Origin of the sequence: Catenulispora yoronensis (assembly GCF_039531695.1) — a bacterium.
GTDB lineage: Bacteria > Actinomycetota > Actinomycetes > Streptomycetales > Catenulisporaceae > Catenulispora > Catenulispora yoronensis.
In genome coordinates, this window is the sequence record NZ_BAAAQN010000012.1 from 56,831 (window position 1) to 113,636 (window position 56,806).

Genomic DNA, 56,806 nt, shown 5'->3' on the forward strand with positions numbered 1-56,806 from the left:
GCCTGGTGGCTGATCGGCAAGCGGGCCGTGCCCCGGATCGCCGTCCTGCGCGCCGAGGAAACACGGCTGCTGGCGCTGACGACCGACCTGAGTGCGATCGAGAAGGTCGCCGCGGTCGTGTCGCCGAGTTCGGACGCGCCGGCGGTGACAGCCAGTGGTGGTCCGGTGGTGGGGTCGGTGGAAGTCCTGGCGGAGCAGCCCTGCTGATACCGGCGGAATGGAGTACCGAGGGCTGCCGGATCGGGCACCGAGGGCCGGCGTGCCGAGAGCGGGAGAACCGCTCCGGCCGTGGTGCGGGCTGCGTTAGGCTCGCCGACGCGGTCTGCGGCCTTCGGGTGCCGCGGCGGGGACCTGGGGGCGATGGTGGACGAAGCTGCATTCGATGATCCGCAGGACGCGGTGATGGAGCTTGTTCTGTCCAGTGACGACGAGTACGCCGATGTGCATCCCCGGGACGGGGAGGAACTGCGCGAAGAACGGCGGGTGCGGCGGCGGGAACTGGCGACACGGTTCCTGCCGGGGGTGGATGCCGGCGCCCTGTTCGCTCTGGTGGGGTCGGTGGTCAGTCTGACCAGTGCCAGCGTGATGGAGATCCTGGCTCAGAACCGCGAGGTCACGGACACTTTCTCGCAGCGGAGCGGGAACCTGGGGCGGAACGATCCGTTCGCCGTGTTCCGCGCCATGAATCATGAGCGGTTTCTGGGGCAAGGTGTATTCGCGGCGGCGGCGGTGCTGATCGGTTTTGTGACACTCGCCGGCTGGCGCTCGGATCGGCACGCACGGTGGTCCCGTCCAGTGGCGCAAGTCGGGCTGCTGGTGGGGCTGGTCGGCGTGGTGATCGCGGTGCTGGGCTATTTCGACGTCATCGGCGGGCTGCCGACTCCGAGTGAGCTTTCGCCCGTCGAAGATTTTCAGGGGTGAGACGAGTTCTTGATAGGTGATACCGACCGTCCCGCAGGGGCTGTGGAAGCAAATGACGCCGCGGCCGGAGACGGGTCGGGTCCGAAGCAGGAAACGGACGGTACGCACCCGCCACCACAGCCTGAGGCGGGGGACACGGAGAATACGGGGGACACGGAGGCGGGGCCGCGCCGGGGCCGGAATCCGTTGCGGCGGTTCGCGGCCTGGTATCGGCGGCTGCCGCGCTGGCCGCGCCGGGCGCTGACCTCCTTGGTGGCGCTGCTCGCCCTCCTGGTCACAGCGGTCGGCGGGATCGGGATCGCGTTGTACGCCGAGGGCGCGGGGACTCCGTCGCCGGCGGCCCGGAGTACCGGGCACGACGCGTTGTGGCTCGGCCACGCGTGGGTGGGATGGCCGGCCGGGAACGGCCGGGACGCCAAGACTGACGCGGATTTCGCAGGGCTGGCAGCGTTGGTTCGTTCTTCAGGTATCAAGGATCTGTTCGTGCATGACGGGCCGTTCGACATGGACGGGTCGCTCGATCCGGGCAAGAGCCCGAACGCGGGGTGGTTCCTGGACCGGGTGCACCGGGAGCTGCCCGGCGTGCGGGTTCAGGCCTGGCTGGGCCAGGTGGTCGGCGGGGCGAGTCTGCATCTGGACGATGCCGCGACCCGGGGTCGGGTCGTCGCCGGGGTGGGTGCCGCGTTGGACCGCGGCTTCGACGGGGTCCACTTCGACTTCGAGCCGGTGCCCGACGGGGACCCGGGTTTCGTCGACGTGGTGGCGGCGGCGCGGGCCGTCACCTCCTCTCATCACGCGCTGCTGTCGGTGTCGGTGCCGCAGGTGGAGCCGGTGTCCGGTTGGCGGGTACCGGGGGACTTCCTCGCGGGGCATCCGAAGTGGTGGTCACAGAGCTATCTGCGGCGGGTCGCCGAGAACTGCGATCAGGTCGCGGTCATGGCGTATGACACCTCCTTGCCGACCGAGTGGGCTTATCGGGGATATGTCGAGCGGCAGACGGAGGTGGCGCTGCAAGCGGTGCCACCCGGCGTCGACCTGCTGATGGGCGTGCCGGCCTTCCACACCGACGATCCCGGGCATTCGGACTCCGCCGAGACGGTGCCGGCGGCGCTGACCGGCGTGCGGCTGGCGCTCGGCGGCCGTCCGCCGGCCCGGCCGTTCGGCGTGGCCATGTACGTCGAGTTCGCTGCCACACCCGCGGACTGGGCCGCGTACCGCGAGGACTGGCTCAACCCGGCCGGGGCGGCGTGACCAGAGCTCGGGCGTCGGCGTAGCGGGTGTTGGGGTCCAGGGGCAGAGGTTCGCCGCTGCTGGCTTCGGAGCAGCAGAACGCGAACATGCCGGCGGCGTCGATCGGAGCGGTCTCGCTGGCCGCCAGGCGCCAGCCGCGGACCACGTAGCCTTCGGACGCGGAGCCGTGGCCACCCTGGCCGCCGTGGCCGAAGCCACTGCCCAGACCGAAGGTGTCGCCGAAGTCGGCGTTTGCGGAGAGCGGCCGGGTCCGCAGGATCGCGGTCGCCTCGGACCTGCTGACGTGGGCCAGCGCGAACAGCTCGCAGACCTCGCGCTCCGCTCCCGAGGCCGGCAGGCTGACTGTTCTGATGTCGTCGGCCACTTCGAAGCGCAGGTCCTCGTCGGCGGTGACCGGGCCCGAGGGCGTGGGAACGGAGCAGTTCAGCCGGTGGGTCCCGGACCCCGCCCCCAGCACCAACCCGACGAACACTCCTTCGGCATACTCGCGCGCTCGGCCCACGGCGAGTTGCGGGTCGTCGCCGACCCGGGCGGCATCCCAGATCAGGGCGTCGAGCCGATCGATGCGGGCGGCCAGGCCGGCGACGGCCGGATCCGGCTCCGGGCCCGAACCGCCGGGCCGGTCGACGGGAGGTCGGTCCGTAGCGAGGCGGGAATGTGGCAGGTTTCTGATGGCGGACATGATCCCCTCCTTGGGTGGTTCGAACTTTCGTGCTCGAATCCACTGTAAACGGACATCCAAGGACCATGGGAGGATTCTGTCATTTTGTTACGAGAAAACGTGCTGATGTTCGAGGGTGGGGGTGCAGCGAAAAGGAGGGCCCGGGAACCCGGGCCCTCCTTCGCGCCGTGCCTCAGTATGACTTCGGCAATCCCAACGTGTGCTGGGCGACGTAGTTGAGGATCATCTCCCGGCTCACCGGCGCGATCCGCGTCACGCGCGTCGCCGCCAGCAGCGGCGCGAGGCCGTACTCGGTTGTCAGGCCGTTCCCGCCGTGCGCCTGGATCGCTTGGTCCACCGCTTCCACGGCGGCATCGGCGGACGCGAACTTCGCCATGTTCGCCGCCTCGCCGGCCGCCAGGTCGTCGCCGCTGTCGTAGAGCCAGGCCGCCTTCTGGGTCATCACCTTGGCCAGCTCGACATGGATCGCGGCCTGGGCCAGCGGATGGGCCACGCCCTGGTGGGTGCCGATCGGCTTGTCCCGCCACACCGTCCGGGTCTTGGCGTAGTCGGCTGCCCGGTCCAGCGCGTACTCGGCGGTGCCGACGGCGAACGCCGCGGCCATGATCCGCTCCGGATTCAGGCCTGCGAACAGCTGGAGCAGTCCGGCGTCCTCGTCGCCGACCAACGCGTCGGCCGGCAGGCGGACGTCGTCGAAGAACAGTTGGAACTGCTTCTCGGGGCCGTCTATCTCCATCTCGATCAACGTCTTGCTGAAACCGGGCGCATCGGTCGGCACGACCATGAGGGCCGGCTTCAGATTGCCGGTGGCCGCGTCCTTCGTCCGGGCCACGACCAGCACCGCGTCCGACTCGTCGACGCCGGAGATGAACACCTTCTGCCCCGTGAGCACCCACTCGTCCCCGTCCCGGCGCACCGCGGTGGTGATCCGGTGGGAGTTGGAGCCGGCGTCCGGCTCGGTGATGCCGAAGGCCATCTTGAACGACCCGTCGGCGATGCCAGGGAGCCACTTCTCCTTCTGGGCCGTCGTGCCGAAACGGGAGATGATCGTGCCGCAGATCGCCGGCGACACCACGATCAGCAGCAGCGGGCAGCCCGCCCGGGCCAGTTCCTCGCCGACCGCGGCCAGGTCCGCGATGCCGCCGCCCCCGCCGCCGTACTCCTCCGGCAGGCTGACGCCCAGGTAGCCGTTCCGCCCGACCTCGTTCCAGAGTTCGGTGCTTTTCGCACCGGCCTTGGTCTGCCGCCGCACGTAATCCGGTCCGTACCGCTTGGCCAGGTCGCGCACTGCCTGGCGGAGCGCCACGCGCTCCTCGGGCTCCACGAAGCTCATGTCCGCCAGCCTGCCAGGCGGGGAATGCAAAAACAATCCTGTCTGTTTGTTTTTTGGTCGGCGCGGTGCCGAAGTCGCGCGTCCGCGCCGGGGGAGGGCGCCGGTTCGGCCGTGGCCTTCACCGGGGACGGCTTCCTGGCCACCAGCGCGCACGTCGTGGAAGGCGTGAGCGCGGGCCTGGCGGTGACCTCGGACGGCGACGAGTACGGTTTCGACGTCGTCGGCCGCGACCGGCTCTCCGACCTGGCGGTGCTGCGGATGCCGCCGGGCCGGGTGCAGGCCGCGGCCCTCGGCGACGCGGACACCCTGCGGGTCGGCCAGCTGGTGGTCGCCGTCGGGAACCCGCTGGGCTTGGCCGGCTCGGTGACCGCGGGCGTGGTCAGCGCGCTGGGCCGCTCGCTGCCCACCCGCACCGAGCACGGCCGGTCGGTGATCGACGACGTGATCCAGACCGATGCCGCGCTTAATCCAGGCAATTCCGGAGGGGCGCTGGCCGACCACTGCGGCTGGGTGGTCGGCGTGAACATCGCCGTCGCCGGGGTCGGCCTCGGCCAGGCGGTGAAGGTCAACGCCACCACCCGGCTGATCCTGTCCGAGCTGATCAGCGCCGGGAAGGTGCGGCGGGCCTGGCTCGGCGTAGGCGGCTCGACGATGCCACTGCCCTCGGCGCTCGGCCGCAGGCTGGACCGCCGGACCGGGTTCGGAGTGGCCGAGGTGGTGCCGGGCAGCCCTGCCGCGCGAGCTGGGGTTTTGGTCGGCGGCGTGCTGCTGAGTGTCGAGGGCCGACCGATAGACACAGCGCAGGACCTGCAACGCATAATGCTGGCGCGGCGCGCCGGAGCCCAGGTCGCGATGACCTTGCACCGACGCGGCGCGCTGGTGGACGTGACCGTCGTGCTGGCCGAGCTGTCAGGAGTCTGACCGCGCCTGACCGGCTGAGTGCTCGGCGGCGGCCTTCTCCACAGCGGAGGTCTCCACCACCGAGCCCTCGACCAGTTCGGCGGCCAGCTCGGCGATCTCGTCCTCGGTCAGGTCGGGGGCCTCGCGGAGCTCCGGCTCGGCCATGGGTTCGGTGGCGGGGTCGCTGCCTGGTTCCGGCGTGATGCCCGAACTGGGCGACGGTTCCGCCGCCACCACGGGTTCGGCCCCGGAATCGGAGCTGGACCCGGAATCGGAGTCGGCCCCGGAATCGGAGCCGGCCGCCTGCTCAGGCTGCTCGCCGCCCTCGATCGCGACCTTCTCCGAGGACTTCTCCACCTCGCTCTGCGAGTCTCCCGTCAGCGAGGTCACCGCCTTGCTCACCGCTTCCACCGCCGCCCCCGTCGACCCGCCGGCGTTTTCGAGGAAACGGAGAAGCTCGACCGGGAACGGCAGCACGAGCGTCGAGTTCTTCTCGGCCGCGACCTCCACGATGGTCTGCAGCAGCCGCAGTTGCAGCGCCGACGGCGTGCGGGACATGATCCGCGCGGCATCGGACAGCTTGGTGGCGGCCTGGAACTCGCCGTCGGCGACGATGATGCGAGCACGGCGCTCGCGGTCGGCCTCGGCCTGGCGGGCCATCGACCGCTTCATCGACTCCGGCAGCGCCACATCCTTGATCTCGACCCGGTCGATCTCGACGCCCCAGCCGGTCGCCGGGGTCTCCAGCATCAGCTCCATGCCCTGGTTGAGCGGCTCGCGGTTCGACAGCAGGTCGTCCAGCAGGCTCTTGCCGATGATCGAGCGCAGCGAGGTCTGGGCGACGAGCGAGACGGCGTACTGGTAGTCCTGCACATAGATGAGTGCGCGGGCCGGGTCGATGACGCGGAAGTAGACCACGGCGTCCACTCGTACTGTGACGTTGTCCCGGGTGATCCCCTCCTGCGCCGGCACCGGCATGGTCACGACCTGCATGTTGACCGTGCGCAGCTTGTCGACGACGGGGATGATCCGGGTCAAGCCAGGCTGGCGGACGCTGTCCAGCGCCCGGCCGAAGCGGAAGACGATGCCCCGCTCGTATTGTTTGACGGTGCGCAGCGACGCGCCCATGGCCGCTGCTCCGGCCGCCACGGCGGCGATGATGGCGCTCACGATCGCGGTGATCATGGCGAGGTCCTTCCGGAAAGGACGCGCTGTCGGTGCGGCGCCGACCGGCGTTCGCACCCTGTTTTACGAGTATACGAATGTCTTACGTGTCCGGTTCGGATCCGGACCCGCCCCTGGTGCCCGCCGGGGCCGGATCGAAACCGGACAGATCAGATCAAAATCCGATGGGTCCAGATGGAAGACCCAGGTAGACGGCCTACCGATACTCGGCCAGTCGCCGCCACACACCGGCCACCGTCAGGACCATCACCGCCACGAACACCGCTGTGGGCGCCGCGGCCCAGCCGGACGCCCCGGTGCGGGCGTCGGCCATGGTGGCCTCGAAGGCGCTGCGCTGTGCGTCGGCAGCCTGGCCGAGATGGGTGTCGAGGGCGTAGAAGTCCTGGCCCAGCTGGCCACCCGCGATACCGGTGGCCTCGGTGAGCGCGGCGTCCACGTCGCCGCCGTCGACCTCACTCTTGAGTTTACCCACGTCGCTCTGGACGGCTGCCCAATCGCTGCCGGCGCGGGTGGACAGAGTGCCGTCGGTGCCGTTCAGTCCGGTGCTCAGCAGCCCGGGCTTCCCCGCGCCGCCGTTGAGCGCGACGAGGTCGGCGGCGTAGCCGTGGTCATAGCCGAAGTTCGGGGCGACCGCGTAGCGCACCATCGACCCGACCGCGTCGAAGGTGACGGCCCGGGCCTGCTGGATCCCGAGGTAGGGCGTCATGTGATGGTCGACGGCGTTCTGCACCCGGTCGGTCTGCTGCGAGGTCATGGCCAGGCCGGTGCCGAGGAACACCACGGTGGCCACCGTGGCGACCGCCAGGAACGGGTTCAGATTCCGCCGGAACCGGCGGGTCAGCAGCATCTGGAAGCCGACCAGCGCCGCGAGCAGCGGTAGACCGGTGACGAGCACCAGGACGGTGTCGATGGTCCAGGCCTGGTTCTGGTGCTTGGCCGAGGAATGCAGCTGGTCGGCGTAGGTGTCACGCAGCTGCGCCGCGACGGGCAGCAGATCGAAGTGCATGACGTCGGTCGCCTGGCTGTAGAACGACAGCGCGACGGGGTCCGGATGGCCCTTGGAAGCCGACTGGGACAGCTCGTCCTGGGAGATGGCTGTGGCGGACATGTCGTGGTAGAGCGCGACCTTGTCGAGCATCCCTTGGAACTGAGCCTGGACCGCGGGGTCCGTGGTGCCGCCGATCGCCTGGCGCAGGTCGGTGTCGATCTCGGCGACCCGGCGCGTGATGGTGGCCTGGGCATCGCTCTCGGCGGTGGCCAGGTTGTCGTCGCCGATCGCCAGTATTCGGCGGGCGGTCTGCGAGTCCAGGTCGCTCAGCGCGAAGTAGAGGTCTGAGGCGGCCTGCGCCTGGGGCGCGGTCTCGCGGCCGACCCGGTTCACCCCCTGCTGGGTATCTGTCACCGCCAGTGTCCCCGTGGCCAATGAGGCCGCCGCCAGCGCTAAGACCGCAGCGCTCCACAGGCGTAGCTTGTTCGGTGTCTTCCGTCCCCTTATATCTACCCCCACGGCAGCCACCGTAGGGAGCCAGAGTAAACAGCAGGCAACGCTCTGTGAAATGTCGGTCCAACAAGGCTGGCGATGGACTGGCGGGGATCAGCCGGTGAATACCAGGCTCCTCGTGCGGGAGCGGTGACCGCGAGCGGGATCGATCGCCGTCAGCCGGCGTGGAGCGCGGTGTCCTTCGCGATCGGTAGAGTTTTCTTTCGCAGCCCAGTTGAACCCCGTTGAAGGAGAGCCCCGTGTCCGACTTCGCAGTGACGATCGCCGACGGCCAAAGCCGGGACGAGCGGACGGTCACGGTGGGCACGACGCTGGCCGACCTGTTCGCCGGGGATCGCTCCGTGGTGGCCGCCCGCCTGATCGACGGCGCCGGTGAGCGCCTGGTGGACCTGGCCACCCTGGCCAAGGCCGGCGACGTGGTGGAGGCGGTGGCCGCCGACTCCGAGGACGGCCGCGCGATCATCCGCCACTCGACCGCGCACGTGCTGGCGCAGGCCGTGCAGCAGGCCTTCCCGGAGGCCAAGCTGGGCATCGGGCCGCCGATCCGCAACGGCTTCTACTACGACTTCGACGTCGACCGGCCGTTCACGCCGGAGGACCTGAAGGCGCTCGAGAACCGGATGCAGGCGATCGTCAAGCAGGGCCAGCTGTTCGCCCGCCGCCCGGTCACGGACGACGCCGCGCGCGAGGAGCTCGCCGCCGAGCCCTACAAGCTGGAGCTCATCGGCCTGAAGGGCAAGGCCTCCTCCGACGACGCCGGTGAAGGCGTGGACGTCGAGGTTGGCGCCGGCGAGCTGACCATCTACGACAACCTGGATGCCAAGACCGGCGATCTGTGCTGGAAGGACCTGTGCCGCGGCCCGCACGTGCCGAACACTCGGTACATTCCGGCCTTCAAGCTGATGCGCTCCGCCGCCGCCTACTGGCGGGGCAGCGAGAAGAACCCGCAGCTCCAGCGCATCTACGGCACCGCCTGGGAGTCCCGCGACGCGCTCAAGGCGCATCTGGAGTTCCTGGCCGAGGCCGAGAAGCGCGACCACCGCAAGATCGGCGCGGAGCTGGACCTGTTCTCGTTCCCGGACGAGCTCGGCAGCGGCCTGCCGGTGTTCCACCCCAAGGGCGGCACCATTCGCCGGGTGATGGAGGACTACTCGCGCAAGCGCCACGAGGAGGCGGGGTACGAGTTCGTCAACACCCCGCACATCACCAAGGGCCACCTGTACGAGATCTCGGGCCACCTCGACTGGTACAAGGACGGGATGTTCCCGCCCATGGTGCTGGACGAGGGCCACGGCAAGCAGGAGTACTACCTGAAGCCGATGAACTGCCCGATGCACAACCTGGTCTACAAGGCCCGCGGCAAGTCCTACCGCGACCTGCCGCTGCGGCTGTTCGAGTTCGGCACCGTCTACCGGTATGAGAAGTCGGGCGTGGTGCACGGCCTGACCCGGGTCCGGGGCCTGACGCAGGACGACGCGCACATCTACTGCACTCGCGAGCAGATGCGCGACGAGCTGATCAGCCTGCTGCGGTTCGTCCTGGACCTGCTGCGGGACTACGGTCTGAACGACTTCTACCTGGAGCTGTCCACGAAGGACCCGGAGAAGTACGTCGGCACCGACGAGGAGTGGGAGCTGGCCACCGAGACGCTGCGCGAGGTCGCCGAGGGCGAGGCGCTCGAACTGGTCATGGACCCGGGCGGCGCGGCGTTCTACGGGCCGAAGATCTCGGTGCAGGCGCGGGACGCCATTGGGCGGACCTGGCAGATGTCGACCATCCAGCTGGACTTCCAGCTGCCGCAGCGCTTCGACCTGGAGTACCAGGCCGCCGACGGGTCGCGGCAGCGACCGATCATGATCCACCGGGCGCTGTTCGGCTCCATCGAGCGGTTCTTCGGTGTGCTGACCGAGCACTACGCGGGGGCGTTCCCGGCGTGGCTGGCGCCGGTGCAGGTGGTGGGGATCCCGATCACCGACGCGCACGTGCCGTACCTGGACCAGGTGGCGGCCAAGCTGCGGGCCGAGGGGATCCGGGTCGAGGTCGACGCCTCTGACGACCGGATGCAGAAGAAGATCCGCAACACGCAGAAGCAGAAGATCCCGTTCATGCTGCTGGCCGGCGACGACGATGTGGCCAAGGACGCGGTTTCGTTCCGGTACCGGAGCGGGGAGCAGAACAACGGGGTGCCGGTCGACGAGGCGGTCGCCGAGATCGTGAAGGCGGTGCGGGAGCGCGTCTGATCGCGGTCGGGTGTGCCGTGCTGGTCGGGTGATTGCTGTCGGTGCGCCCCGGTGGTCGGGCGATTGCTGTCGGGCGCACCGTGATCAGTGTGCTCGGTCGGCGGAGTGGCGGGTCGGGGATGGTCCCGGTCCGCCGGTCCGCCGGTCGGGTGCGAAGGGGGAATCAGGGGGATTGCAGTGCTGATCACACATGAGACGTGGCCGCGCTCGGCGCCTGAGGCCGAGGCGGAGCAGGGGCGGCTGGCCGGAGCGGTGGACGTGTCGGTGCCTTTGGGGCCGCACCGCTACATCGCCGGACTGGATGTCGCTTACGCCGTCGATTCTTCGCGAGTGGCGGGGGCGGTGGTGGTGTTGGACGCTGACACGCTGGCCGTCGAGGACATGGCGACGGCCGTGATGGATGTCGAGTTTCCGTACGTTCCCGGGCTGCTGGCCTTTCGGGAGCTGCCGGCGCTGATCGCCGCGTTGGCCGAGCTCACGGTGGAGCCGGATGTCCTGGTGTGCGACGGCTATGGCATCGCGCATCCGCGGCGGTTCGGGCTGGCGTGCCACCTGGGTGTGCTGTCCGGGAAGCCGACGTTGGGCGTGGCGAAGACGGCCTTTGTGGGCCAGTTCGCCGAGCCCGGAGATCGGCGCGGGGAGGCCTCGGAGCTGGTGCACGACGGGGCGGTCGTGGGGGCGGCGCTGCGGACGCAGTATGCGACGAAGCCGATTTTTGTCTCGCCGGGGCACCTTGTGACGGTGGAGGACGCGACTCGGCTCGCGTTGAGGCTGGCTCCCAAGTACCGGTTGCCGGAGACGACGCGGCTGGCGGACCAGCTTTCGCGGCGGGCGTTGGGCGGGGCCGAGGGCTAGGCGCGCTGTTCGCGCGCCGGTTGTTCGTCTTATCGGTCTTGTTTGTCTGTTCGTCTGTTCGGCCAGGTGGCTATGCGCCTAGGCGTCTTCCGCGTCGGAATCCGTTGTGAGAGGGCCGTCGGCTTCGAGTTCGGAGTCGGCGGCCAGCTTCTTCAGGATGCGGAGAAACAGCTCGTTCTCGATGGGACTGAGCTCGGCCAGGAAGGCACTCTCGGTCTCCTTGTGAAGGCGCTCGCCCTCGGCGAGCGTCTTCTTGCCATGGGCGGTCAGGCCCACGATGTTCTTGCGGCGGTCTTCGGGGCTGCGGTGGCGCTCGACCAGGTCCTTGGCCTCCAGGTCGTCGACCAGGGCGACCATGGTGGTGCGGTCCACGCCGAGCTCGCGGGCGGCGTCCTGTTGGGACAGCGGTTCGGCGGCGTCGAGGACGACCAGCACGGCGAGCTCCCGCCCGGTGATCCCCAGCGGCTCCAGCGCACGCGCCCCGGAGGCGGCGAAGTTCAGCTGCGCGTGTTTCAGCAGGTAGCCGAGTCGCGCGTTGAGAAGGTCGGCCATACGGGTTAGTCTACCCGCAGCCTGATTGTCAGCAGCCCTGACGATTTGCTACAGTGACGATATGGAGTTGAGGATCGGCCTGAAAACCAGCCTGATGCACGTGTCCTACGAGGACGTGCGCCGGGTGTGGCAACAGGCTGACGAAATGACGGAGATAGCCGATGCCTGGCTCTGGGACCATCTGCTGCCGCTGGCGGGCGATCGCGGCGGGGACGTCCTGGAGGGGTGGACGACGCTCAGCGCACTGGCGGCGCAGACCTCGCGGTTGCGCCTTGGCCTGCTGGTGACGAGCAACCGTCTGCGACACCCGGCGCTGCTGGGCAAGATGGCGTCCACGGTGGACGTGATATCGGGCGGTCGACTGGTGATGGGCCTCGGCGTCGGCGGGACGGTTCAGCCGCCGGGGGCCGGCGGGGTGGCCGGGGAGAACCCGGCGGTCGCGGAGTTCGCGGCCTACGGGATACCGCTGATCAGCCCGAGCGAGGGGATAACACGTCTGGATGAGACTGTGCGGATATTACGGAAGATGTGGACCGAGGAGGAGTTCGACTATCAGGGTCCGTTCACGACCCTGGTGGGCAATCGGAACGCCCCCAAACCGCGGCAGCCGGCGGGTCCGCCGTTGCTGATCGGGGCCTGGGGCGAACGGGCCCTGCGTGTGGTCGCCGAGCACGCGGACGTCTGGAACATACCGGGGCCGCCGCACAACACGGTCGCGGAGATCGCCGAACGGTCGCGGATCCTCGACCGGCTCTGTGAGGCAGCCGGTCGGGACCCGTCGGACGTCACGCGTTCGGTGCAGGTCATCGTCGCCGACGACGGTGTGGCGCAGGCCCGGGCGGCGATCGCGGAACTGACCGCCGTCGGCGTGCGGCACGTCGTGGTCGGGTCGCGCCGCCAGTACCGGCCGGACGGGATGACATGGCTATTGAGGGAGGTGGTGCAACCGGCCTACGAGATCAGCAACACCTGACCGTTCTCGACCTTGACCTGGTGCGGAGCCAGGGCACGGGCTGCCGGGCCGGTGACCACGGAGCCGTCGGTGATCTTGTACTGACTGCCGTGGCAGGGGCAGGTGATCAGGGAGTTGTCGACGCTGCCGACCGTGCAGCCCTGATGGGTGCACACCGCGCTGAAGGCTTTGATGTCGCCGGCGGTCGGTTGGGTGAGGACGATCTGCTTGTCGGACAGGATTTTGCCGCCGCCGACCGGGACGGAAGCGACCGGGGCGAGGACGGTGCCGCCCGACCCGGCGGCGCCACTGCTGGACGTCGAGCCGCTGCTCATGGCGGCGCTGCCCGACGTGGAGTCGGACGAAGCAGGAGAGGAGGACGAGGAGGTGCTGGAACCAGCGCCGGCAGCCGGCTGACTCGTGGACGGGGCACCGGAACTGCCGTTGCTGCTGCTGGAGCTGCAACCCGCGCAGAGCGCGCCGGCCGCGGCCGCCAGGCCGACGAGGGCGTGGCGCCGGGTGGCGCCACCGCCGCAGCCGGTGAGGTCGGAAGGAGTGAACTGGTCTTCGATTGTCATCTTTCGCATCCAAAGAGGTGAGGAACCAGTAGAACCGTGACAACTCAATAGCCGAACGCGCGGTTCGTCCTGAGCTATACGTGGCTCGTGAGGCCTCGGTTCAACGGGCGAGTGGCGTTTACTGTGTGACATATGCAGCTTCGCGTCGAAAATCCGCTGACCCGCCTGACCCTCGCTGAGCTTCGCACCCGCACCAGCATGAAGTGGCGCACGTACCCTGACGACGTACTGCCGCTGTGGGTCGCCGAGATGGACGTGCCCACGCCGGAGCCGGTCGCCGAGGCGCTGGCCGCGGCGGTCCGCCGGGGCGACACCGGCTACCCGATCGGTGACGCCTACGCGCTGGCCCTGGGCGAGTTCGCCCAGAAGCGATGGGGCTGGGACGGTGTGACACCGGAACGGTCCGCCATCGTGCCGGACGTGATGCTGGGCGTGGTGGAGATGCTGAAGCTGGTCACCGGGCCGGGTGCTCCGGTGGTGGTGAACAGCCCGGTGTATCCGCCGTTCTACGACTTCGTCGGTCATATGGACCGGGAGGTCGTGGAGGCGCCGCTGGGAGCCGATGGCCGTATCGACTTCGACGCCTTGGAAGGGGCGTTCCAGGGCTTGGCCGAGCAGGGCCGCCGAGGTGCGTACCTGCTGTGCAATCCGCAGAATCCGACCGGCGTCGTCCATACTCCGCAGGAGCTGGAACGGGTCGCGGGTCTGTCGGCGGAGTACGGGATGCGTGTGGTCGCGGACGAGATCCACGCTCCGCTGGTCGCCTCGTGGGCGCGCTTCACGCCGTACCTGAGCGTCCCCGGCGCCGAGGACGGGTTGTCGCTGATGTCCGCGTCCAAGGGCTGGAACCTGGCCGGACTGAAAGCGGCCCTCGCGCTGGCCGGGCCGGCGTCCGCCGCCGAGCTGGCCCGCATGCCCGAGGAAGTCGGCCATGGGCCCAGCCACCTCGGGGTGATCGCCCACGTCGCGGCCCTGCGTGACGGCGGCCCCTGGCTCGACGCCCTGCTCGCGGGCCTGGACGCCAACCGCGCTCTGCTCGCCGACCTGTTGGCCGCGCACCTGCCCGGCGTCACCTGGCAGCCGGGGCCGGGTACGTACCTTCAATGGCTGGACTGCCGTGCGCTGAACCTGCTGGACGATCCTGCGGAGGTGTTTCTTGAGCGTGGCCACGTGGCGGTGAACTCCGGCATCCCGTTCGGGACCGGTGGTGAAGGACGAGTGCGCATCAACATCGCGACCTCACCACAGATCCTGACGGAGGCGCTGGAGCGGATGGGCGCAGCCGTGGGACGAAACTGACGCGAATCGCTGGTCGCCAGCCCGGCAGGACAGCGCGGCGACAGCTTCCGCTCACTGTTTCCACTCGCGCCAGGTCTGAGTGAAGACCTCGTAGGCGGCATCGTCGAAGAGGACGAATCTCACCTCCTGGACGCTGGTCGGAGTGTCCAGGACCGCGGCGATGGCGATCGGGGCCGCGTCGGTGATCGGCCAATGGAAGATGCCGGTGGAGATGGCTGGAAAAGCAACGGTGGCCGCCCCGAGCGAGTCGGCGACGCGCAGCGAGTTGGTGTGACACGCGGCGAGAAGGGTCGAGCGGTCCTCGGTGCGGGAGTGAACGGGGCCGACGGTGTGGATGACCCAACGCGCCGGCAGGCGGCCGGCGGTGGTGGCGACAGCCTGGCCGGTGGGCAGCCCGCGGCCATAGTGCGCGGCCCGGAGAGCCCGGCACTCGGCCAGGACGGCGGAGCCGCCCTTGCGATGGATGGCACCGTCGACGCCCCCACCGCCGAGGAGAGAGGAATTCGCCGCGTTTACGATCGCATCAACGCTCTGCTCGGTGATGTCTCCGCGGACCATTTTGATGCTGGGGGTGCGGTGGCACGGCGCAGGCATGTGGGGATGGTTTCAGGGCTCTGGGGGCGCCGCAAGCGAGTAAGTGTTCGACTGGGCCAGTTCGGCCAGCTCGGTAACGCTATGCCGAGCCCAGAACGCCCGACTTGACGAAGCCCACGGAGCTGAGAACGACCTAGCTTCAGAGCTGGTCCACCAGCTCGATTCAGCTTCAGCGAGGCTCAGGTGAGCCACCGGGCCAAACCGGGCGGCGCAGAGCCCAGCCGAACCGAGTGCAGCCCAGCCGAACCGAGTGCAGCCCAGTCCTGCCGAGTCGAGCGGGAGAAGCCGAGCGGGACCAAGTCGAGCGGAACCAGGCCGAGCGGAACCAGGCCGAGCGGAACCAGGCCGAGCGGAACCAGGCCGAGCGGAACCAGGCCGAGCGGAACCAGGCCGAGCGGAACCAGGCTGAGCGGGAGCAAGTCGAGCGGGGACAAGTCGAGCGGCACCAAGTCGAGGGGGAGAAACCGAGCGGGACCAAGCCCAGCGGGGACAAGCCCAGCGGGGGCAAGTCGAGCGGCACCAAGCCGAGCGGGAGAAACCGAGCGGGGGCAAGCCGAGCGGGAGAAGCCGAGTACAGAGCCCTGCCGAGTCAAGCCGAGTCGAGTGCGGGCCGAGCCGAGGTGGGTGGAGCCAAGTAGAGCTGAGCTGAGTGCGGCCGAGCCGAGTTGAGTCCAGCAGGGTGGAGCCCGGCTGAGCTGAGTTGAGGCCGGCGAACTCGGGGAATCTCGGCACTGTGATGGTTGGCTCGGCGCTCGGCCTGGCGAAGTTCGGCTCGGCTTGGCGGAGCTCAGGTCGGTGAGGGCCAGGCCGGGGAGGCCCAGCTCAGCCGGCAGCGCGGGCAGCGCAGGCAGTGCAGGCAGTGCAGGCAGCGCAGGCAGTACTGGCAGTGTCCTGATCGAAGCCCACTGGCTCGGCGCGCGCTGCTCCCGTCGTCAACAGTCCAAACCCCGCTACAAACTCAGCGACGATGCGACCCAGGCGCTGTCCGGGTGCTCGTTTCGGTCGAGCCAGAGGAAGGGTTGTTTGTCGCGTTGGTCGGGGTCGGCGTTTTCTTGCCAGGGGAAGAGGCCTTGGCGGTCGGGCCAGAAGGCTTGGAGGAGGGGCCAGGGTGGGGTGCGGATGAAGTCCATGCCGGCGCCGAACATGGCGGGGTACCAGCTGGGGTGGACTACGCGGGTGGCTATGTCGTAGTTGGCTATGACGCCTTTGCGGCGTTTTTCGGGGGCCAGGGGGCGGTTGTCGTGGGTGACTTGGAGGGCTATGCCGGTGACCAGGTGCATGGCGTTCTCTACCGGGAGGCCGGTGATGCAGATGTCGGGGCCGCCGGTGGTGTGCCAGAGGCCGATGGTGTAGGCCCAGTCGGGTGTGTCGTTGCCGGTGACGCCCATGGTGTGCCAGCCGTGGTGTTGGACGTTGCGCGCTATTTCGCGGTCGCGGGGGTCCCATGCGGCCTCGTTGGCGGAGTCCTTACACACTATGCAGCGGCAGGGAACCGGTTCTGTGTCCACATCCTGAAGGCTACCGGTTGTCAGGGGCCGGTGAGTGCTGTGGGGCCGTCGATCAGGCATTGGAGGGCGCGTTCGGTGAGGTCCAGGAGGTCGGTTTCCAGGTCGGTGATCCAGAGCTGCTGGGCGCCGAGGATGGCGCCGATCACGGAGCCGGACAGGACGCGGACTTCGAGGGAGTTGGTGGGGCGGTTGAGGCGTTCGGCGAAGAGTTCGGCGATCACGTCGGCGGTGGTGAGCATGTGTTCCAGGGCGCGGCCGCGGACTTCGGGGATGGTGAAGCTCAGGCGGGCGCGTTCGGCGGCTTCGGCGCGGTCTTCGGGGTCGATGCTGGTCAGGACTTCGTGGACGGCTAGGCGCAGGCCTTCCAGGGGTGGTGTTTCGGGGGGCTGGGCGCGGAAGACGGCGGCCACGATCTCGTCGTAGCTGTCCTGGAGGACGAGGTCTTCCTTGGTCGCGAAGTAGCGGTAGAGGGTGCTCGGGGACACGTCGGCCGCCGCGGCGATCTGCTCCATGGTGGTGGCGCTGTAGCCGTCCTGGCGGAACAGGCGCAGCGCGTGACGCTGGATGGCGTCGCGCGTCTGCGCCTTCTTCCGTTCCCGGAGGCCCAGGGGGGCCAGGGTGCGGAGGTTCCGGTCAGTCGGCGGCATTGAGGAGATCACCAGTCGATTCTGGCGCCTTCGCGGCTGGGGCGGTGACAGGGGCCGGTCGGCGCAGGCGGGTGGCGGCCAGGACGCCCAGGAAGGCGAAGCCGGCGCTGACCCACATGGTCAGGCTGGTGGCGTGGACCAGTGCGGAGCGGACCGATTCGAGCAGGGACGGGGAGTGCAGCTTCTGCGTGGCCACGGTGACGCCGTAGCCGGCGCTGCGGGCCACGGCGGCGGCGTCCTGGGGGGCCAGGCGCTTGGTGGCCTCGCCGACGCGGTCGCGGTACTCGCTGTTCAGCACCGTGCCCAGGACCGCCACCGCGATGGTGCCGCCCACCTGGCGGATCGTCATCAGCAGGCCGGAGCCGACGCCCGCGCGCTCCGGGCTGAGCTGGTCCAGGGCGGCGTTCATCGCGATCGGCATGGCCAGGCCCACGCCCACGCCGCCCAGGGCCAGCCAGAAGGCGACGAAGCCGTAGCCGGTGTGGACGCCGGTGGTGGAGCCGATCAGGAGCGCCACGGTCAGCAGCGCGAAGCCGGTGCCGATCAGCGGACCGGGTCCGGTCTTGGGCAGGAAGGGCTGGCCGCCGCGCACTCCCACGATCAGGCCGGCGATCAGGGGCAGCAGGCGCAGGCCGGTGCCGAAGGCGTCGGCGCCCTCCACCGCCTGGTAGAACTGCGGCAGCGTGAACATCAGCCCGAACAGGGCGAAGGTGACGATGGTGGCCAGGATCGTGCCCCAGGTGAAGCCGCGGGCGCGGAACAGCTCCAGGTCGATCAGGGTCTGCTTCGGACGGCGCTGGAGCTGCACGAAGCCGGCCAGCAGCACCAGGCCGCCGGCTATCGGCAGCAGCGCCTCGGCCGAGCCCCAGCCGGCGTCGCCGGCCTTGATCAGGCCGTAGGTCACGGCCGCCAGGCCGGCGGCGCAGGCCAGCAGGCCCGGGACGTCGATGGCGGGCTTGCGCTCGGCCCGGGACTCCGGCACCAGCCACAGCACCGCCAGCAGCGCCAGCACCACCACCGGCAGGTTGATCAGGAACACCGACCCCCACCAGAAGTGGTCCAGCAGCCAGCCGCCCAGGATCGGGCCCAGCGGGATGCCGAGCATGTTGGCGGTGGCCCAGATGCCCATCGCGCGCGGCCGCTCCTCGGGGGTGAACAGCACCGTCAGCACGCTCATGCTCAGCGGGATCAGCAGCGCCGCGCCGACGCCGAGCACGGCGCGCCAGACGATCAGCTGCCCGGCGCTGGAGGCGAAGGCGCAGAAGCCGGAGGACACGCCGAAGGCGACCAGGGCGCCGAGCAGCATCCGCTTGCGGCCGAAGCGGTCGCCGAGCAGGCCGCCGGGGAGCAGGGCCACGGCCATGGCCAGGTTGTAGGAGTTGGCGAACCACTGGAGCTGGCTGGTGGAGGCGCGCAGCGAGGTGGCCAGAGTGGGGAGCGCCACGTTCAGGATCGTCAGGTCCAGGCCGACGACCAGCAGGCTCAGGGCCAGCCCGCCGAGGGCCCACCACTTGCGCCCGTCAGCCGGCGCCGCCTCGGGCGCCGGCTGGTTCTCCTCGGTGATCATGACAGTCCCCTCCTCTTGAAAGTAACCTCTAAATGAAAGCTACTCTCAAAATTGGGACCGTCAAGAGGGACGGGGTCGGTGCGGCCCGCTTCAGGCCGGGCCTGTCAGTCGTCGACGAACTCCAGCGCCTGCGGCAGCGGCTTGCGGGCCAGGTCGGGCACCTCGCAGTCGGCGGCCGGATAGCCGACCGGGAACAGGATGTAGGGGCGCTCGGTGGCGGGCCGGCCGAGGATCTCGGTGAGGAAGGCCATCGGGTTCGGGGTGTGGGTCAGCGTGGCCAGGCCCATGGTGTGCAGGGCGGCTATGAACAGCCCGCAGGCGATGCCGACGCTCTCGTTGACGTAGTAGTTCTTGCGCAGGCGGCCGTCCGGCATCGGCGTGCTTTTCTCGGCGAAGGCCACGACGATCCACGGCACCGTGTCCAGGTAGGACTTGTCGGAGCCGGTCTCCAGCGGTCCCAGCGCCTCGCGCCAGGCGTCGGGCAGGCGCCCGCCCTCGTAGTTGATGCGCTCCTCGACCTCGGCGGCCTCCCGGATCCGGTGCCGCAGGTCCGGGTCGCCGACCGCGACGAACTTCCACGGCTGCTGGTGCGCCCCCGACGGGGCGGTGTTGGCCGCGGCCACGGCCAGTTCGATCATCTCGGCCGGCACCGGGTCGGAGGAGAAGAAACGGACACTGCGGCGGGCTTCCAGGTGCTCGTGGAAGTCGCGGCCGCGCTCGATCGCCTCGGCCTGGTCGAGGCGCTGGGGGCGGTACGGGACGAACGGATGCGTGTGGCTCCGATTCGCCGACGCGGGGTCGGTTGCCTGGTTGGTGGCAGTCATGGCGTCAGCGTAGAACGGGTGTGTGCTTGGAATCACGTCGTCAGCTGCGCATCCGGTCCGGTAGAGCTGGAGCCATGACTGTCGTGGAGAACGGCGCGCCGGAGCCGCCGCTGCACATATTCCGCACCAGGATCTGGTTCGACGAGCTCGACAAGGTCGGGGTCCTGCACAACGCCCGGTACGCGGTGCACGCCGAGCGCGCGCTGACCAGCTGGTACGACAGCCGGCCGGAGCTGGCCGCGTCCGGGGACGGCCGGCACCTGGTGAAGGCGTACGAGATCGAGTTCCTGGTGCCGGTCGCGGTCACCGGCGAGCTGGACGTGGAGCTCCGGGTGGCCAAGCTCGGCACCACCAGCTGCGCCTACGAGTTCCGGTTCGTCGGCGCGGGCGGCGTGGTGCACGCCGTCGGGCGCCGGACGATCGTGAAGACCGGCGCGGACCTGCGGCCCGAGCCGTGGTCCGCGGTGTTCCGGCAGACCCACGAGTAGGCCGGGAGCGGAGCCGGGCCCCGGCCCCGCGACCCCGGTGGGCTGAACGAGGGCGCCCCGACCCTCGAATACCTGGTTCGCGACTATTCATCAGGAATCATCGCGATATGCGAATCCTGACTATGGCGATGCTCACGGTCGCCGCCCTGACCTGCGGCACCGCCTCCGCCTCGGCCGCCGACCTCGGTCCCGCGGCCGGCTCCGCCGTCCACGAGCTGCACGCCGACCTGCGCGGCTCCGACTGCCCGACCGTCTCGGTGGTCGGGTCCGGCACCGCCACCGGGACTCCGGACACCGCGTATTTGAGCCTGAGCGTCGACCTCACCCGGCCGACCGCCGTCGCCGCGTCGAGCGCCGCCGCAGCCGCCGCGCAGGCCATGCTCACCGCGGTCGAGGGCCAGGGGGTCGCCGCCGCCGACGTCACCACCACCGGCCTGAACCTGAACGCGATCACCACCTCCGACCCGACCAGCGGGCCGCACATCACCGCCTACGACGCCGACGAGTCGTTCACCGTGCGGGTCCGCGACATCACGAAGACCTCCGCCGTGCTCCAGGCCGCCGCCACGGCGGTCGGCGACGACGGGCGGATCGGCGGCGTGTCGTTCGACCTGGCGGACCGCACGGCGCTGCGCGCCGAGGCCCGCGACGCGGCGGTCGCCGACGCCAGGGCCACCGCGAGCCAGTACGCGCACGACACCGGCCACACCCTCGGCGGCGTGATGCAGGTGTCCGAAGGCATGCACTCCAGCGGCAGCACGGTGCCGCAGCCGCCGGCGGCGCCGGGTGCGCCGCCGATCTCCACCGGCCAGGTGGAGGAGACGGTGTCCGTGAGCGTGACGTACCGCCTCAACTGAGCGACGGGGGAAGCCCGGCAGCCGGGCAGCCCGGCACCCCGGCGGCCCCGAAGCCCGGATTGCGAAGCGGAGCATTGAGAAGCTCCGCAAAACACTGAACAGCACACACCGGTGCCCGGACCCGACGGTCCGGGCACCGTCGCGTTCTCCCCGCGACCCGATCGAGCGCCGCTCTGCCAGGTCTCCGCCGCCGCTACCTACCGTCCCGCCCGGAATGGAAGCGTTCCGACCACTTACGGGAAGGACCAACCGTGCGAATGACCAAGAAGCTCGCCACCGTGGCGTTCGCCCTCGGTGCCGCGCTCGCCGGGAGTGTCACCACCGCCGCCGCGACGACCGGGGTACAGCTGGCCGCGTGCACCTCCGCGAACTTCGGCGCGCATGTCGTCTGGCTCAAGTTCACGAAGACCGACGGCTCGACGTTCTGCGTCGGCGGCGGCACCGGCACGGTCACGGTGAACGCCGACATCACGGCCTGGACCGGCTGGAGCGACACCATGACCAGCCCGGCGACCGAGTACTACGGGTTCCTGCACTACAGCGGCAGCGGCACGGGCTCCTACCGCATCGGCGACTGGGGCTCGGCGGCGCCGATCGGCGCGTGGAGCTACACCAGCGCGACGCTGCCCTGCATCCCGCCGCCGCCTCCCTACAGCAGCCTGTGCAGCTACCCGCTCAACCGGCCCTCGCTGCATGTCGACACCGTCGAGATCGACGGAACCACGAGCTTCTGACGGGACGCGGAACGCCAGGGGCGCTGCCGGGAAGACCCCGGCAGCGCCCCCGGCATCGGATCATCCGATCCTCGGACCACGGTCCGCCCTCACGACAACGGGTACGGCGCCAGCTCCTTCGGCAGCTCCGACGCCGCGGCCCGGTCCAGCAGGAACAGGCTCCGGCCCCGGCCCCGGGCGCCCGCCGCCGGGATCTGCACCGGTCCGGCGCCGGACAGCGCCAGATGCGTGACCTTCGCCTTCTCGGCGCCGGCCGCGACCACCCAGACCTCGGCCGCCGACTGGATCGCCGGCAGCGTCAGGGACACCCGCAGCGGCGGCGGCTTCGGCGAGCCGTGCACGCCCACCACGCTGCGCTGCTCCTCGTACAGGGCCGGGTGGCCCGGGAACAGCGAGGCGATGTGGCCGTCCGGGCCCATGCCCAGCAGCAGCACGTCGAACGCCGGGACGTCCGCGCCCTCCCGGGCGTGGTCCGCGAGCGTCGCGGCGTACCGCTCCGCCGACTCCTCGGGCGTGATGCCCATGGTGTCGGCGGCCGGCACCTGGTGGATGTTCTCCGGCGGCAGCAGCCCCTCGGCGACCAGGCCGTCCAGCAGCGCGGCCCGGGCCTGGGTCTCGTTGCGCTCGGGGTGGCCGGTCGGCAGGAACCGCTCGTCGCCCCACCACAGCTGGACCCGGGACCAGTCCACGGCGGCGCGCGCCGGGGACGCGGCCACCGCGGCCAGGGTCTTGATGCCGACGGTGCCGCCGGTCAGGACCAGGTGCGCGGCGCCGCGCAGCGCCTGCACGTCGACCACGCGGGTGATCAGCCGCGCCGCCACCGCCTGGGCCAGAACCTCCGCGTCCTGATGGACCAGGATCTGGGGCGTGGCGCTCATGGCGCGTCGCCCCTGTCGTCGGCCGCCGCCTGCTTCGCGGAGGAGGCCTTCGCGTTCTTCTGCGCCGAAGAGACCGGTGACGCGTCCGTCTCCACCCCGGCGGCGGCCGCTGCGTCCGTGGCCTCCGTCGCGATGTCCTCGCCGGCGGTCTCGGCCGGCGCTTCGCCCAGCGGCCCGTCGGACGGCTGCGCGGTCACCGTGATGGTGGCCGGCTTGCGCGGCGCGGGGGAGACCTCGGTGATCGCCGACAGGTCGTGCTCGGTGATGTGCCGCAGCACCTCCTCGTACGTCTCGTCGACGTCCAGGCGGCGCAGCTCCTCGGTCAGCAGATCGGCCAGCTCGCGCCGCTTCAGCGCGACGTGCCGGTCCGGCTGCTCCGGCATGGAGAGCACGGCCAGCATCCCGTCCGGGCGGTTCAGGCTGATCTCGCCGGCGTCGGTGCCCAGGTGCACCCCGGTGATGCCGGGGCCCTTGTCGGTGGACAGCGTCACCGGCACGCCCAGGCGCCAGCCCAGCCACACCGCCAGCAGCGTCGAGGACGGGTTGTCGATCTCGGCGGTGACCTTGACGTCCTTCACCGTGGTCGGCAGCTGGTCCAGCGCCGCGGCCAGCATGGAGCGCCACGGCGTGCAGCGGGTCCAGGCCAGGTCGGTGTCGCCGGGGGAGTAGCCGCGCAGCCGCTCGGCCAGCGAGGCCGGCTGGTGGGTGCCGGAGGCGTCGGTGATCCGGCGCATCGCCAGCTTGCCCAGCGGCGCCGCCGCCGGGTCCACCGGGGACTCGGCCGGCCACCAGGTGACCACCGGGGTGTCCGGCAGCAGCAGCGGCAGCACCACGGCGTCGGCGTGGTCGGCCAACTCGCCGTTGAGCCGCATCACCACGGCCTCGCCCGGGCCCATCTCGTCGCCGACCCGCACCTCGGCGTCCAGCCCGCTGAAGGGCTGCTCCGGGTGCGGTATCACGACCAGGATGCGCGAGGGGTGCGCGCGCGAGGCTTCGCGCGCGGCCCGCAGGGCGTAGTAGTGGTGCCGCTCGTCGGTCTCGATCACCAGGGTCAGGACCGCGCCCGTGGTGGCCGCCCCGGCCTCCTTGCGGATGTCGATCAGGGCGTTGGCGATCTTCGCCGAGGTGGTGGAATCCAGGTGCTTGATCATGGCCGCCGCCAGCTCCGTCCGTCCTTGGCGAGCATCTCGTCGGCCTTGGCCGGCCCCCACGTGCCCGAGGTGTACTGCTCCGGCTTGCCGTTCGCGGCCCAGTAGGCCTCGATCGGGTCCAGGACCTCCCAGCCCAGCTCCACCTCGGCGACCCGGGGGAACAGCGGCGCGTCGCCGAGCAGCACGTCCAGGATCAGCCGCTCGTAGGCCTCCGGCGAGGACTCGGTGAACGCCTCGCCGTAGGCGAAGTCCATGTTCACGTCGCGCACCTCCATCGAGGTGCCCGGGACCTTGGAGCCGAAGCGCACGGTCACGCCCTCGTCCGGCTGCACCCGGATCACCAGGGCGTTCTGCCCCAGCTCCTCGGTCTGGGTCGGGGTGAAGGGCAGGAACGGCGAGCGCTTGAAGACCACCGCGATCTCGGTGACCCGGCGGCCCAGCCGCTTGCCGGTGCGCAGGTAGAACGGCACGCCGGCCCAGCGGCGGGTGTTCACCTCCAGCTTCACCGCGGCGTAGGTGTCGGTCAGCGAGTCCGGCGCGATGCCGTCCTCCTGCAGGTACCCGATCACCTTCTCGCCGCCCTGCCAGCCGGCCGCGTACTGCCCGCGCACCGCGTAGGTGTCCAGGTCGTCGGGGAGCCGGACGGCCGAGAGCACCTTGGTCTTCTCCGCGGCGATGGCGTCGGCGTCGAAGGACACCGGCTCCTCCATCGCGGTCAGCGCCAGCAGCTGGAGCAGGTGGTTCTGGATGACGTCGCGCGCCGCGCCGATGCCGTCGTAGTACCCGGCCCGGCCGCCGATGCCGATGTCCTCGGCCATCGTGATCTGCACGTGGTCGACGTGGTCGCGGCTCCAGATCGGCTCGAACATCTCGTTGGCGAAGCGCAGCGCCAGGATGTTCTGGACCGTCTCCTTGCCCAGGTAGTGGTCGATCCGGAAGACCGACTTGGGCGGGAAGACCGAGTCCACGATCGCGTTCAGCTCGCGGGCCGAGGCCAGGTCGTGCCCGAACGGCTTCTCGATGATCACCCGGCGCCAGGAGCCCTCCGGGCCCTGGTCCAGGCCGACCTCGTGGAGCTGCTCGACCACGCCGGGGAAGAACTTCGGCGGCACCGAGAGGTAGAAGGCGTGGTTGCCGTTCGTCCCGCGCTCGGCGTCGAGCTTGTCGATGGTCTCCTTCAGCTCCATGAAGGCCTGCTTGTCGCCGAACTCGCCGGAGACGAAGCGGAAGCCCTCGGAGAGCTGGCGCCAGACCTCCTCGCGGTACGGGGTCCGCGCGTGCTCCTTGACCGCCTGGTGCACTTCCTCGGCGAAGTCCTGGTCGGCCCAGTCCCGCCGGGCGAAGCCGACCAGGGCGAAGCCCGGGGGCAGCAGCCCCCGGTTGGCCAGGTCGTAGATCGCCGGCATCAGCTTCTTGCGGGACAGGTCGCCGGTGACGCCGAACATCACCAGGCCGCAGGGTCCGGCGATGCGGGGCAGACGGCGGTCGGCGGCGTCGCGCAGCGGGTTCGGGACCACGCCGTCGGGGCCGCCGGTCTCGTGCGCGAGCTGCGTCTTCTCCGCCTGCGAGAGCTGGAAACCGGGGTGGTTCCCGCCCTTGTGGTGGAAAACGGGCTGGGTGCTCACTTCAGCTTGTCCAGTTCGCCCTGCACCGAGTCGAGGAGCTCCTTCCAGGAGACCTCGAACTTGTCCACGCCCTCGTCCTCGAGCAGCTGCACGACGTCGTCGTAGGAGACGCCGGCCTCCTCGAGGTCGGCCAGCACCTGGCGCGCCGCGTCGTAGGTGCCGTGGACCGCGTCCGGGACCGGCTTGCCGTGGTCGGCCTCGGCGTCCAGGGTGGCCTCGGGCATGGTGTTCACCACGCCGGTCACGATCAGGTCGTCCACGTACATGGTGTCCGAGTACGCCGGGTCCTTGACGCCGGTCGAGGCCCACAGCGGACGCTGCGCCTTGGCGCCGGCCGCCTCCAGGGCCTTCCAACGGTCGGAGGAGAAGACCTCCTCGTAGGCCTCGTAGGCCAGGCGGGCGTTCGCCACGGCCGCCTTGCCGCGCAGCTCCGTCTTACCGAGCTTCTCCAGGCGCTTGTCGATCTCGGTGTCCACCCGGGACACGAAGAACGACGCGACCGAGGCGATCTTGCCCAGGTCGTGGCCGTTGGCCTGGGCCTGCTCGAGGCCGGCCAGGAAGGCGTCCATCACCGCGCGGTAGCGCTCCAGCGAGAAGATCAGCGTCACGTTCACGCTGATGCCCGCGGCCAGCGTCTCGGTGATCGCCGGCAGGCCCTCGCGGGTGGCCGGGATCTTGATGAACACGTTCTCCCGGTCCACCAGCCACCACAGCTGCTTGGCCTCGGCGACGGTCGGCGCGCTCTGGTGCGCCAGGCGCGGGTCGACCTCGATCGAGACCCGGCCGTCCTGCTTGTCCGACGCGTCGTAGGCCGGGCGCAGCACGTCGGCGGCGTCCCGGACGTCGGCGGTGGTGATCATGCGGATCGCCTCGTCGACGGTCACGCCGCGCACCGCGAGGTCGCGGAGCTGGTCGGTGTAGACCTCCGAGCCCACGATGGCCTTCTGGAAGATCGTCGGGTTCGTGGTCACGCCCACGACGTTCTTCTCGGTCATCAGCTGGGCCAGGTTGCCGGTCCGCAGGCGCTTGCGGGACAGGTCGTCCAGCCAGATCGCCACGCCGGCCCCGGACAGCGCGTCCAGGTTCTGGTTCGTCATCTCGTCATCTCCCTCTTCACTCAAAATCAAGCGCCGACAGCGGCCAGGGATTCCCGGGCCGCGGCCTCGACGGCTTCCGCCGTGATGCCGAACTCGCGGTACAGCGTCTGGTAGTCGGCGGAGGCCCCGAAGTGCTCCAGCGAGACGCTGCGGCCCGCGTCGCCGACGTACTGCTTCCAACCCGCGCCGACGCCCGCCTCGACGGAGACCCGCGCCTTGACCGCGGCCGGCAGCACCGACTCCTTATAGGCGGCGTCCTGCTCCTCGAACCATTCGGTGGACGGCATCGACACCACCCGGGTCGGGATGCCGTCGGCCTCCAGCGCCTCCCGGGCCTGGACCGCCAGCTGCACCTCCGAACCGGTGCCGATGAGGATCACCCGCGGCGTGCCGCCGGTGGCCTCGGCCAGCACGTAGCCGCCCTTGGCGGTGCCCTCGACCGCGTCCAGCGCCGAGCCCAGCGCCTCGTGGTCCCAGGTCGGGATGCCCTGGCGGGTCAGCGCGATGCCGACCGGGCCGCGGTCGTCGGTACCGGTGTGCTTCTCCATCAGCGCCTTCCAGGCGCCGACGGTCTCGTTCGCGTCGCCCGGGCGGACCACGGTCATGCCCGGGATCAGCCGCAGCGCGGCCACGTGCTCCACCGGCTGGTGGGTCGGGCCGTCCTCGCCCAGGCCGATCGAGTCGTGGGTCCAGACGTAGGTCACCGGCAGCTTCATCAGGGCCGCGAGACGCACCGCGGGCCGCATGTAGTCGGAGAACACCAGGAAGGTGCCGCCGAACGGCAGGGTGTTGCCGTGCACCGCGATACCGTTCAGGATCGAGCCCATCGCGTGCTCGCGGATGCCGAAGTGCAGGATCCGGCCGTAGGGCGAGGACTCGCCGAACTCGGTCTGGCCGTACACCGTCGGCAGGAAGGACTTGCCGCCCTTGATGGTGGTCAGGTTGGACTCGGCCAGGTCCGCCGACCCGCCCCACAGCTCCGGCACCGACTCGGCGATGGCCTGGATCACGGCCTCGGAGGCCTTGCGGGTGGCGACGTCCTTGCCGGGCTCGAAGCTGGGCAGCTTCTCGGCCCAGCCGGCCGGCAGCTCGCGGCGCGCGACGCGGTCGAACTCGGCCGCGCGCTGCGGGTTCTTGGTGCGCCAGGCGGCGAACTCGCCGTCCCACGCGGCGTGCGCGCCGGCGCCGCGGACGCCGACCTGGCGGGCGTGCGCGAGCACCTCCGGCGCGACCTCGAAGTGCTGGTCCGGGTCGAAGCCGATGACCTTCTTGGTGGCCGCGACCTCGGCCTCGCCCAGCGCCGCGCCGTGCGCCTTGCCGGTGTTCTGCAGGTTCGGCGCCGGCCACCCGATGATGGTGCGCAGCCGGATGATCGAGGGCCGGCCGGTCTCCGCCTCGGCCGCCAGCAGCGCCTGGTGCAGGGCCTGGACGTCCTCGTGGTACTCGCCGCCGCTGAGCCAGTCCACGTGCTGCACGTGCCAGCCGTAGGCCTCGTAGCGGTGCAGCACGTCCTCGCCGAAGGCCACCTTGGTGTCGCCCTCGATCGAGATGTGGTTGTCGTCGTAGACCACGACCAGGTTGCCCAGCTTCTGGTGCCCGGCGATCGAGGAGGCCTCGGAGGTGACGCCCTCCTCCAGGTCGCCGTCGGAGGCGAAGACGTAGATCGTGTGGTCGAACGGCGACTCGCCGGCCGGCGCGTCCGGGTCGAACAGGCCGCGCTCGTAGCGGGTGGCCATCGCCATGCCGACCGCGTTCGACAGGCCCTGGCCCAGCGGGCCGGTGGTGACCTCGATACCGGCGGTGTGGCCGTATTCCGGGTGGCCCGGGGTCAGCGAGCCCCACTGCCGGAAGTGGCGCAGGTCGTCGAGCTCCAGACCGAGGCCGGAGAAGTAGAGCTGGATGTACTGGGTGAGCGAGGAGTGGCCGCACGACAGGACGAAACGATCGCGGCCGACCCAGTGCGGGTCGGCCGGATCGAAGCGAAGGTGCCGCTGAAAGAGCAGGTAGGCCGCCGGGGCGAGGGACATGGCCGTCCCCGGGTGACCGTTACCGGTGTTCTGGACGGCGTCCATGGCCAAGGCGCGGACGGTGTCCACAGCGCGCTTGTCCAAGTCGGTCCACTCGAACGGGGTTGCGGTGCTTGCGGTGCTCACCGGAAGCGCTCCTTCGCAGTTCACGCGCCGAGGCCCCACGCTCGGGTACAGCAGCTGGGACCCCTGCGCATCATGATTCAGATCTCGTTTCGCCAGCCTACTCGGACCACAGGGGCATCGCGTTCCGAGTCAGCAGGTGGGATACGTACATAGGGCTAACTTGGGCAAAGGCTGAGGTGAAGGGTGTCTGAGAGGTTCGCTCTGTAGCCGGGCGGCATGCGCGGCGCGACTCAATGCGCGATAGGGCGACCCGCCGCATGCCCGGCGAGGGTGACGGTCTAAAGTTGCCTCTTGTCCGAATCAGGCATCCATGGAGGACGGGCTTTTGACCACGGTCGAGACTCCCGCGGCCACGGCTCCGTCCCGGGCCGTCGGCCCGTTGCCGGAAGGCCGGTCCGGGGACCGCGGCGGCCACGCCGCGGCGGTCGTCAAGGCGTACGTCGCCCTGACCAAGCCGCGCATCATCGAGCTGCTGCTGATCACCACCATCCCGGTGATGTTCCTGGCCTTGCGCCATGTTCCGCCACTGTGGCCGGTGATCGCGGTGACCGTCGGGGGCTACCTGTCGGCCGGCAGCGCCAACGCGCTGAACTGCTACGTCGACCGCGACATCGACGCCGAGATGCGGCGCACCCGCCGCCGTCCGGTGCCGGCCGCGTCCGTCACGCCGCACAACGCCCTGGTGTTCGGGCTCGTGCTCGGGGTCGTCTCCACGCTGTGGCTCGGCCTGTTCGTGAACTGGCTGTCCTCGGGCCTGGCGCTCGCCGCCAACGCCTTCTACGTGCTCGTCTACACGATGGTGCTCAAGCGGCGCACGCCGCAGAACATCGTGTGGGGCGGCGCGGCCGGGTGCTTCCCGGCGCTGATCGGCTGGACCGCCGCGACCGGGAAGCTCGCGTGGGCGCCGGTCGTGCTGTTCATGGTGGTCTTCCTGTGGACGCCGCCGCACTTCTGGGCGCTGGCGATCCGCTACAAGGAGGACTACGCGGCGGCCAAGGTGCCGATGCTGCCGGTCGTCGCCCCGGCGCGCGAGGTGACCCGGCAGATCGTCTGGTACTCCTACGCCACCGTCGCCTGTTCGCTGCTGCTGGGGCCGATCGGGCACACCGGCCTGGTCTATCCGATCGCGGCGGCCGTCCTCGGCGTGGTGTTCCTGGTCGAGGCGCACCGGCTGGACCTGCGGGCGCGGTCCGGCAAGGACGGGGCCGAGCTGCTGCCGATGCGGCTGTTCCACTTCTCGAACATGTACTTGGCACTGTTGTTCGTGGCCGCCGCGGTGAGCCCGCTCGTCGGCTGAGAACCAGTCCCAGCACCCCACTCGGCGCTCGACCCAGTAGTGCGCCTTCGCCTCGCGTGAGCGCTCGTTTCCACTAGCCTGTGGAAACGTGTATCGGCTGACCAATACCACCCAGCACTACGCCTGGGGATCGCCCAGGGCCATCAGCGACCTGCTCGGCCGGGAGCCCTCAGGGCAGCCCGAGGCCGAGCTCTGGATGGGCGCGCACCCCAGCGCCCCGTCCGGGATCGACGGCGGCGAGGCCACGCTGCTGGACTTCGTCTCCGCCGACCCGGTGGGGATGCTCGGCCCGCAGATCGCCGCCCGGTTCCAGAACCGGCTGCCGTTCCTGCTCAAGGTGCTCTCGGCGGCCAAGGCGCTGTCCATCCAGACCCATCCCACCCGGGCCCAGGCCGAGGCCGGCTACGCCGCCGAGCAGGAGCGCGGCGTCGCGGCCGGGGACCCGAACCGGAACTACGTGGACGACTGGCCCAAGCCGGAGATCCTGATGGCGCTCACCGACTTCGAGGCGCTGGCCGGCTGCCGGGACGCCGCCGACGCCGAGCGGGTGCTGGCCGCCGTGGTCGAGCTGGGCGTCGACGAGCTGGAGCCGCTGCGTGCCGAGCTCGCGGACCGCCCGCGGCCCGACACCGTGGCGGCGGTGATCGGCAAGCTGCTGGAGTGGCCCGCCGACACCCGGGAGCGGCTGGTCGCCGACGTCGTCGACGCCGCCGGCCGGGGCGCGGACAAGGACGGCGACCTGGCCGCCGACTTCGCCGCCGTGCTCCAGGTCGCCCGCGACTTCCCCGGCGACATCGGGCTGGTCGCCATGCTGCTGATGAAGCGCGTGGTGCTCAAGCCCGGCGAGGCCATCTTCCTGGAGGCCGGCGGCCTGCACGCCTACCTGCGCGGCACCGGGATCGAGCTGCTCGCCAACTCCGACAACGTGCTGCGCGCCGGGCTGACGCCCAAGCACATCGACGTCCCCGAGCTGCTGCGGGTCATGGACGCCTCGGTGCCGGTCCCGGTGCGCCGGGGCAAGGCGCTCGGGGCCGGGGTCGAGGAGTTCGACACCCCGGCGCCGGAGTTCCGGCTGTACCACGTGGTCCTGGACACCAAGACCACGCTGCGTGCCGATCTGCCGGGCACCGGGCCGCGGATCGTGCTGGCCCTGTCCGGCGAGGTCGAGCTGCGCGGCACCCGGGGCGCGCTGACCCTGACCCAGGGCGAGTCGGCCTTCGTGCCGGCTCGCGAAGGCGCGGTTGAGGTCTCGGGTCTGGCCGAGCTGGTGGTGGCCGCGCCCGGCGTCTGAGAACAGCGACCCACGCTGTAGTGCACGTATATATAGACGTGTCCCCGGCCTGCGAGCATCAGGCCGGGGACACGCTGTCGTTCAGGATGGTTCAGGCCGATTCCGGCCGCTCGCGCATGGCCAGCAGTACCCGCCAGGTCGCAACCCAGACCAGGGCCGCGCCGAACATGTGGATGCCGACCAGCAGCACCGGCAGGTGGGTGAAGTACTGGACGTAGCCGATCACGCCCTGCGCCATCAGCACCAGGAACAGGTCGCGGACCTTGGCAAGGATCCGGGGCGCCGCTCCGGTGGCCTTCAGCGCGAACCACAGCGCGATGGTCAGGCCGACCACCAGGAACACCAGGTCGGCGTGCAGCTGGGTGGCGTTGGCCGGGGTCAGCGGGAAGCGCTTGTTGCCCGGGTCGCCGGCCTTGGCGCCGGAGTGCGGGCCGCTGCCGGTGACCACGGTGCCGGCGGCGAGCAGGGCGGCGACCCCGGCCGTGAGCACATAGCCGAGCTGCCGCAGGATCGGCTGCACGGTCGGGGTCGGTGCGGCGTCGCCCGGCTCGTGGCTGCGGGTCCACAGCACGTAGGACAGCGCGACCATCGCCAGCGACACCAGCATGTGCACCGCGACCCAGATCGGGGCCAGGTGGGTGCGCACCGAGATGCCGCCGATGACCGCCTGCACCACCACGCCGGCGAACAGCAGCCAGGACAGCTTGATCAGGGCCGAGCGGCGCGGATGCCAGCGCAGGCACGCCACAAGCGCCGCGCCGACCGCGATCGAGACGCCGGGAGTCAGCATCCGGTTGGTGAACTCGACCGCGCCGTACGCGCCGAGCCGGCTGGTCGGGACCAGGCTGTCGTCGGTGCAGGTGGGCCAGGTCGGGCAGCCCAGGCCGGAACCGGTGAGCCGGACCGCGCCGCCGGTGACGATGATGCCGATGTTGGCGATCAGCGCGGCCAGGCAGGCCGCCTGGACGACGGCCGGGGTCGGGCGCCAGGCGAGCAGGCGGCGCGGGTCGGCGGCCCGGCGGCGGGGGACGGCCGGGGCGAGGGCGGCGGGACCCGCAGGACCCGCGGGACCTGCGGGGTCGACCGCCGGAGTGCTCGTGGCTGTGCCGGTCGCGTCCCCGGCGGTCTGCGTCATGGTCCTGCTACTCCCACTTGAAGGTCCGGGCGGCGGCCGCGATCGCGGCCACGGCCCAGGCGGCGAGGATACCGACGTTGGCCCAGGGCAGTGTGGCACCGTGCTGGAGCACGTCGCGCAGGCCGTTGGTGAGGGCGGTGATCGGGAGGGCGTCGAGCACGGGGCGTACGCCGGAGGGGAACTTCGACAGCGGGATGATCACTCCGCCGCCGGCCAGCAGCAGCAGGAAGACGAAGTTCGCCAGGCCCAGGGTGGCCTCGGCGCGCAGGGTGCCGGCCATCAGCAGGCCCAGGCCCGCGAAGGTCCCGGTGGCCAGCACCACCAGCAGCACCACCGCCAGCGGGTCGCCGTGCGGCTGCCAGCCCATGGCCAGCGCGATGACCGAGAGCAGCGCGATCTGGATGGCCTCCACGCACAGCACGCACAGCGCCTTGGCCACCACCAGGCCCCAGCGGGGCAGCGGCGTGGCGCCCATCCGCTTGAGCACGCCGTAGCGGCGCTCGAAGCCGGTGCCGATGGCCAGGCCGGTGAACGCCGTGGACAGCACCGCGGCGCCGAACAGGCCGGGGGTGTAGAAGTCGATGCGCTTGCCGGGCCCGTCGGTGGCGATCAGCGACTCCCCGGAGAACAGCACCATCATCAGCGCCGGGATCACGATGGTCAGCAGCAGCTGCTCCGGGTTGCGGAGCATCAGCCGGACCTCGTGCCCGGCCTGGGCCAGGATCATCCGGGACGCCGGGGCGGCGCCCGGCGCCGGGGCGAAGCTCAGCGGCGCGGCGGCGCGCGAGGCCTTCATGGCGCCGGTCTCGTCGGCGGAGGCGGTGGCGGTCAACGGAGTTCCCGTCCGGTCAGATCGAGGAAGACGTCTTCGAGGGTACGGCGTCCCACGCTCAGCCCTTGCGGCATCACGTCCTTGGCGGCACACCACGCGGTCACCCGGGCCAGCACGTCCGGGGTGATGTCGCCGCCCACGGTGTAGCCGCCGGGCGGCTGCTCGACCGCGCTCAGGCCGGCCGGCAGCCCGGCCAGCAGGTCGGCCAGGTCCAGGCCGGGCGGGGCGGTGAAGCGGATCGCGGTGTCCGCGGTCCCGTTCGCGGCGGCCAGGCCGGCCGGGGTGTCGTGGGCGATGACCCGGCCGGCGTCGACGATCGCCACCGAGTCGGCCAGCCGCTCGGCCTCGTCGAGCAGGTGGGTGGTGAGCACCACGGTGACGCCGTCCCGGCGCAGCTGCTCGATCAGCTCCCAGGTGGCGTGCCGGGCCTGCACGTCCAGCCCGGCGGTCGGCTCGTCCAGGAACACCAGCTCCGGCCGCCCGACCACGGCCAGGGCCAGCGACAGGCGCTGCTGCTGGCCGCCGGAGAGCCGGCGGAACGGGGTGCGGCCGGCCGAGCCGAGCCCGAGGCGCTCGATCAGGGCGCCGGTGTCCAGGGGGTTCGCGTAGAGCTTGGCGGTGTGCTCCAGCATCTCCACCGCGCGCACGGTCGGGTAGATGCCGCCGGACTGGAGCATCACCCCGATCCGGGGCCGCAGCCGCTCCCCCTCGGCGACCGGGTCCAGCCCGAGGACGCGGACGGTGCCGCCGTCGGGCTTGCGGTAGCCCTCGCAGCACTCGATGGTCGAGGTCTTCCCGGCCCCGTTCGGGCCGAGTACGGCGGTGATGGTCCCGGTCTCCACTTGGAGGTTCAAGCCGTCCACCGCGGTCTTCGCGCCGTACCTCTTGACCAGGCCGGTCACTTCTACGGCTGGTTGTCCCATAGCGGAGATTCTACGAAGCCTCGGCGGGGTGCTCGGCGCCGGGTGACGATGTTATGTGCGCCACACGCTGCGCGGGAGGGCTGCGAGCGGCACCAGGACGTGGGAAAGCGCACATCGGAGGATGCGCGAGGGGGCCGCGCCGGCCGCCGGGAACACCGGTGGGAGGGGCCCGCGCCGGAAGTCGTCATGCCGACCCGCGACCCCCGGGCCACACTGGGAAGCGCCCGGATCCCGCGGATCCGTGGGAGTGCTCCATCGTCCCCGCCGTCCTGGTCGACGGCCATCGGCGCGATCGTTCACTGAACCGGTTGAGAAGATCACTGGGCCGGTTCACGCCTTTCGCGCTGTGTAAGGGGCGCGGGTGCTCTCCCGCACGGTCAGCCGCGGGGTCGCCGTCCGCACGTCCCGCACCGACCCCGGTTCGTCGATCGCGGCCAGCAGCGTTGCCGCGACCTGGCCGCCCAGACCGAAGGTGTCGCGGCCCAGCGCCGTGACCGCCGGGTGCACGATGCGGGTGAGCAGGGAGTCCTCGAATGACACCACCGACAGCCCGGCCGGCACCGCCACGCCCATCTCCGCCGCCACCGCCAGGCCGGCGACCGCCATCACGTCCGAGTCGAAGATCACCGCGGTGGGGCGGCGCGGCCCGGCCAGCAGCGCGCGGGTCGCCGAGGCGCCCTGGGCGTCGCTGAAGTCGGTGGGCACCGAGAAGGCGTCGGCCAGGTGCAGGCGGCGGGCGCCGTCCTTCAGCGCCCGCATCCGGCGGCGGGTGTGGTGGAACGCCTCGTCGCCGGCGACGTGCGCGATCCGGCGGTGGCCGAGCGCGGCCAGGTAGTCGACCAGGGACAGCATCGCCTCGCGGTCGTCGGCCCAGACGCCGGGCAGCGTGCCGTGGCCGCTCGGGCCGCCGAGCACCACGGCCGGCACGCCCAGCTCCTCCAGCACCGGGACCCGCCGGTCGCGATAGTGCAGGTCCACCACGACGAAGCCGTCCACGTGCCGTTCGGAGGTCCAGCGCCGGTAGACCTCGATCTCGGCGGCGGTGTCCTCGACGATCATCAGGTGCAGCGCCACCGAGCGGGCCGAGAGCCCGGCTTGCAGCCCGGCGAGCAGCAGACCGAAGAACGGCTCGGCGCCGATGGTCTGCGCCGGCCTGGCCACCACCAGCCCGACGGCGTCGGCGCGGGCGCCGCCCAGGGCGCGCGCCGCCTTGTGCGGCCGCCAGTTCATCTCGGCGGCCGCCCGCAGGATGCGCTCGCGGGTGGCGGGACTTACCCCCGGGCGGTCGTTGAGCGCGAACGAGACGGCGCTCTTGGACACGCCGGCCCGGCGGGCGATGTCGTCGATGGTCGGTCTGGTCACGGTTCCCCCAGGGGTCGCTGCGGCGTGTCGGCCGCGGCGGCGAAAGGCGGTACGAGGCGGGCGGCGCTTTCCGGCGCGGCTCTTGACACCCCGGATCGAGCAGAGCATAGTCCCCATTTACTAGAGCGGTTTAGTAATCTCTCGGCAATCAGCTCCGCACTCCTGAACGACCCGAACGCTCCATTGAAGATCCCCTCACACTGCGAAGATCGGGAGTCATCACCATGCGCAGGACCACCGCGGTATCCGCTATAGCCGTGGCCGCGACGTTGCTGACCGCCGGCTGCGGCGTCGGCAGCAAGGCGTCGACGAAGGACGCCGACCGGACCGTCGCCACCACCGCGGCGCTGTCGGGCTCCATCACGTTCCAGACGTGGTCGTTGAAGAACGACAAGTTCACGCCGTACTTCACCAAGCTGATCGCGGACTTCAAGGCGGCGCACCCGGGCACCGACGTCAACTGGATCGACCAGCCCGGCGACGGCTACCCGACCAAGGTCACCAGCCAGGTGGCCACCGGCAGCCTGCCGGACGTGATCAACCTGCCGCCGGACATCGCGCACGCGGTGGCCAAGACCGGCAACCTGCTGGACTTGAGGAAGAACGTCCCGACGCTGGACACCGACTGGGTCAAGAGCGGCCTGAACGCCTACAGCTACCAGGACATCGACAAGGCGGGCTCGAACTTCGGCTTCCCCTGGTACCTCGGTACCGACGTGAGCTACTGGAACAAGGCGCTGATGGCCAAGGACGGCCTGGACGCCACCAAGCCCCCGAAGACCTTCGACGAGCTGGTCGCGCAGGCCAAGACCATGCACGACAACTCCGGCGGCAAGGACTACCTGATGTCCCGGGCCCCGGGCCTGTCGGACATCGCCAACACCGGCACCAAGCTGCTCAGCGACGACGGCACGAAGTTCGCCTTCAACACCGACCCGGCCGCGGCGATGCTGGACAAGTACACCCAGGCCTACAAGGCCGGCTACCTGCCCTCCAACGTCCTGGACAACGCCTACGAGGGCAACTCGGCGCTGTTCAGCAAGCAGCAGGTGGCCTGGACCACCGGCGGCGGCAACCTGATCACCAGCCTGAAGCAGGACAACCCGTCGCTGGCCGAGAACGTCCTGCCCTCGCCGGCGCTGGACACCGCGCCGCTCTACGTGCAGGGCCTGTCGGTGGCCAGCAGGAGCAAGAACCTGCCGCTGGCCCTGGCCTTCGCCGAGTTCGTCACGAACAACGAGAACCAGGTCGCGTTCATCAAGCTGGCCCCGGGCTTCCTGCCCGGCTCGGCCGCCTCCGCCGACGACCCGGAGTACAGCAAGAGCGACGGCACGCCGCAGGGTGACGCCTCGGTGATCGCGTACAAGGATCTGACCACCGCGGTGAACTTCACGCCGCCGATCTGGACCGACGCGATGAACACCGTCCTGAACCAGGAGATCGCCAAGGCGATGACCGGCAAGGAGTCCGCCAAGCAGGCGCTGGACAACACCGTCAACCAGGCGAACGCGCTGCTCAGCCAGTGAGCTCGGCTCTCCCGTCCTGATTTCTCGAGAGAAGAGTGAAGAGGAAGCCGATGAGGTCCCACCGGTTCTACACGCCCTGGCTGTTGATGCTCCCGGCGCTGATCTGGCTCGCGCTGTTCAGCGTGTGGCCGGCCGTCAACACGATCACGTTGTCGTTCACCAACGTGCACCAGCTGACCGGTGGGCACTTCATCGGCCTCAAGAACTACTGGCTGCTCTGGCACGACCCGCACATCCGGGACGCGGTGGTGAACACGATCATCTTCATGGTGGTCTGCGTCCCGCTGCTGACCGTGCTGCCGCTGCTGCTGGCCCTGCTGGTGCAGCGGCAGATCCCCGGCATCGCCTTCTTCCGGACCGCGTTCTACTTCCCGGTCATCGCCTCGGCGGTGACCGTGGCGCTGATCTGGAAGTGGCTGCTCGACGACCGCGGCCTGATCAACAACCTGGCGCAGTCGCTGGGCTTCCTGCACAAGACCATCCCGTTCCTGACCGACCGTTGGCTGCTGCTGCTGTCCGCGGTGGCGCTGACCGTGTGGAAGGGACTGGGCTACTACATGGTGCTGTACATGTCCGCGCTCGGCAGCGTGCGCCGGGACCTGCACGAGGCGGCCGCGGTGGACGGCGCCGGGTCGGTGCGCCGGTTCTGGAGCGTCACCGTGCCCGGGGTGCGCGGCACCATGATCCTGATCTCCGTGCTGATCGCGGTGAACGCGATGCGGGTGTTCACCGAGCTCTACATCCTCGGCGGCCGCACCGGCGGCGTCGGCGGCCAGGACGTCTCGATCGTGATGCTGGTCCAGCAGGCCGCCTCCGGCAGCGACGGCCGCCTCGGCTACGCCAGCGCCATCAGCGTGTTCCTGTTCTTCCTGACCGCGATCCCGCTGCTGTTCCTCACCCGCCTGAACAAGCACGCGCAGGAGGAATCCTGATGACCGCGACCACCGCCGACGAGCCCCGCGAGCTCCAGGAGCGCCGCGTCGCACCGCGCGGGCGCGCGCTGCCCCATCCCGACCGCAAGGGCCGCTCGCCGATCTTCGACGCGCCGACCCGGACCGGTCTGGTCTTCCGCTACCTCATCCTGACGATCGTGCTGCTGGTCTCGATCGGCCCCATGCTGTGGGAGCTGTCGACCGCGCTGAAAAGCAAGACCGAGGACGTCTTCACCCAGAGCATCCACCTGCTGCCGCGGCACCCGACGCTGGACAACTTCGGCCAGGTGCAGCGGACCATCCCGGTCTGGCACTTCGCGGTCAACTCGCTGACCGTGGCGTTCGTCAACGTCGCCGGCAACGTCGTCGGCGCCACCCTGGCCGGGTACGTGCTCGCGCGGCTGAAGTTCAAGGGCCGCAAGCTGCTGCTCGGGGTGTTCGTCTCGACGCTGATCCTGCCCGCCGAGGTCACGATCATCTCCAAGTTCCAGTTCATCACCAACCTGGGCCTGGGCGACACGCTGCTGGGCGTCTGCCTGCCGGACATGATCGCGATGACCAACGTGCTGCTGATGCGCAACGCGTTCCTGGCGCTGCCCAAGGAGGTCGAGGAGGCCGCGATCATCGACGGCGCCAACGCCGTGCAGCGGCTGCGGTTCATCGGCATCCCGGCAGTCAAGGGCGTGCTCAGCGTCATCTCGATCTTCGCCTTCATCGGCGCCTGGGACGACTTCTTGTGGCCGCTGTTGGTGCTCCAGACCCCGGACAAGCTCACGCTGACCGTCGGCCTGTCCTATCTGGACGGCCAGTGGTCCCACGACCCGCGGGTGATCGCGGCCGGCACGATGATCGCGCTGATCCCGATCCTGGCGCTGTTCCTGGGCTTGCAGCGGTACTTCTTCCGCGGAGTGGCCGAGGGCGCCATCAAGGGCTGATCCGGCTGATCCGCGCCCGGCGTCCCGGGCCTTCGCACCGCACCGAGCACGCGTACCCAGCACCCGCACCCAGCACGCGTACCCAGCACACGCACACTCACAAGGGACCAGCCCCGGATATGACCGCAGACCCGCAGGCTCCGGCCGCCGCCCCGCGCTTCGGCGTCAACTACACCCCGAGCGCCGGGTGGTTCCACCACTGGCTCGACTTCGACCTCGACGCCGTGCGCGCCGACCTGGACTCGATCGCCGCGCTGGGCCTGGACCACGTGCGGGTGTTCCCGCTGTGGCCGCTGTTCCAGCCCAACCGCACGCTGATCCGCCCGCGCGCGGTGGAGCAGCTGGTGGCGCTGGCCGACGCCGCGGGGGAGCGCGGGCTGGACGTCAACGTCGACGGCCTCCAGGGCCACCTGTCCAGCTTCGACTTCCAGCCGTCCTGGATCACCAGCTGGCACCGCCGGAACATGTTCACCGACCCGGACGTCCTGGCCGGGGAGGCCGAGTACCTGCGCACCCTGGCCGCGGCGCTGGCCGACCGGCCCCACTTCATCGGCCTGACGCTGGGCAACGAGACCAACCAGTTCTCCGGCGACCCGCACCCGGACCCCGACCGGATCACCCCCGCGCAGGCCGCCGCCTGGCTGGACCGGATGCTCGAGGCCTGCGAGCAGGGCGCCCCGGGCAAGTTCCACCTGCACTGTTCCTATGACGCCGCCTGGTACCTCGACGACCATCCGTTCACCCCGGCGCACTCCGCCCGGCAGGGCGCCGCGACCACGATCCACTCCTGGGTGTTCAACGGCACCCAGCAGCGCTACGGCTCGGACTCCACGGCCGTGGCGCACCACGCCGAGTACCTGATCGAACTCTCGAAGGCCTGGGCCGTGGACCCGCACCGGCCGGTGTGGCTCCAGGAGGTCGGGGCGCCGCAGCCGCACATCCCGGCCGACCGGGCCGCCGAGTTCACCCGGGCCACCGTGGCCCACGCCCTGGACTGCCCGGACCTGTGGGGGATCACCTGGTGGTGCTCGCACGACGTGGACCGCGCGCTGGCCGACTTCCCGGAGCTGGAGTACAGCCTGGGGCTGCTGACCACGGGCCGCGAGCCCAAGCCGGCCGGGCTGGAGCTGGCGAAGATCGCCGGCCAGACCCGCGCGCACTGGACGCCGCCGGCCCCGCGCACCACCGCGCTGGCCGTCGATCTGCCCGAGGCCGTGACGGCGCGCGCCGTCTGCGCGCCCGGCGGGAGTTTCTACGAGGCCTACATGCGCCTGCTGGAGGTCGGTGTGCGCCCGGCCGTGGTGCTGGAAGGCCTCGCCGAGGATAAGAATCATCTGACTGCACGCGGCATCACCGAGGTGCTGACGGTCGAGGACGTTTGGAGCAATCGCGATGCACGATAACCGGGCCTTGGTGGAGCAGCGGCTCAAGCGTGTCCTGGAGGAGCGCATCGCGCCGGCGGTCTACCCGGAATCGGTTCCGCTGACCGCTGCGATCTGGGTCGCCCCGGGCGAGCCGGTGCCGGTGGCCGAGGGTCTGGCGGCGCCTCGCGAGCCGATAGCGGTGGGCGCGAAGTGGGGCGCCCCGTGGGGGACCAGCTGGCTCACCGTCGAGGGCACGGTCCCGGCCGAGTGGGCCGGGAAGACCGTCGAGGCGATCATCGACCTCGGATTCGACCAGAACATGCCCGGCTTCCAGTGCGAGGGCCTGGTCTACCGGCCCGACGGCTCGCCGGTGAAGGGCCTGAACCCCCGTAACCAGTGGGTGCGGGTGGCCGAGCGCGCGGCCGGCGGCGAAGAGGTGCTGCTGCATGTCGAGGCGGCCTCCAACCCGGTGATCCTGGACTACCACCCCTTCCTGCCGACGCTGCTCGGCGAGAAGGAGACGGCCGGCGACCAGCCGCAGTACCGGCTGGAGCGGCTGGACCTGGCGGTCTTCGACGAGACCGTGTGGAACCTGGTCGCCGATCTGGAAGTGCTCGGCGAGCTGATGCTGGAGCTGCCAGAGGACTCGGCGCGCCGGTACGAGATCGTGCGCGCCGTCGAGCAGGCGCTGGACGCGATCGACCTGCAGGACGTGAACGCCACCGCCGCCGCGGCGCGCGAGTGCCTGGCGCCGGTGCTGGCCAAGCCCGCCGTGCCCTCGGCACACCGGATCTCCGCCGTCGGCCACGCGCACATCGACTCGGCATGGCTGTGGCCGCTGCGCGAGACGGTCCGCAAGGTCGCGCGCACCACCGCGAACATGACCGCGCTGCTGGCCGACGAGCCGGACTTCATCTACACGATGTCGCAGGCCGCGCAGTACGACTTCATCAAGACCCACCGCCCCGAGGTCTACGAGAAGGTGAAGAAGGCGGTGGCCGACGGCCGCTTCGTGCCGGCCGGCGGCATGTGGGTGGAGTCGGACACGAACATGCCCGGCTCGGAGGCGATGGCCCGGCAGTTCGTGCACGGCAAGCGCTTCTTCCTGGAGGAGTTCGGCGTCGAGAACGACGAGGCCTGGCTGCCGGACACTTTCGGCTTCGCCGGCGGCCTGCCGCAGATCATCAAGGCGGCCGGCTCGAAGTGGCTGTTGACGCAGAAGATCTCCTGGAGCCGGATCAACAAGTTCCCGCACCACACGTTCTTGTGGGAGGGCGTCGACGGCACCCGGATCTTCACGCACTTCCCGCCGATCGACACGTACAACTGCTCGATGAAGGGCAGCGAGATCGCGCATGCCGCGCGCAACTTCAAGGACAAGGGCCGCGCGTCGGTGTCGCTGGCCCCGACCGGCTGGGGCGACGGCGGCGGCGGGACCACCCGCGAGATGATCGCCAAGGCCAAGCGGATGCGGGACCTGGAGGGCTCGGCGAAGGTCGAGTGGGAGAAGCCCGCGGACTTCTTCGCCAAGGCCGAGGCCGAATATCAGAACCCGCCGGTGTGGGTGGGGGAGCTGTACCTGGAGCTGCACCGGGCGACGCTGACCAGCCAGGCCGGGACGAAGCAGGGGAACCGGCGCAGCGAGCACCTGTTGCGCGAGGCCGAGCTGTGGGCCGCGACGGCGGCGGTGCGGAGCGGCTCCGAATATCCCCACGAGCAGCTGGACCGGATCTGGAAGACAGTTCTGCTGCACCAGTTCCACGACATCCTGCCGGGGTCGTCGATCGCGTGGGTGCACCGCGAGGCGGAGGCCACCTACCGGCGGCTCGGCGAGGAGCTGGAAGGGATCATCGGCGCGGCGCAGGCCGAACTCGTCGGCGCCGGGGACGGCGAGGTGCTGTTCAACAGCACGCCGCACCTCCGGTCCGGGGTCCCGGCCGGTGCCGCGGCGGCCGTCGCCGACGCCGAGCCGGTCGCGGCGGCGCCGCGCGCGTCCGGCGGCTACATCCTGGACAACGGCCTGGTCCGGGTCGAGATCGACGGCTCCGGCCTGGTGGTGTCGGTGGTCGACCGCGCGGACGGCCGGGAGGCCGTGGCGCCGGGCTCGGCGGCGAACCTGCTCCAGATCCACCCGGACTTCCCGAACATGTGGGACGCCTGGGACGTCGACGAGTTCTACCGCAACACGGTCACGGACCTGACCGGTGCCGACGCCGTCGAGGCCGTGCCCGGCGGGGTGCGGGTGACCCGGACCTTCGGCGCGTCGCGGGCCGAGCAGACACTGTCCCTCGTGGCCGGCGCCAAGCGCCTGGACCTCGCGACCGAGGTGGACTGGCACGAGACCGAGAAGTTCCTCAAGCTGGCGTTCCCCCTGGACATCCACGCCGACCGCTACGCCTCCGAGACGCAGTTCGGCCACCTCTTCCGGCCGACGCACACCAACACCTCGTGGGAGGCCGCGAAGTTCGAGGCCTGCAACCACCGGTTCGTGCACTTCGAGGAGCCGGGCTGGGGGGTCGCCCTGGTCAGCGGTTCGACCTACGGCCACGACGTCACCCGCACCGTGCGGGAGGACGGCGGCACCACCACCACGGCCCGCGTCTCGCTGCTGCGCGCGCCGCGCTTCCCGGCCCCGGAGACCGACCAGGGCGTGCACCGGTTCCGGCACGCGCTGGTGGTGGGCGCCGGCATCGGCGACGCGGTGCGGGAGGGGTACGCGGTGAACCTGGCCGAGCGGCGGGTCGCGGGCTCCGGCGTGGTCGAACCTTTGTTCGCCATCGACAACGACGCCGTCGTCGCCTCCGCGATCAAGCTCGCCGACGACCGCGGCGGCGACGTCGTGCTGCGCGTCTACGAGGCGCACGGCGGCCGGGCCGCGGCGCGCATCACCCCGAACTTCGGGTTCTCGGGCCTGGAGATCTGCGATTTGCTTGAGCGGCCGATCAGCCGAGAGGGTGTGTCGGTGGAGTCCGAGGGCGACACGCTCCGGCTGGGCCTGCGGCCCTTCCAGCTCGTCACGCTCCGCTTCATCCGCGCTGACCTCTCCACCGGCACCTCGGAGGCCTGAACCGCATGGACGTCCTGACCACCTACGCCGCCGACCCCGCGCGCTACGACGGCCGGATGCCGTACCGGCGCACCGGGAACAGCGGGCTGAAACTGCCCGTGGTCTCGCTCGGGCTGTGGCACAACTTCGGCGACACCAAGCCGCTGGCCGACCAGCGGGCCATCCTGCGGCGCGCCTTCGACCTCGGGATCACCCACTTCGACCTGGCGAACAACTACGGACCGCCGTACGGCTCGGCCGAGATCAACTTCGGCCGGGTGTTCGCACAGGACTTCCGGCCCTACCGGGACGAGATGGTGATCTCGACCAAGGCCGGCTACGACATGTGGCCCGGGCCGTACGGCGAGTGGGGCTCGCGCAAGTACCTGCTGGCCTCGCTCGACCAGTCGCTGGCCCGGATGGGCCTGGACCACGTCGACATTTTCTACTCGCACCGCTTCGACCCGGAGACTCCGCTGGAGGAGACGATGGGCGCGCTGGCCACCGCGGTGCAGCAGGGCAAGGCGCTCTACGTCGGCATCTCGTCGTACACCGCCGAGAAGACCCGGGAGGCGGCGGAGATCCTGCGCGGGATGGGCGTGCGGGCTCTGATCCACCAGCCGTCGTACTCGATCCTGAACCGCTGGATCGAGAAGGACTCGCTGCTCGACGCCACCGCCGAGGCCGGGATGGGCTGCATCGCCTTCAGCCCGTTGCAGCAGGGCCTGCTCACCTCGCGCTACCTGGACGGCACCGTCCCGGCCGGCTCGCGCGCCTCGGTCGGGCACTTCCTGAAGGAGGCCGCCCTGACGCCGGAGCTGCTGGAGCGCCTGCGCGGGCTGAACGACCTGGCCGCCAAGCGCGGGCAGTCGCTGGCGCAGATGGCCACGCAGTGGGTCTTCCGCGACCCGCGGATGACCTCGGCGCTGATCGGGGCCTCGTCGGTCAAGCAGCTGGAGGAGAACGTGGCCGCGGTGTCCGGGCCGGAGTTCTCCGCCGAGGAGCTGGCCGCGATCGACACGCTGGCCCTGGGCTGACCGGACCGGCGCGCCGCCGCTTTTCGAAACCGCCGCCGAGCTGGAGATCCTGAGCCCCCAGCTCGGCGGCTTCTCCCATCTAAGAGCATTCCGGAGGCAGTGTGTACGCGGCCATCGACATCGGCGGCACGAAAATCGCGGCGGGCCTGGTCGACAGCGGGGGCGAGCTGCTCGCCCGGCACGAGCACCCGACGCCCGCCGAGGAGCCGGTGACGGCGGTCGAGGCCCTGCTCGGGCGGCTGATGGCGGATCCGCGCTGGGAGCGGGTGCGGGCGGTCGGGATCGGCAGCGCCGGGCCCATCGACGCGGCCAAGGGCACGATCAGCCCGGTGAACATCCCCGCCTGGCGCGATTTCCCGCTGGTCGCCCGGGTGGCCGAGGCCACCGACCGGCCGGTGACCCTGGCCGGGGACGGCGTGGCGATGGCGGCCGGCGAGCACTGGCGCGGGGCGGCCCGGGGCCGCGAGAACGCGCTGTGCATGGTCGTCTCGACCGGCGTCGGCGGCGGCCTGATCCTGGGCGGCCGGCTCCGGCCGGGCCCCAGCGGCAACGCCGGCCACATCGGCCACATGTGCGTGGAGCTGGACGGGCCGCCGTGCCCCTGCGGTTCGCGCGGCTGCCTGGAGGTCGTCGCCAGCGGCACGGCGATCGCCGCCCGCGTGGGGAGCACGTCGGCGATCGAGGTCGCCGAGGCGGCGCGGGCCGGCGACGCGGCGGCCCTGGCCTCGTTCGATCTGTCGGCCAAGGCCCTGGCGGCGGCCATCGCCGGCACCGCGGCGCTGGTGGACATCGAGACCGCGGTGATCGGCGGCGGCGTGTCGAAGGCCGGCGACCTGCTGTTCGGCCCGCTGCGCGAGCATTTGAAGGAGTACGCGCGGCTGTCGTTCACGCGCGACGTGACCGTGCAGACGGCGGCGCTCGGGGGCGACGCGGGCTTGATCGGCGCGGCGGCTCTGGTCGGGCACGCCGAGGTGTAGCGGGGTAGCCGAGGCGTTGCGGCCGCCCGCTGCCGAGCCGTCGGAGCGCCAGGCGTAGGCTCGGGGCGGCCGCTGTTCGCCGGGTGTTCACCGCGCGTGAATTACGTCACAGTCGCGTGACTTATTAGGTCTCCCTTACTTGGTACGCGGGAACGAATAAAGGCACACTGGTGTTGTGGAAAGCGTGCCGAACCAGATCGCCAGTGTGTCGTCGTCCGCCGACGATGCCTCTGACGTGCACGTCGGTACCCGCAACCGGGTCGCGCGCTCGATTCTCGCGAACGGGCCCTCGACCGCCGTCGATCTCGGCAAGCGGCTGAAGATGACCCCCGCCGGCGTGCGTCGGCATCTTGACGCCCTGCTCGCCGAGAACCTGGTCGAGGCGCGGCAGCAGCGGACCTACGGGCAGCGCGGCCGCGGCCGTCCGGCCAAGGTGTTCGCGCTCACCGACCGCGGCCGGGGCGTTTTCTACCAGGCCTACGACCAGCTCGCTGTCGAAGCCCTGAAGTTCCTGGCCGACAACGCCGGGAGCGACGCGGTGGACGCCTTCGCGCGCAAGCGCGTCGCCGAGCTCGCCGACCGCTTCCGCGAACGGCTCCAGGGCGTGCCCGCCGAGGAGCGGCCGGCGCTGCTGGCCAAGCTCCTCACCGAGGAGGGATACGCCGCCACGCTGCGCGAGTCCGGCAAGGCTCCGGCCGCCGGCGGGCAGCTGTGCCAGCACCACTGCCCGGTGGCGCACGTCGCCGAGCAGTTCCCGCAGTTGTGCGAGGCCGAGACCGAGGCCTTCGCCGAACTGCTGGGCACCCATGTCCAACGACTCGCGACCATCGCCCACGGCGACGGCGTCTGTACGACTTTCATCCCGATGACAGCTTCAGCCACCGGGACCAGCAAGACCACCGAGGCTTCCGGAGGGAACGCATCATGACCACCACCTCGCACGAGCAGCTCGAAGGCCTCGGGACCTACGAGTACGGCTGGGCCGACTCGGACGTCGCGGGCGCCGCGGCGCGCCGCGGCCTGAACGAGGACGTCGTCCGCGACATCTCCGCGAAGAAGAACGAGCCGGAGTGGATGCTCCAGATGCGGCTGCGCGGGCTGCGGCTGTTCGAGAAGAAGCCGATGCCGGTGTGGGGCGCCGACCTGGGCGGCATCGACTTCGACAACATCAAGTACTTCGTCCGCTCCACCGAGAAGCAGGCCGCTTCCTGGGACGAGCTGCCCGAGGACATCAAGAACACCTACGACAAGCTCGGCATCCCGGAGGCGGAGAAGCAGCGCCTGATCGCCGGTGTCGCCGCGCAGTACGAGTCCGAGGTCGTCTACCACCAGATCAACAAGGAGCTGGAGGAGCAGGGTGTCATCTTCCTGGACACCGACACCGCTCTGAAGGAGTACCCGGAGCTGTTCCGCGAGCACTTCGCGACGGTGATCCCGACCGGGGACAACAAGTTCTCCGCGCTGAACACCGCGGTGTGGTCCGGCGGGTCGTTCATCTACGTCCCCAAGGGCGTGCACGTCCAGATCCCGCTCCAGGCCTACTTCCGGATCAACACCGAGAACATGGGCCAGTTCGAGCGGACCCTGATCATCGCCGACGAGGACTCCTACGTCCACTACGTCGAGGGCTGCACCGCCCCGGTCTACTCCTCGGACTCGCTGCACTCGGCGGTCGTGGAGATCGTGGTGAAGAAGAACGCCCGCGTCCGCTACACCACCATCCAGAACTGGTCGAACAACGTCTACAACCTGGTGACCAAGCGGGCCGCCGCGCAGGCCGGCGCCACCATGGAGTGGATCGACGGCAACATCGGCTCCAAGGTGACGATGAAGTACCCGGCGGTCTGGCTGCTCGGCGAGCACGCCAAGGGCGAGACGCTGTCCGTCGCCTTCGCCGGCGAGGGCCAGCACCAGGACGCCGGCGCCAAGATGGTGCACGCCGCGCCGCACACCTCCTCGACGATCATCTCCAAGTCGGTGGCCCGCGGCGGCGGCCGCACCTCCTACCGCGGCCTGGTCCAGGTCCAGGAGGGCGCGCACCACAGCAAGTCCACCGTGAAGTGCGACGCGCTGCTGGTCGACACCGTCTCCCGCTCCGACACCTACCCCTACGTGGACGTCCGCGAGGACGACGTGTCCATGGGCCACGAGGCGACGGTCTCCAAGGTCAGCGAGGACCAGCTGTTCTACCTGATGAGCCGCGGCATGACCGAGGACGAGGCGATGGCGATGATCGTGCGCGGCTTCGTCGAGCCGATCGCCCGGGAGCTGCCGATGGAGTACGCGCTGGAGCTCAACCGGCTCATCGAGCTGCAGATGGAAGGCGCCGTCGGCTGATCGCGGCCGACCCCGCCCCGGAACGAGAAGACCACTAAGAACCACGAGATACGGGACATCGATGTCTGACCCGCAGAACCAGGTGGGCGCCAAGACCGCGGCCGCCGTGACCGTGAACGAGCCCGGCGCGGGCAACCGCCTCGCCGGCCCGGGCACCGGCCGCGCCGTGAGCCAGCCGACCGACGCGCGCGTGGAGCGCCACACCTCCTTCGACCCCGCGGACTTCCCGGTGCTGACCGGCCGCGAGGAGGACTGGCGCTTCACCCCGCTCAAACGCCTGCGGGGACTGCACGAGGACCCGTCGGCCGACGGCAAGGTGGCCGTCGAGGTCACCGCGCCGGAGCCGGTCACGGTGGAGACCGTGGGCCGCGAGGACGCCCGCCTGGGCACGGCCGGCGCGCCGGTGGACCGCACCTCGGCCCTGGCCTGGGCGAACTTCTCGGAAGCCACCGTGGTGACGGTCCCGGCCGAGGCCGAGCTCGCCGAGCCGGTGCGGATCGCCGTCACCGGCGTCGGCGGCACCGCCTTCGGCAACGTGCTGATCGACGTCAAGCCGTTCGCCAAGGCCGTGGTGGTCCTGGACTACCAGGGCAGCGCCGTCTACTCCGAGAACGTGCAGTTCCTGGTCGGCGACAGCGCCTCGCTCACCGTCATCGCGCTGCAGGACTGGGCCGACGACGCGGTGCACCTGTCGCAGCAGCAGACCCGGCTGGCCTGCGACGCGCGGTTCCAGTCCATCAACGTCAGCTTCGGCGGCGACCTGGTCCGGCTGACCCCGCGGGTGGCGTACACCGCGCCCGGCGGCGACGCCGAGCTGCTCGGCGTCTACTTCGCCGACGCCGGCCAGCACCTGGAGCAGCGGCTGCTGGTCGACCACAGCGCCACGCACTGCAAGTCCCGCGTCACCTACAAGGGCGCGCTCCAGGGCCAGGACGCGCACACGGTGTGGGTCGGCGACGTGCTGATCCGCGCCGAGGCCGAGCAGACCGACACCTACGAGCTGAACCGCAACCTGGTGCTCACCGACGGCGCCCGCGCCGACTCGGTGCCGAACCTGGAGATCGAGACCGGCGAGATCGTCGGCGCCGGCCACGCCAGCGCCACCGGCCGGTTCGACGACGAGCAGCTGTTCTACCTCCAGGCCCGCGGCATCCCCGAGGACGAGGCCCGCCGCCTGGTGGTGCGCGGCTTCTTCGCCGACGTCATCGGCCGGATCGGCATCGCCGAGCTGGAGGAGCGGCTGATGGCCAAGGTCGAGGACGAGCTGGCCGGAGCGGTGGCGTGAGCGGGCCGCAGCACGCCGAGCAGACCTGGACCCGGGCCTGCGGGGTGTCCGAGGTGACTCCGGACCAGCCCAAGGCGGTCGTGGTCGGCGAGACCCCGGTGGCGGTGGTGCTGCACGGCGGCGAGTACTACGCGATCCACGACGTGTGCTCGCACGCCAACGTGGCGCTGTCCGAGGGCGAGGTCGTGGACTGCGAGATCGAGTGCTGGCTGCACGGCTCGATGTTCGACCTGAAGACCGGCAAGCCGTCCAGCCTGCCGGCCACCGAGCCGGTGCCGGTGTACCCCGTGAAGATCGAAGGCGATGACCTGTACGTCGCCGTGAAGGAGGCGTAACAAGTCATGGCGACTTTGGAGATCAAGGACCTGCACGTCACCGTCGAGGGCGAGGGCGGCCCGCGCGAGATCCTGCGCGGGGTGAACCTCACCGTGAAGCAGGGCGAGACGCACGCCATCATGGGCCCCAACGGCTCGGGCAAGTCCACCCTGGCCTACTCGATCGCCGGGCACCCGAAGTACACCATCACCTCGGGCACCGTGACCCTGGACGGCGAGGACGTCCTGGCGATGACCGTGGACGAGCGGGCCCGGGCCGGCATGTTCCTGGCGATGCAGTACCCGGTGGAGATCCCCGGCGTCACCGTCTCCAACTTCCTGCGCACCGCGGCGACCGCGATCCGCGGCGAGGCCCCCAAGCTCCGCACCTGGGTCAAGGAGGTCAACCAGGCCATGGAGACCATCCAGATGGACAAGGCCTTCGCCGAGCGCAACGTGAACGAGGGCTTCTCCGGCGGGGAGAAGAAGCGCCACGAGATCCTCCAGATGGAGCTGCTCAAGCCGCGGATCGCGATCCTCGACGAGACCGACTCCGGCCTGGACGTGGACGCGCTGAAGACCGTCTCCGAGGGTGTGAACCGGGTCCGCGAGAGCGGCGAGGTCGGCGTTCTGCTGATCACCCACTACACGCGGATCCTGCGCTACATCAAGCCGGACCACGTGCACGTCTTCTCCGAGGGCCGCATCGTGGAATCGGGTGGCCCGGAACTGGCCGACAAGCTGGAATCCGAGGGTTACGAAAGCTACGCCAAGGCTGGAGCCTGATTTTCCATGGTCATCACCCCTCAGTTCCTGGACACGGACCGGATCCGCGAGGACTTCCCGATCCTGCACCGCACCGTCCACGGCGACAAGAAGCTCGTCTACCTGGACAACGCGGCGACCTCGCAGTCGCCGAAGCAGGTCATCGACGCCATCGTCGAGTACTACTCGATGCACAACGCCAACGTGCACCGCGGCATCCACGTCCTGGCCGAGGAGGCGACCGCGCTGTACGAGGGCGGCCGTGACAAGGTGGCCGCGTTCATCAACGCCCCGCGCGAGGAGGTGGTGTTCACCAAGAACTCCTCCGAGGCGCTGAACCTGGTCGCCAACGTGCTGGGCTGGGCCGGCGAGCCCTACGGCATCCGCCCCGGCGACGAGATCGTGGTCACCGAGATGGAGCACCACTCCAACATCGTGCCGTGGCAGCTCACCGCCGAGCGGATCGGCGCCAAGCTGCGCTGGTTCGGGATCACCGACGAGGGCCGCCTGGACCTGTCGAACCTCGACGAGCTGATCAACGAGCGCACCAAGGTGGTCTCGCTGGTCCACATCTCCAACATCCTGGGCACCGTCAACCCGGTCGAGACGATCGTGAAGCGGGCGCACGAGGTCGGCGCGCTGGTGGTGCTGGACGCCTCGCAGTCGGCGCCGCACCAGAGGCTGGACGTGCAGGCCCTGGGCGCCGACTTCGTGGCCTTCACCGGCCACAAGATGCTCGGCCCGACCGGCATCGGCGTGCTGTGGGGCCGCCGGGACCTGCTGGAGGAGCTGCCCCCGTTCCTCGGCGGCGGCGAGATGATCCAGACCGTCACCATGGAGAAGTCCACCTACGCCGGCCTGCCGCACAAGTACGAGGCCGGCACGCCGCCGATCGCCGAGGTCGTCGCCCTGGGCGCGGCCGTGGACTACCTCAACGGCATCGGCATGGACAACGTGGCCGCGCACGAGCACGCGATCACCGAGTACGCGCTCAAGCGGCTGCAGGAGGTCGACGGGCTGCGGATCATCGGCCCGAACACCACCGACGACCGCGGCGCGGCGATCTCGTTCACGCTGGGCGACATCCACCCGCACGACGTCGGCCAGGTGCTCGACGAGCACGGCATCGCGGTGCGGGTCGGCCACCACTGCGCGCGGCCGGTGTGCGTGCGGTTCGGAATTCCCGCGACCACGCGAGCGTCGTTCTACCTGTACTCCACGCCCGCCGAGGTCGACGCCCTGATCGAGGGCCTGGACGAGGTGAAGCGGTTCTTCGGAGTCTAGAGAGCCCGACCGGGACCGCCGCGAAGGCTGGGAGGTAAGCAGAGGATGCAGCTGGAATCGATGTACCAGGAGATCATCCTGGACCACTACCGCAACCCGCACCACAAGGGCCTGCGGGAGCCGTTCGCCTCGCAGGTGCACCACGTCAACCCGACGTGCGGCGACGAGGTGACCATGCGCGTCGACCTGGACGGCGACGTGATCAGCGACATCTCCTACGAGTCCCAGGGCTGCTCGATCAGCCAGGCCTCGGCCTCGGTGCTGGCCGACCTGCTGATCGGCAAGAGCGTGCAGCAGGCGCGTGAGGTCCAGGAGACCTTCCTGCAACTGATGCAGTCCCGGGGCGAGGGCCAGGAGTTCGCCGAGGAGCACGAGGAGGTGCTGGAGGACGCGGTGGCGTTCGCCGGCGTCTCCAAGTACCCGGCCCGGGTGAAGTGCGCGCTGCTGTCGTGGATGGCGTGGAAGGACGCGACCGCCCAGGCGCTCGCGGCGGAGGACAAGAGCGACAAGAACAGGGTGAAGGCATGAGCACGACAGAGATCGCGCCCGTGGACGACGTCACCGAGGCGCTGCGCGACGTGGTGGACCCGGAGCTGGGCATCAACGTCGTGGACCTCGGCCTGGTCTACGGGCTGACGGTGGACGACGCGAACATCGCGACCGTCGACATGACGCTGACCTCGGCGGCGTGTCCGCTGCAGGACGTCATCGAGGACCAGATGCGGATGGCGCTGGACGGCCTGGTCGCCGATTTCCGGGTGAACTGGGTGTGGATGCCGCCGTGGGGTCCGGACAAGATCACCGACGACGGGCGCGAGCAGCTGCGCGCGCTCGGGTTCAACGTGTGAGCATTCACCCTGTGAGGGTTCTGCGTTCCACTGACTGAGACTCCTGATTCTCCGGCGACCCGCCGGAGGGCCGTCGGCCGCCCGATCCGTTGCGGATCGGGCGGTTTTGTCGGTGGCGGAGGGCCTGGCGAAAACGGTTCAGCTGTCGCACTCGCCGAATGCATGTGCATTTGAGTCTTGCGTAGAGCCCGGTACGTGTGGGTAGGTTGGTACCTGTTGACGTAACGAGATGGTCAAGTGCCGCGTGTTCAAAGGGGGAGCTTGTGTCCGCAACCCGACAGGCGTCGGACAAGGCCCGGGCCTCGTGCCTGCTGGCCGTCCATCTCATATTGCAGCGGCCCGACGACGGCCGGGTTCTGTTGGGCCTGCGCAAGGGCAGCGTGTGGGGCGCCGGGCGCTGGCACGTCCCCACCGGGCACGTGGAGTCCGGCGAGGACGCCATGCAGGCGCTCGTGCGCGAGGCGCGCGAGGAACTGGGTGTGCGGATCGACCCCGGTGATCTGGAACACGCGGTGACGGTCCACCACCGGGAGGCCGGCGGCGAGCCGCAGATGCAGCTGTTCTTCACCGCGAGCCGCTGGTCCGGCGGGCCGGTGAACGCCGAGCCGGGCAAATGCGAGCAGTTGGGCTGGTTCAAGGTCGACGAGCTGCCCTCGGCGACGGTCGGGTACACCCGCACCGCGCTGAGCTCCTGGCGGGCCGGACGGTCCTTCGCGGTGTGCTGGCGGGACAGCAAGCGGGTGGACCGGGGCCTGGGGAGCCGGCTGATCGCGGGGCTGCAGGCGATCTGAGACCGCCGCGTCCGGGGCCGGGCGCGGTACGGGTGGCCGGGAGCACGTCCGGCGCCCCGTAAAATGGTGCGTCGTGATCACCGCCACCGACGTCGAGCTCCGGGCCGGCAGCCGAATCCTGATCGAGAAGGCCTCCTTCCGGGTCGGCCCCGGCGACCGCATCGGCCTGGTGGGCCGCAACGGGGCCGGCAAGACCACCCTCACCAAGACCCTGGCCGGGGAGACCATCCCGGCCTCCGGGACGATCAGCCGTTCCGGCCCGGTCGGCTATCTGCCCCAGGACCCGCGCACCGGCGACATGGACGTCATAGCCCGCGACCGGATCCTGTCCGCGCGCGGCCTGGACGAGATCCGGCGCCGGATGCAGGAGAACGAGGCGCGGATGGCCTCGACCGACGTCGCCGTCCACGAGAAGGCGATGCGGCGCTACGCGCGGCTGGAGGACGAGTTCCTCGCCGCCGGCGGCTACGCCGCCGAATCCGAGGCCGCGACCATCTCCGCGGCCCTGGGACTGCCCGAGCGCGTCCTCGCCCAGCCGCTGCACACCCTGTCCGGCGGTCAGCGCCGCCGGGTGGAGCTGTCCCGGATCCTGTTCGGGGACAACGAGGTGCTGCTGCTCGACGAGCCCACCAACCACCTCGACGCCGACTCGATCGTCTGGCTGCGGGACTTCCTGAAGGCCTACAAGGGCGGGTTCATCGTCATCTCCCACGACGTGAACCTGGTCGAGTCGTGCGTGAACAAGGTGTTCCACCTGGACGCCAACCGCGCCGCCATCGACTACTACAACATGGGCTGGAAGCTCTACCTCAAGCAGCGCGAGGACGACGAGCGCCGCCGCAAGCGCGAGCGCGCGAACGCGGAGAAGAAGGCCGCGGCCCTGAACGCGCAGGCCGACAAAATGCGCGCGTCGGCGACCAAGACCGTCGCGGCGCAGAACATGGCGCGGCGGGCCGAGCGGATGCTGGCCGGGCTGGAGGAGGTGCGGCAGTCGGACAAGGTGGCCAAGCTGCGCTTCCCGACGCCGGCGCCGTGCGGGAAGACGCCGCTGATGGCCACCGGCCTGTCCAAGTCCTACGGGTCGCTGGAGGTGTTCACCGATGTCGACCTGGCGGTGGACCGGGGCTCCAAGGTGGTCATCCTCGGCCTGAACGGCGCCGGCAAGACCACCCTGCTGCGGCTGCTGGGCGGCGTGGAGCAGCCGGACACCGGCAAGGTCGAGGAGGGGCACGGGCTCAAGCTCGGCTACTACGCGCAGGAGCACGAGACGCTCGATCCCGAGCGGACGGTGCTGGAGAACATGCGCAGCGCCGCGCCGGACCTGGACCTCGCCGACGTCCGCAAGACGCTGGGCAGCTTCCTGTTCTCCGGCGACGACGTGGACAAGCCGGCGGGCGTGCTCTCCGGCGGGGAGAAGACCCGGCTGGCGCTGGCGACGCTGGTGGTCTCCACCGCGAACGTGCTGCTGCTCGACGAGCCCACCAACAACCTGGACCCGGCGTCGCGGGCGGAGATCCTCGGCGCGCTGGGGACGTATGAGGGCGCTGTCATCATGGTGACGCACGACGAGGGTGCCGTGCTGGCCCTGCAGCCGGAGCGGGTCATCCTGCTGCCGGACGGGGACGAGGACATGTGGAGCGAGCAGTACCTGGATCTGGTGTCGCTGGCCTGATCGGGCCCGGGCGGCGCGGCGCCGGGCCCCGGGCCGGCGCCGCGCCGACAGCAAGAACCTCGACCACGGGCGCGGGACGACGCCCGATGGCCTGCGATCCTTCCGGAATCATGCACGTTCTCTGATACGAAATCCGTGGCCGCCCCGCTGCCGGGCGCCCCGGCGCGGCCGCCGTTTGCCGCCCAGAGCTGCGGCGGACGGCCCGGCCCGGCCCGTGTCCGCCCGCGTGGCGCGACGGTGGCCGGCGCCGCGGGAACCCGGGATGTTTCATCGTGGGCTGATTCGATGCGGGAGCTGGATCATGCGATAGCCGGACAAATCGGAGTGATTCGCTCGTCGGATCGGGCGACGTGACATTGATGTTATGGGCAACATCGCCGAATCGGTGGCCAAGAGCGCTGCGAGGGGTGATCATGTGTAGCTAGAGCGCACATCCACTCCAGGAGGCACGTGTGGCCGAGACTCTCAAGAAGGGCAGCCGGGTGACCGGCGACGCGCGGTCGCAGCTAGCGATCGACCTCAAGGCGAAGTACGAGGCGGGTGAGTCCATCCGCGCCCTCGCGCAGTCGACGGGTCGTTCGTACGGGTTCGTGCATCGGATGCTCAGTGAATCCGGTGTGACGCTGCGGGGCCGGGGCGGCGCGACGCGTGGCAAGGCGAAGACCGCCTGACCGACGTGACGTGAGCCGGTCGGCTGGGCTCGTCAGAGCTTTCGGGCAGCCAATCGGTGTGCGAGGGGCGGGGTGCGTGATGGGCACCCCGCCCCTTGCCGTGTCGGCGCTCCAGGTCCTGCCGACCCCTCCATTGTGGGGCCTCCCGGTGGCGGAACAAGTTACCGGCCGGTAGTCTCGCTTTCCGACACGTCAGGATGCCGCTGCCGGGACCGTGGGAGACCGTGATGAGCTGGGAGAATACGACACAGCAGGCCGCGTCGGCCGGGATCGACGCGGTGCTGGAGGGGGAGTCCGCGACGGTCACGCTGAACCGGCCGGAGAAGCGGAACTCGCAGACCCCGGAGTTCTGGGCCGCGCTCGCCGCGGTGGGTGCGGCGCTGCCGGGGACGGTGCGGGTGGTGGTGCTCCGCGCGCAGGGCAAGTCGTTCTCGGCCGGGTTGGACCGGTCGATGTTCGAGGCCTTCGGGACGTTCGCCGCCGCTTCGGATTCCGAGGTCGACGCGACCATCGAGGAGTATCAGCGGGCGTTCACGTGGTGGCGTCGCAATGACCTGATCACGGTGGCGGCGGTGCAGGGCCACGCCATCGGCGCGGGTTTCCAGCTGGCTCTGGCCTGCGACCTCCGGATCGTGGCCGACGACGTGCTGTTCTGCATGAAGGAGCCGGCCCTGGGGCTGGTGCCGGACCTGGCCGGGACGCAGCCGCTGGTGGACGCCGTGGGCTACCCGCGGGCGCTGGAGATCGTGGCCACGGCGCGGTATGTGGACGCCGAGGAGGCGCTGCGGATCGGCCTGGCCAACCATGTCGTGCCGCGCGAGGAGCTGCACGCCGCGGCCGCCAAGCTGGCCGCGGACCTGCTGGCCGCCCCGCGCGGGGCGGTCACGGAGTCGAAGGCTCTGTTGCGGGGTGCGTCGGGGCGGTCGTACGACGAGCAGCGGGCTGCGGAGCGGGCGGCTCAGACTCGGCGGTTCCGGGACCTGGCCGGGACGGGAGAGTCCTGAGACTCCAGTCGCGGGACTGCCAGAAGTCCGCGATCAGCAGCAGCGCCATCGGGTACATCGGCACGAAGTAGCGCAGCGAGGTGCGCCCGGTGGCGTCCAGGATGCTCAGGAACGCGCAGGCCAGCGCCGAGCCGACGACCATGGCCGCGTAGACGCCGCGCAGGCGCCACAGGATCGCGACCGCGGTCAGCAGCCAGAGCACCTGAAGGCCGTGGTCGCCGGCGAAGGCGCCCCGGAATTCGCGCGCGAACATGTCCACCACCAGGCCCGGGATCTTGCCGAGCGTCTGCCCCAGGTGCGCCTTGACGTAGGCGACGTTGCCGAGGTGGTTGACCTCGGAGTAGTGCCGCAGCTCGTTGAACGGGAACAGCGTGCTCACCAGGCCGACGGCGGCGACCCCGACGCCCCCGGCGACCAGGGCCGGTGCCGCCCATTCGTTGGCGCGGCCCCAGGTCCTGGTGCGGATCGCGGTCCACAGCCAGGCGAAGACGATCGCGGCGGCCGGGACCGGGACGGTCTGCCGGGTGAAGGCCAGGACCACGAGCAGCACGCCGATGCAGATCAGGTCGTTGCGCGTGGTGGTCCGGCCCAGCGGCAGTCTGGTCAGGATCAGCACGATGAGCAGGGCCGCGAGGGACTCGGTGTAGAGCCCGGTCTGGAAGAACCAGAAGCTGTAGGCGATCTGGTAGAGGAGCAGCAGGGCCAGGGCGAGCTGCACCCCGAACAGGCGGGTCAGAAGGCGCATCGCGACGTAGAGGAACCCCAGCGCGCACAGCAGCGACACGATCCAGATGCCCTTGGCGCCG

Annotated in this window: 52 protein-coding genes and 1 pseudogene (2 of these 53 cut by a window edge); 32 read left to right on the top strand and 21 right to left on the bottom strand. The window is 70.4% G+C overall.

The window, feature by feature from the left end; all coding sequences use genetic code 11:
* The 3 genes from ABD481_RS12640 to ABD481_RS12650 all read left to right on the top strand — a co-directional run.
* On the top strand, positions 1-207 hold the final stretch of the coding sequence (locus ABD481_RS12640; protein WP_344665796.1) for an MDR family MFS transporter. 1,158 nt of this gene lie to the left of the window's left edge; the window shows 207 of its 1,365 coding nt (coding positions 1,159-1,365); its start codon lies off the left edge, out of view; it ends in the stop codon at positions 205-207.
* Positions 208-360: 153 nt separating this feature from the next.
* Complete coding sequence (locus tag ABD481_RS12645; protein ID WP_344665797.1) at positions 361-921, top strand: hypothetical protein; 561 nt, start codon at positions 361-363, stop codon at positions 919-921.
* A 186-nt stretch (positions 922-1,107) separates the two neighbouring features.
* Complete coding sequence (locus tag ABD481_RS12650) at positions 1,108-2,172, top strand: glycoside hydrolase family 18 protein (protein ID WP_344665798.1); 1,065 nt, start codon at positions 1,108-1,110, stop codon at positions 2,170-2,172.
* Here the strand turns inward: ABD481_RS12650 and ABD481_RS12655 are convergent.
* A complete protein-coding gene (locus ABD481_RS12655; RefSeq protein ID WP_344665799.1) occupies positions 2,150-2,854 on the bottom strand; it encodes a hypothetical protein in 705 nt (234 codons plus the stop codon). The two genes, ABD481_RS12650 and ABD481_RS12655, sit on opposite strands and share 23 nt — an antisense overlap.
* Positions 2,855-3,026: 172 nt before the next feature.
* On the bottom strand, positions 3,027-4,187 hold the full coding sequence (locus ABD481_RS12660) for an acyl-CoA dehydrogenase family protein (RefSeq protein WP_344665800.1): 1,161 nt from the start codon (positions 4,185-4,187) through the stop codon (positions 3,027-3,029).
* 111 nt (positions 4,188-4,298) lie between these two features.
* Between ABD481_RS12660 and ABD481_RS12665 the strand changes: the two genes are divergently transcribed.
* Positions 4,299-5,108, top strand: a complete 810-nt coding sequence (locus tag ABD481_RS12665; RefSeq protein WP_344665801.1) for a S1C family serine protease — start codon at positions 4,299-4,301, stop codon at positions 5,106-5,108.
* On the opposite strand, the gene ABD481_RS12670 is transcribed toward ABD481_RS12665, so the two are convergent.
* Together ABD481_RS12670 and ABD481_RS12675 are read right to left on the bottom strand one after the other, a co-directional pair.
* A complete protein-coding gene (locus ABD481_RS12670) occupies positions 5,097-6,272 on the bottom strand; it encodes an SPFH domain-containing protein (protein ID WP_344665802.1) in 1,176 nt (391 codons plus the stop codon). The genes ABD481_RS12665 and ABD481_RS12670 overlap by 12 nt on opposite strands.
* A 196-nt stretch (positions 6,273-6,468) precedes the next feature.
* Entirely contained in the window at positions 6,469-7,674 is a 1,206-nt protein-coding gene (locus tag ABD481_RS12675) for a hypothetical protein (protein ID WP_344665803.1), read from the bottom strand.
* Positions 7,675-8,012: 338 nt separating this feature from the next.
* On the opposite strand from ABD481_RS12675, the gene thrS reads away from it, so the two are divergent.
* Both thrS and ABD481_RS12685 read left to right on the top strand, forming a co-directional pair.
* Positions 8,013-10,013 carry a threonine--tRNA ligase gene (thrS, locus tag ABD481_RS12680; RefSeq protein ID WP_344665804.1) on the top strand — a complete coding sequence of 667 codons (2,001 nt, stop codon included), beginning with the start codon at positions 8,013-8,015 and terminating at the stop codon, positions 10,011-10,013.
* Between the two features lie 177 nt (positions 10,014-10,190).
* Positions 10,191-10,868 (top strand): endonuclease V, encoded by a 678-nt coding sequence (locus ABD481_RS12685; RefSeq protein ID WP_344665805.1) that lies wholly within the window; start codon positions 10,191-10,193, stop codon positions 10,866-10,868.
* 78 nt (positions 10,869-10,946) lie between these two features.
* On the opposite strand, the gene ABD481_RS12690 is transcribed toward ABD481_RS12685, so the two are convergent.
* Complete coding sequence (locus ABD481_RS12690) at positions 10,947-11,420, bottom strand: MarR family winged helix-turn-helix transcriptional regulator (RefSeq protein ID WP_344665806.1); 474 nt, start codon at positions 11,418-11,420, stop codon at positions 10,947-10,949.
* A 61-nt stretch (positions 11,421-11,481) separates the two neighbouring features.
* Between ABD481_RS12690 and ABD481_RS12695 the strand changes: the two genes are divergently transcribed.
* Positions 11,482-12,393: an LLM class flavin-dependent oxidoreductase gene (locus ABD481_RS12695; protein ID WP_344665807.1), complete on the top strand. Its 912-nt coding sequence runs from the start codon at positions 11,482-11,484 to the stop codon at positions 12,391-12,393.
* On the opposite strand, the gene ABD481_RS12700 is transcribed toward ABD481_RS12695, so the two are convergent.
* On the bottom strand, positions 12,372-12,950 hold the full coding sequence (locus tag ABD481_RS12700) for a Rieske (2Fe-2S) protein (protein WP_344665808.1): 579 nt from the start codon (positions 12,948-12,950) through the stop codon (positions 12,372-12,374). The two genes, ABD481_RS12695 and ABD481_RS12700, sit on opposite strands and share 22 nt — an antisense overlap.
* A 132-nt stretch (positions 12,951-13,082) precedes the next feature.
* Here ABD481_RS12700 and ABD481_RS12705 point away from each other — a divergent pair, with 132 nt between their 5' ends.
* Positions 13,083-14,249, top strand: coding sequence for a MalY/PatB family protein (locus ABD481_RS12705; RefSeq protein ID WP_344665809.1), 1,167 nt, complete (start codon positions 13,083-13,085; stop codon positions 14,247-14,249).
* 51 nt (positions 14,250-14,300) lie between these two features.
* On the opposite strand, the gene ABD481_RS12710 is transcribed toward ABD481_RS12705, so the two are convergent.
* From ABD481_RS12710 to ABD481_RS12730, 5 genes are all read right to left on the bottom strand, one after another.
* Entirely contained in the window at positions 14,301-14,843 is a 543-nt protein-coding gene (locus ABD481_RS12710; RefSeq protein WP_344665810.1) for an O-acetyl-ADP-ribose deacetylase, read from the bottom strand.
* 950 nt (positions 14,844-15,793) lie between these two features.
* A complete protein-coding gene (locus ABD481_RS12715; RefSeq protein ID WP_344665811.1) occupies positions 15,794-16,351 on the bottom strand; it encodes a DUF4262 domain-containing protein in 558 nt (185 codons plus the stop codon).
* A 20-nt stretch (positions 16,352-16,371) separates the two neighbouring features.
* On the bottom strand, positions 16,372-17,010 hold the full coding sequence (locus ABD481_RS12720) for a TetR/AcrR family transcriptional regulator (RefSeq protein ID WP_344665812.1): 639 nt from the start codon (positions 17,008-17,010) through the stop codon (positions 16,372-16,374).
* On the bottom strand, positions 16,985-18,565 hold the full coding sequence (locus tag ABD481_RS12725) for an MFS transporter (RefSeq protein WP_344665813.1): 1,581 nt from the start codon (positions 18,563-18,565) through the stop codon (positions 16,985-16,987). Before ABD481_RS12725 ends, ABD481_RS12720 begins: the two co-directional genes overlap by 26 nt.
* Positions 18,566-18,669: 104 nt before the next feature.
* Positions 18,670-19,389 (bottom strand): nitroreductase family protein, encoded by a 720-nt coding sequence (locus tag ABD481_RS12730; protein WP_344665814.1) that lies wholly within the window; start codon positions 19,387-19,389, stop codon positions 18,670-18,672.
* Between the two features lie 74 nt (positions 19,390-19,463).
* Between ABD481_RS12730 and ABD481_RS12735 the strand changes: the two genes are divergently transcribed.
* The 3 genes from ABD481_RS12735 to ABD481_RS12745 all read left to right on the top strand — a co-directional run bounded on the left by ABD481_RS12735 (position 19,464) and on the right by ABD481_RS12745 (position 21,468).
* A complete protein-coding gene (locus ABD481_RS12735) occupies positions 19,464-19,877 on the top strand; it encodes an acyl-CoA thioesterase (RefSeq protein WP_344665815.1) in 414 nt (137 codons plus the stop codon).
* A gap of 107 nt (positions 19,878-19,984) precedes the next feature.
* Complete coding sequence (locus ABD481_RS12740; RefSeq protein ID WP_344665816.1) at positions 19,985-20,734, top strand: SIMPL domain-containing protein; 750 nt, start codon at positions 19,985-19,987, stop codon at positions 20,732-20,734.
* 257 nt (positions 20,735-20,991) lie between these two features.
* Complete coding sequence (locus ABD481_RS12745; RefSeq protein WP_344665817.1) at positions 20,992-21,468, top strand: hypothetical protein; 477 nt, start codon at positions 20,992-20,994, stop codon at positions 21,466-21,468.
* Positions 21,469-21,557: 89 nt separating this feature from the next.
* Here ABD481_RS12745 and pgl read toward each other — a convergent pair whose 3' ends face one another.
* From pgl to tkt, 5 genes are all read right to left on the bottom strand, one after another.
* Entirely contained in the window at positions 21,558-22,346 is a 789-nt protein-coding gene (pgl, locus tag ABD481_RS12750) for a 6-phosphogluconolactonase (protein WP_344665818.1), read from the bottom strand.
* Positions 22,343-23,497, bottom strand: a complete 1,155-nt coding sequence (locus tag ABD481_RS12755) for a glucose-6-phosphate dehydrogenase assembly protein OpcA (protein WP_344665819.1) — start codon at positions 23,495-23,497, stop codon at positions 22,343-22,345. The genes pgl and ABD481_RS12755 overlap by 4 nt, the downstream gene beginning before the upstream one ends.
* Entirely contained in the window at positions 23,494-25,014 is a 1,521-nt protein-coding gene (zwf, locus tag ABD481_RS12760; RefSeq protein WP_344665904.1) for a glucose-6-phosphate dehydrogenase, read from the bottom strand. The genes ABD481_RS12755 and zwf overlap by 4 nt, the downstream gene beginning before the upstream one ends.
* A gap of 104 nt (positions 25,015-25,118) precedes the next feature.
* Positions 25,119-26,219: a transaldolase gene (gene tal / locus ABD481_RS12765; protein ID WP_344665820.1), complete on the bottom strand. Its 1,101-nt coding sequence runs from the start codon at positions 26,217-26,219 to the stop codon at positions 25,119-25,121.
* A gap of 26 nt (positions 26,220-26,245) precedes the next feature.
* Positions 26,246-28,372, bottom strand: coding sequence for a transketolase (tkt, locus tag ABD481_RS12770; RefSeq protein ID WP_344665821.1), 2,127 nt, complete (start codon positions 28,370-28,372; stop codon positions 26,246-26,248).
* Positions 28,373-28,682: 310 nt separating this feature from the next.
* Between tkt and ABD481_RS12775 the strand changes: the two genes are divergently transcribed.
* Both ABD481_RS12775 and manA read left to right on the top strand, forming a co-directional pair.
* Positions 28,683-29,669: a heme o synthase gene (locus ABD481_RS12775; protein ID WP_344665822.1), complete on the top strand. Its 987-nt coding sequence runs from the start codon at positions 28,683-28,685 to the stop codon at positions 29,667-29,669.
* A gap of 88 nt (positions 29,670-29,757) precedes the next feature.
* Positions 29,758-30,960, top strand: a complete 1,203-nt coding sequence (gene manA, locus ABD481_RS12780; RefSeq protein ID WP_344665823.1) for a mannose-6-phosphate isomerase, class I — start codon at positions 29,758-29,760, stop codon at positions 30,958-30,960.
* Positions 30,961-31,051: 91 nt separating this feature from the next.
* On the opposite strand, the gene ABD481_RS12785 is transcribed toward manA, so the two are convergent.
* The 4 genes from ABD481_RS12785 to ABD481_RS12800 all read right to left on the bottom strand — a co-directional run bounded on the left by ABD481_RS12785 (position 31,052) and on the right by ABD481_RS12800 (position 35,212).
* Complete coding sequence (locus ABD481_RS12785; protein WP_344665824.1) at positions 31,052-32,095, bottom strand: COX15/CtaA family protein; 1,044 nt, start codon at positions 32,093-32,095, stop codon at positions 31,052-31,054.
* Between the two features lie 7 nt (positions 32,096-32,102).
* Positions 32,103-32,891 carry an ABC transporter permease gene (locus tag ABD481_RS12790; protein WP_344665905.1) on the bottom strand — a complete coding sequence of 263 codons (789 nt, stop codon included), beginning with the start codon at positions 32,889-32,891 and terminating at the stop codon, positions 32,103-32,105.
* Between the two features lie 32 nt (positions 32,892-32,923).
* Positions 32,924-33,850 carry an ABC transporter ATP-binding protein gene (locus ABD481_RS12795; protein ID WP_344665825.1) on the bottom strand — a complete coding sequence of 309 codons (927 nt, stop codon included), beginning with the start codon at positions 33,848-33,850 and terminating at the stop codon, positions 32,924-32,926.
* Between the two features lie 330 nt (positions 33,851-34,180).
* Positions 34,181-35,212 carry a LacI family DNA-binding transcriptional regulator gene (locus ABD481_RS12800; RefSeq protein ID WP_344665826.1) on the bottom strand — a complete coding sequence of 344 codons (1,032 nt, stop codon included), beginning with the start codon at positions 35,210-35,212 and terminating at the stop codon, positions 34,181-34,183.
* 224 nt (positions 35,213-35,436) lie between these two features.
* On the opposite strand from ABD481_RS12800, the gene ABD481_RS12805 reads away from it, so the two are divergent.
* From ABD481_RS12805 to ABD481_RS12895, 19 genes are all read left to right on the top strand, one after another.
* On the top strand, positions 35,437-36,738 hold the full coding sequence (locus ABD481_RS12805) for an ABC transporter substrate-binding protein (protein WP_344665827.1): 1,302 nt from the start codon (positions 35,437-35,439) through the stop codon (positions 36,736-36,738).
* Between the two features lie 50 nt (positions 36,739-36,788).
* Entirely contained in the window at positions 36,789-37,670 is an 882-nt protein-coding gene (locus tag ABD481_RS12810) for a carbohydrate ABC transporter permease (protein WP_344665828.1), read from the top strand.
* A complete protein-coding gene (locus tag ABD481_RS12815) occupies positions 37,670-38,605 on the top strand; it encodes a carbohydrate ABC transporter permease (RefSeq protein WP_344665829.1) in 936 nt (311 codons plus the stop codon). The genes ABD481_RS12810 and ABD481_RS12815 overlap by 1 nt, the downstream gene beginning before the upstream one ends.
* A gap of 119 nt (positions 38,606-38,724) precedes the next feature.
* On the top strand, positions 38,725-40,008 hold the full coding sequence (locus ABD481_RS12820) for a glycoside hydrolase 5 family protein (RefSeq protein ID WP_344665830.1): 1,284 nt from the start codon (positions 38,725-38,727) through the stop codon (positions 40,006-40,008).
* Positions 39,998-43,036 carry an alpha-mannosidase gene (locus ABD481_RS12825; RefSeq protein ID WP_344665831.1) on the top strand — a complete coding sequence of 1,013 codons (3,039 nt, stop codon included), beginning with the start codon at positions 39,998-40,000 and terminating at the stop codon, positions 43,034-43,036. The genes ABD481_RS12820 and ABD481_RS12825 overlap by 11 nt, the downstream gene beginning before the upstream one ends.
* A 5-nt stretch (positions 43,037-43,041) precedes the next feature.
* Positions 43,042-44,052, top strand: coding sequence for an L-glyceraldehyde 3-phosphate reductase (gene mgrA, locus ABD481_RS12830; RefSeq protein WP_344665832.1), 1,011 nt, complete (start codon positions 43,042-43,044; stop codon positions 44,050-44,052).
* A gap of 101 nt (positions 44,053-44,153) precedes the next feature.
* Complete coding sequence (locus ABD481_RS12835) at positions 44,154-45,029, top strand: ROK family protein (protein WP_344665833.1); 876 nt, start codon at positions 44,154-44,156, stop codon at positions 45,027-45,029.
* A gap of 196 nt (positions 45,030-45,225) precedes the next feature.
* Complete coding sequence (locus ABD481_RS12840) at positions 45,226-45,957, top strand: helix-turn-helix transcriptional regulator (RefSeq protein ID WP_344665906.1); 732 nt, start codon at positions 45,226-45,228, stop codon at positions 45,955-45,957.
* Positions 45,954-47,366, top strand: a complete 1,413-nt coding sequence (gene sufB, locus ABD481_RS12845) for a Fe-S cluster assembly protein SufB (protein ID WP_344665834.1) — start codon at positions 45,954-45,956, stop codon at positions 47,364-47,366. Before ABD481_RS12840 ends, sufB begins: the two co-directional genes overlap by 4 nt.
* A gap of 61 nt (positions 47,367-47,427) precedes the next feature.
* Positions 47,428-48,651, top strand: coding sequence for a Fe-S cluster assembly protein SufD (sufD, locus tag ABD481_RS12850; RefSeq protein WP_344665835.1), 1,224 nt, complete (start codon positions 47,428-47,430; stop codon positions 48,649-48,651).
* The gene (locus tag ABD481_RS12855; RefSeq protein ID WP_344665836.1) at positions 48,648-48,986 is read left to right on the top strand and encodes a non-heme iron oxygenase ferredoxin subunit; all 339 of its coding nucleotides are present in this window, start codon (positions 48,648-48,650) and stop codon (positions 48,984-48,986) included. The genes sufD and ABD481_RS12855 overlap by 4 nt, the downstream gene beginning before the upstream one ends.
* Before the next feature lie 6 nt (positions 48,987-48,992).
* Entirely contained in the window at positions 48,993-49,751 is a 759-nt protein-coding gene (gene sufC / locus ABD481_RS12860) for a Fe-S cluster assembly ATPase SufC (protein ID WP_344665837.1), read from the top strand.
* Between the two features lie 6 nt (positions 49,752-49,757).
* The gene (locus ABD481_RS12865; protein WP_344665838.1) at positions 49,758-51,014 is read left to right on the top strand and encodes a cysteine desulfurase; all 1,257 of its coding nucleotides are present in this window, start codon (positions 49,758-49,760) and stop codon (positions 51,012-51,014) included.
* 45 nt (positions 51,015-51,059) lie between these two features.
* The gene (gene sufU, locus ABD481_RS12870; RefSeq protein WP_344665839.1) at positions 51,060-51,542 is read left to right on the top strand and encodes a Fe-S cluster assembly sulfur transfer protein SufU; all 483 of its coding nucleotides are present in this window, start codon (positions 51,060-51,062) and stop codon (positions 51,540-51,542) included.
* Complete coding sequence (locus ABD481_RS12875; protein WP_344665840.1) at positions 51,539-51,862, top strand: metal-sulfur cluster assembly factor; 324 nt, start codon at positions 51,539-51,541, stop codon at positions 51,860-51,862. The genes sufU and ABD481_RS12875 overlap by 4 nt, the downstream gene beginning before the upstream one ends.
* A 263-nt stretch (positions 51,863-52,125) precedes the next feature.
* Complete coding sequence (locus ABD481_RS12880; RefSeq protein ID WP_344665841.1) at positions 52,126-52,653, top strand: NUDIX hydrolase; 528 nt, start codon at positions 52,126-52,128, stop codon at positions 52,651-52,653.
* 73 nt (positions 52,654-52,726) lie between these two features.
* Positions 52,727-54,325: an ABC-F family ATP-binding cassette domain-containing protein gene (locus ABD481_RS12885; protein ID WP_344665842.1), complete on the top strand. Its 1,599-nt coding sequence runs from the start codon at positions 52,727-52,729 to the stop codon at positions 54,323-54,325.
* Between the two features lie 452 nt (positions 54,326-54,777).
* Positions 54,778-54,996 carry a helix-turn-helix domain-containing protein gene (locus ABD481_RS12890; protein ID WP_344665843.1) on the top strand — a complete coding sequence of 73 codons (219 nt, stop codon included), beginning with the start codon at positions 54,778-54,780 and terminating at the stop codon, positions 54,994-54,996.
* Between the two features lie 227 nt (positions 54,997-55,223).
* A complete protein-coding gene (locus ABD481_RS12895; RefSeq protein ID WP_344665844.1) occupies positions 55,224-56,000 on the top strand; it encodes an enoyl-CoA hydratase/isomerase family protein in 777 nt (258 codons plus the stop codon).
* Positions 56,001-56,466: 466 nt separating this feature from the next.
* On the opposite strand, the pseudogene ABD481_RS12900 reads toward ABD481_RS12895, so the two are convergent.
* Positions 56,467-56,806, bottom strand: a pseudogene (locus ABD481_RS12900) (hypothetical protein) (its annotated part continues 347 nt past the right edge of the window); the annotation flags it as partial.

Bases quoted from the DNA above. Each gene is read 5' to 3' on its own strand.
- ABD481_RS12645 (WP_344665797.1), top strand. From the start codon at position 361: ATGGTGGACGAAGCTGCATTCGATGATCCGCAGGACGCGGTGATGGAG.
- ABD481_RS12655 (WP_344665799.1), bottom strand. From the start codon at position 2,854: ATGTCCGCCATCAGAAACCTGCCACATTCCCGCCTCGCTACGGACCGA.
- ABD481_RS12660 (WP_344665800.1), bottom strand. From the start codon at position 4,187: ATGAGCTTCGTGGAGCCCGAGGAGCGCGTGGCGCTCCGCCAGGCAGTG.
- ABD481_RS12670 (WP_344665802.1), bottom strand. From the start codon at position 6,272: ATGATCACCGCGATCGTGAGCGCCATCATCGCCGCCGTGGCGGCCGGA.
- ABD481_RS12690 (WP_344665806.1), bottom strand. From the start codon at position 11,420: ATGGCCGACCTTCTCAACGCGCGACTCGGCTACCTGCTGAAACACGCG.
- ABD481_RS12695 (WP_344665807.1), top strand. From the start codon at position 11,482: ATGGAGTTGAGGATCGGCCTGAAAACCAGCCTGATGCACGTGTCCTAC.
- ABD481_RS12700 (WP_344665808.1), bottom strand. From the start codon at position 12,950: ATGACAATCGAAGACCAGTTCACTCCTTCCGACCTCACCGGCTGCGGC.
- ABD481_RS12705 (WP_344665809.1), top strand. From the start codon at position 13,083: ATGCAGCTTCGCGTCGAAAATCCGCTGACCCGCCTGACCCTCGCTGAG.
- ABD481_RS12710 (WP_344665810.1), bottom strand. From the start codon at position 14,843: ATGCCTGCGCCGTGCCACCGCACCCCCAGCATCAAAATGGTCCGCGGA.
- ABD481_RS12725 (WP_344665813.1), bottom strand. From the start codon at position 18,565: ATGATCACCGAGGAGAACCAGCCGGCGCCCGAGGCGGCGCCGGCTGAC.
- ABD481_RS12730 (WP_344665814.1), bottom strand. From the start codon at position 19,389: ATGACTGCCACCAACCAGGCAACCGACCCCGCGTCGGCGAATCGGAGC.
- ABD481_RS12735 (WP_344665815.1), top strand. From the start codon at position 19,464: ATGACTGTCGTGGAGAACGGCGCGCCGGAGCCGCCGCTGCACATATTC.
- ABD481_RS12740 (WP_344665816.1), top strand. From the start codon at position 19,985: ATGCGAATCCTGACTATGGCGATGCTCACGGTCGCCGCCCTGACCTGC.
- ABD481_RS12745 (WP_344665817.1), top strand. From the start codon at position 20,992: ATGACCAAGAAGCTCGCCACCGTGGCGTTCGCCCTCGGTGCCGCGCTC.
- pgl (WP_344665818.1), bottom strand. From the start codon at position 22,346: ATGAGCGCCACGCCCCAGATCCTGGTCCATCAGGACGCGGAGGTTCTG.
- ABD481_RS12755 (WP_344665819.1), bottom strand. From the start codon at position 23,497: ATGATCAAGCACCTGGATTCCACCACCTCGGCGAAGATCGCCAACGCC.
- tal (WP_344665820.1), bottom strand. From the start codon at position 26,219: ATGACGAACCAGAACCTGGACGCGCTGTCCGGGGCCGGCGTGGCGATC.
- ABD481_RS12775 (WP_344665822.1), top strand. From the start codon at position 28,683: ATGGAGGACGGGCTTTTGACCACGGTCGAGACTCCCGCGGCCACGGCT.
- ABD481_RS12785 (WP_344665824.1), bottom strand. From the start codon at position 32,095: ATGACGCAGACCGCCGGGGACGCGACCGGCACAGCCACGAGCACTCCG.
- ABD481_RS12790 (WP_344665905.1), bottom strand. From the start codon at position 32,891: ATGAAGGCCTCGCGCGCCGCCGCGCCGCTGAGCTTCGCCCCGGCGCCG.
- ABD481_RS12795 (WP_344665825.1), bottom strand. From the start codon at position 33,850: ATGGGACAACCAGCCGTAGAAGTGACCGGCCTGGTCAAGAGGTACGGC.
- ABD481_RS12805 (WP_344665827.1), top strand. From the start codon at position 35,437: ATGCGCAGGACCACCGCGGTATCCGCTATAGCCGTGGCCGCGACGTTG.
- ABD481_RS12810 (WP_344665828.1), top strand. From the start codon at position 36,789: ATGAGGTCCCACCGGTTCTACACGCCCTGGCTGTTGATGCTCCCGGCG.
- ABD481_RS12815 (WP_344665829.1), top strand. From the start codon at position 37,670: ATGACCGCGACCACCGCCGACGAGCCCCGCGAGCTCCAGGAGCGCCGC.
- ABD481_RS12820 (WP_344665830.1), top strand. From the start codon at position 38,725: ATGACCGCAGACCCGCAGGCTCCGGCCGCCGCCCCGCGCTTCGGCGTC.
- ABD481_RS12825 (WP_344665831.1), top strand. From the start codon at position 39,998: ATGCACGATAACCGGGCCTTGGTGGAGCAGCGGCTCAAGCGTGTCCTG.
- mgrA (WP_344665832.1), top strand. From the start codon at position 43,042: ATGGACGTCCTGACCACCTACGCCGCCGACCCCGCGCGCTACGACGGC.
- sufB (WP_344665834.1), top strand. From the start codon at position 45,954: ATGACCACCACCTCGCACGAGCAGCTCGAAGGCCTCGGGACCTACGAG.
- sufD (WP_344665835.1), top strand. From the start codon at position 47,428: ATGTCTGACCCGCAGAACCAGGTGGGCGCCAAGACCGCGGCCGCCGTG.
- sufC (WP_344665837.1), top strand. From the start codon at position 48,993: ATGGCGACTTTGGAGATCAAGGACCTGCACGTCACCGTCGAGGGCGAG.
- ABD481_RS12865 (WP_344665838.1), top strand. From the start codon at position 49,758: ATGGTCATCACCCCTCAGTTCCTGGACACGGACCGGATCCGCGAGGAC.
- sufU (WP_344665839.1), top strand. From the start codon at position 51,060: ATGCAGCTGGAATCGATGTACCAGGAGATCATCCTGGACCACTACCGC.
- ABD481_RS12875 (WP_344665840.1), top strand. From the start codon at position 51,539: ATGAGCACGACAGAGATCGCGCCCGTGGACGACGTCACCGAGGCGCTG.
- ABD481_RS12895 (WP_344665844.1), top strand. From the start codon at position 55,224: ATGAGCTGGGAGAATACGACACAGCAGGCCGCGTCGGCCGGGATCGAC.